Annotated in this window: 23 protein-coding genes and 16 pseudogenes (1 of these 39 running past the window's edge); 17 read left to right on the top strand and 22 right to left on the bottom strand. The window is 60.3% G+C overall.

The features are described 5' to 3' along the window. Positions 1–566 precede the first annotated feature (566 nt). Positions 567–791: pseudogene (locus HU230_RS41435) on the bottom strand (ATP-binding protein); the annotation flags it as partial. 375 nt (positions 792–1166) lie between these two features. Between HU230_RS41435 and HU230_RS41430 the strand changes: the two are divergent. Both HU230_RS41430 and HU230_RS41425 read left to right on the top strand, forming a co-directional pair. After that, entirely contained in the window at positions 1167–1319 is a 153-nt protein-coding gene (locus HU230_RS41430) for a hypothetical protein (protein WP_224497196.1), read from the top strand. Continuing rightward, positions 1294–3396 carry a recombinase family protein gene (locus HU230_RS41425; RefSeq protein WP_176529005.1) on the top strand — a complete coding sequence of 701 codons (2103 nt, stop codon included), beginning with the start codon at positions 1294–1296 and terminating at the stop codon, positions 3394–3396. The genes HU230_RS41430 and HU230_RS41425 overlap by 26 nt, the downstream gene beginning before the upstream one ends. Before the next feature lie 6 nt (positions 3397–3402). Here the strand turns inward: HU230_RS41425 and istB are convergent. Next, a pseudogene (gene istB / locus HU230_RS41420) lies at positions 3403–4065 on the bottom strand (IS21-like element helper ATPase IstB); the annotation flags it as partial. An 85-nt stretch (positions 4066–4150) separates the two neighbouring features. Further along, positions 4151–5588: pseudogene (gene istA, locus HU230_RS41415) on the bottom strand (IS21 family transposase); the annotation flags it as partial. 375 nt (positions 5589–5963) lie between these two features. On the opposite strand from istA, the pseudogene HU230_RS41410 reads away from it, so the two are divergent. After that, positions 5964–6209, top strand: a pseudogene (locus tag HU230_RS41410) (transposase domain-containing protein); the annotation flags it as partial. A gap of 114 nt (positions 6210–6323) precedes the next feature. On the opposite strand, the gene HU230_RS41405 reads toward HU230_RS41410, so the two are convergent. Further along, the gene (locus HU230_RS41405) at positions 6324–10766 is read right to left on the bottom strand and encodes a Ulp1 family isopeptidase (protein ID WP_224944079.1); all 4443 of its coding nucleotides are present in this window, start codon (positions 10764–10766) and stop codon (positions 6324–6326) included. Between the two features lie 435 nt (positions 10767–11201). On the opposite strand from HU230_RS41405, the pseudogene HU230_RS41400 reads away from it, so the two are divergent. Together HU230_RS41400 and HU230_RS41395 are read left to right on the top strand one after the other, a co-directional pair. Beyond that, positions 11202–11760 (top strand): annotated as a pseudogene (locus tag HU230_RS41400) (integrase core domain-containing protein); the annotation flags it as partial. 194 nt (positions 11761–11954) lie between these two features. Next, positions 11955–13112, top strand: a pseudogene (locus tag HU230_RS41395) (IS3 family transposase). A 119-nt stretch (positions 13113–13231) separates the two neighbouring features. Here HU230_RS41395 and HU230_RS41390 read toward each other — a convergent pair. Beyond that, positions 13232–14512, bottom strand: coding sequence for a type II toxin-antitoxin system HipA family toxin (locus HU230_RS41390; RefSeq protein ID WP_166103963.1), 1281 nt, complete (start codon positions 14510–14512; stop codon positions 13232–13234). Further along, complete coding sequence (locus HU230_RS41385) at positions 14509–14796, bottom strand: helix-turn-helix domain-containing protein (protein ID WP_173640841.1); 288 nt, start codon at positions 14794–14796, stop codon at positions 14509–14511. Before HU230_RS41385 ends, HU230_RS41390 begins: the two co-directional genes overlap by 4 nt. A 340-nt stretch (positions 14797–15136) precedes the next feature. On the opposite strand from HU230_RS41385, the pseudogene HU230_RS41380 reads away from it, so the two are divergent. After that, a pseudogene (locus HU230_RS41380) lies at positions 15137–16285 on the top strand (IS3 family transposase). 207 nt (positions 16286–16492) lie between these two features. Here the strand turns inward: HU230_RS41380 and HU230_RS41375 are convergent. Next, on the bottom strand, positions 16493–16639 hold the full coding sequence (locus tag HU230_RS41375; protein ID WP_166051656.1) for a hypothetical protein: 147 nt from the start codon (positions 16637–16639) through the stop codon (positions 16493–16495). Between the two features lie 832 nt (positions 16640–17471). Here HU230_RS41375 and HU230_RS41370 point away from each other — a divergent pair. Continuing rightward, positions 17472–18008 carry a GNAT family N-acetyltransferase gene (locus HU230_RS41370; protein ID WP_166103967.1) on the top strand — a complete coding sequence of 179 codons (537 nt, stop codon included), beginning with the start codon at positions 17472–17474 and terminating at the stop codon, positions 18006–18008. A 574-nt stretch (positions 18009–18582) separates the two neighbouring features. On the opposite strand, the gene HU230_RS41365 is transcribed toward HU230_RS41370, so the two are convergent. Further along, on the bottom strand, positions 18583–19014 hold the full coding sequence (locus tag HU230_RS41365; RefSeq protein ID WP_166103970.1) for a hypothetical protein: 432 nt from the start codon (positions 19012–19014) through the stop codon (positions 18583–18585). Positions 19015–19734: 720 nt separating this feature from the next. Here HU230_RS41365 and HU230_RS41360 point away from each other — a divergent pair. The 4 genes and pseudogenes from HU230_RS41360 to HU230_RS41345 all read left to right on the top strand — a co-directional run bounded on the left by HU230_RS41360 (position 19735) and on the right by HU230_RS41345 (position 25668). Further along, positions 19735–20679: a hypothetical protein gene (locus HU230_RS41360; protein WP_176396269.1), complete on the top strand. Its 945-nt coding sequence runs from the start codon at positions 19735–19737 to the stop codon at positions 20677–20679. Between the two features lie 381 nt (positions 20680–21060). Further along, positions 21061–21900 (top strand): annotated as a pseudogene (locus HU230_RS41355) (E3 ubiquitin--protein ligase); the annotation flags it as partial. 457 nt (positions 21901–22357) lie between these two features. Next, on the top strand, positions 22358–23725 hold the full coding sequence (locus HU230_RS41350) for an HlyD family secretion protein (protein ID WP_224943757.1): 1368 nt from the start codon (positions 22358–22360) through the stop codon (positions 23723–23725). After that, positions 23722–25668, top strand: coding sequence for a glycosyltransferase (locus HU230_RS41345; RefSeq protein WP_176533513.1), 1947 nt, complete (start codon positions 23722–23724; stop codon positions 25666–25668). Before HU230_RS41350 ends, HU230_RS41345 begins: the two co-directional genes overlap by 4 nt. Positions 25669–25767: 99 nt before the next feature. Here the strand turns inward: HU230_RS41345 and HU230_RS41340 are convergent. The 5 genes and pseudogenes from HU230_RS41340 to HU230_RS41330 form a co-directional block, all read right to left on the bottom strand. Continuing rightward, positions 25768–26015, bottom strand: a pseudogene (locus HU230_RS41340) (hypothetical protein); the annotation flags it as partial. Positions 26016–26383: 368 nt separating this feature from the next. Continuing rightward, positions 26384–26563 carry a YegP family protein gene (locus HU230_RS44320; RefSeq protein WP_173640838.1) on the bottom strand — a complete coding sequence of 60 codons (180 nt, stop codon included), beginning with the start codon at positions 26561–26563 and terminating at the stop codon, positions 26384–26386. Positions 26564–27256: 693 nt separating this feature from the next. After that, on the bottom strand, positions 27257–27784 hold the full coding sequence (locus HU230_RS41335; RefSeq protein WP_338077338.1) for an ABC transporter substrate-binding protein: 528 nt from the start codon (positions 27782–27784) through the stop codon (positions 27257–27259). A gap of 32 nt (positions 27785–27816) precedes the next feature. After that, positions 27817–27939, bottom strand: a complete 123-nt coding sequence (locus HU230_RS43770; RefSeq protein ID WP_256459524.1) for a hypothetical protein — start codon at positions 27937–27939, stop codon at positions 27817–27819. A 123-nt stretch (positions 27940–28062) separates the two neighbouring features. Further along, positions 28063–28275: a hypothetical protein gene (locus HU230_RS41330; RefSeq protein ID WP_166051786.1), complete on the bottom strand. Its 213-nt coding sequence runs from the start codon at positions 28273–28275 to the stop codon at positions 28063–28065. Positions 28276–29056: 781 nt separating this feature from the next. Between HU230_RS41330 and HU230_RS43765 the strand changes: the two genes are divergently transcribed. The 4 genes and pseudogenes from HU230_RS43765 (at position 29057) to HU230_RS43975 (ending at position 34423) form a co-directional block, all read left to right on the top strand. Further along, positions 29057–30460, top strand: a complete 1404-nt coding sequence (locus tag HU230_RS43765; protein WP_173640837.1) for a GGDEF domain-containing protein — start codon at positions 29057–29059, stop codon at positions 30458–30460. Between the two features lie 1628 nt (positions 30461–32088). Further along, the gene (locus HU230_RS41315; RefSeq protein ID WP_173640836.1) at positions 32089–32844 is read left to right on the top strand and encodes an HAD family hydrolase; all 756 of its coding nucleotides are present in this window, start codon (positions 32089–32091) and stop codon (positions 32842–32844) included. Between the two features lie 529 nt (positions 32845–33373). Then, on the top strand, positions 33374–33730 hold the full coding sequence (locus HU230_RS41310; RefSeq protein ID WP_166103990.1) for an oleate hydratase: 357 nt from the start codon (positions 33374–33376) through the stop codon (positions 33728–33730). A gap of 7 nt (positions 33731–33737) precedes the next feature. Beyond that, positions 33738–34423, top strand: a pseudogene (locus tag HU230_RS43975) (oleate hydratase). Here HU230_RS43975 and HU230_RS44450 read toward each other — a convergent pair. The 6 genes and pseudogenes from HU230_RS44450 to HU230_RS41275 form a co-directional block, all read right to left on the bottom strand. After that, positions 34402–35394, bottom strand: a pseudogene (locus tag HU230_RS44450) (IS110 family RNA-guided transposase); the annotation flags it as partial. The pseudogenes HU230_RS43975 and HU230_RS44450 sit on opposite strands and share 22 nt — an antisense overlap. A 602-nt stretch (positions 35395–35996) precedes the next feature. Beyond that, positions 35997–37127: pseudogene (locus HU230_RS41295) on the bottom strand (IS3 family transposase). A 54-nt stretch (positions 37128–37181) separates the two neighbouring features. Then, positions 37182–37400, bottom strand: coding sequence for an IS66 family insertion sequence element accessory protein TnpB (gene tnpB / locus HU230_RS41290; RefSeq protein WP_173640834.1), 219 nt, complete (start codon positions 37398–37400; stop codon positions 37182–37184). Further along, positions 37397–37810, bottom strand: a complete 414-nt coding sequence (locus HU230_RS41285) for a transposase (protein WP_176533514.1) — start codon at positions 37808–37810, stop codon at positions 37397–37399. Before HU230_RS41285 ends, tnpB begins: the two co-directional genes overlap by 4 nt. Before the next feature lie 38 nt (positions 37811–37848). Beyond that, a complete protein-coding gene (locus HU230_RS41280) occupies positions 37849–38097 on the bottom strand; it encodes a hypothetical protein (RefSeq protein WP_173640762.1) in 249 nt (82 codons plus the stop codon). A 96-nt stretch (positions 38098–38193) separates the two neighbouring features. Then, positions 38194–38385: a hypothetical protein gene (locus HU230_RS41275; RefSeq protein WP_166104006.1), complete on the bottom strand. Its 192-nt coding sequence runs from the start codon at positions 38383–38385 to the stop codon at positions 38194–38196. Positions 38386–39238: 853 nt separating this feature from the next. Here HU230_RS41275 and HU230_RS41270 point away from each other — a divergent pair. Next, positions 39239–39792: pseudogene (locus HU230_RS41270) on the top strand (transposase); the annotation flags it as partial. An 809-nt stretch (positions 39793–40601) separates the two neighbouring features. After that, positions 40602–41426, top strand: a pseudogene (gene tnpC / locus HU230_RS41260) (IS66 family transposase); the annotation flags it as partial. Here the strand turns inward: tnpC and HU230_RS41255 are convergent. From HU230_RS41255 to HU230_RS41245, 3 genes and pseudogenes are all read right to left on the bottom strand, one after another. Then, positions 41408–42000 (bottom strand): annotated as a pseudogene (locus HU230_RS41255) (transposase family protein); the annotation flags it as partial. The pseudogenes tnpC and HU230_RS41255 sit on opposite strands and share 19 nt — an antisense overlap. A gap of 173 nt (positions 42001–42173) precedes the next feature. Next, positions 42174–42314, bottom strand: a pseudogene (locus tag HU230_RS41250) (IS5/IS1182 family transposase); the annotation flags it as partial. A gap of 84 nt (positions 42315–42398) precedes the next feature. Then, positions 42399–42626, bottom strand: partial view of a hypothetical protein gene (locus tag HU230_RS41245; protein ID WP_234633847.1) — the 3' portion only. Its footprint extends 216 nt past the window's final position; only the last 228 of its 444 coding nucleotides appear in the window; its start codon lies off the right edge, out of view; its stop codon occupies positions 42399–42401.

The following is a 42626-nucleotide window of genomic DNA, read 5'->3' as shown; positions in this document are numbered from 1 at the left end:
GCTGGCGAGCCTCGCGCGCGGCGCATGCAGCTTCGTGCTCGATGCGCTGGAGCAGGCACTGCAAGATCGACGGCCGGTCCATCGTGGCGGGCTCGTGCACCACAGCGACAGAGGCAGCCAATACGTATCCATTAAGTACATCGAGCGCTTGGCTGAAGCTGGTGTGGGGCCTTCTGTCGGCAGCCTCGGAGATTCCTATGACAATGCTCTCACCGAAACCATCAACGGTCTCTACAAGGCCGAGGTGATCCCGCGCGGCCCATGGCGCAGCTTCGAGGCCGTCGAGATTGCGACATGCGACCTGGAATGGGTGGATTGGTTCAACAACCGACGGCTCCTCGAGCCCATCGGCAACATACCGCCGGCCGAAGCCGAGAAACGCTACTACGCCATGCTGGAACAATCCGCCATGGCGGCAGAACTTAAACTAAATGGCCTCCGGCAAACCCGGGGCGGTTTTGTATCACAGGAGTTTGGCGGTCTGACGCGCCTCGCCTCCACGTGGGCGTATTCGGATACCGAGCGCCTATCGTTTATAACGCGACAATCAGGATGGGAGCGGCGCGTCAATCAAGATGAGACGAGGCGGCCGAGTCAGGAGATAATTGACGCTGGCCGCCGTCGAGTTCGTTGGGGGTAGTGTGAACAGGCGGCCGGCCTGGACCGCGTCTGCGATCGAGGGCAACTTTTCGACGGTAACTTTCGACGTTCATCTCGAGGATCGTGGCGTGGTGGACCAAACGATCGATGGCAGCCAACGTCATTGCCTGGTCGCCGAACACGGCAGAGTACCCCTATTCTTGAACGGGTCGTGTCTCACGTCACGATCACTGACCCGCATCATTTCCTATTTGGGCACCGGCTTGAGGTGCTGAAGGAGCGGTCGGGACGCGGTCCCGCCTACGTTGTTGTCGCGCTGCCGGACGGACGGCGGCGGGGGGTTCGGATCGCGTCGACGGATCTTACCGAGACGTCGATCGCTTTCCGCCCGAACGCGGCCGACCTGCCGCGCATCAGTGTACGGACGCTGATCCCATTGATGCAACATTTGAGCGCGAGTCTGAGCCTTCTCGACGAGAAGGTGATTCGCGATGACCCACCGACCGCTCCCAGGTCGCGTTGCGTATCGACCCCTGCCAACGTTGGCAAATCCATCCGGCCGTCCGATGGCCGATATTCCGCGCCTCTGGCCGAATCTGTCGACCGCGACGCAAACCCAGATTGCTCAAACGATCGCCGCGCTGATGCGGCGAATGCAAGCGATCCCCGGCACGCCCGGAAGGGGACTGGGTCGTGCTGATCAGCTCGACCGTCGCTGACGAGCGGCTCACGACGGCTCACCGAGCCAAGTTGGCCTATGTCTACGTGCGGCAGTCATCCGTGAACCAGGTGCGCCAGCATCAGGAGAGCACCGAGCTGCAGTACCGCCTTGTCGATCGCGCCATCGGTCTGGGCTGGCCGCCCGAGCGCGTCCAGGTGATTGACGAGGATCTGGGCAAATCCGGTGCTGGCGGCGTGGACCGTCATGGTTTCCAGAAGCTCATTGCCGAGATCGGCCTTGGCAACGCCGGTCTCGTGGTGAGTCTCGACGCTTCGCGCTTGGCCCGCAATAACCGGGACTGGCATCAGCTTCTCGAACTGTGCTCGGTATTTGGCGTGCTGATTGCGGATGGCGAGCGGCTTTACGATCCGCGCGCCTATCACGACCGCCTGCTGTTGGGCCTGTCCGGCATCATGAGCGAGGCGGAGCTGCATCAGCTTCGGATGCGCCTTCACCAAGGGGAACGGCAGAAGGCGGCGCGGGGCGAACTGCGGCTGCCGCTGCCGGCCGGGCTCGCCTACGATCGAGCGGGCACAATTGTTCTCAATCCGGATGAGGAGGTGCGCGCCCGTCTTCATCTCGTGTTTGCTAAATTCCGGGAACTGCAAAGTGCGCGCCGTGTGATGCGCTACTTGGACAGGAATGGATTGTCCTTGCCGGTTCGGCCGCTGCTTGGACCTTCTCCACACGAGATCGTCTGGCGTGCGCCAGATAGCACACGCGTCCTTAATATCCTTCAGAATCCGGCCTATGCTGGGGCGTATGTTTATGGCCGCCGGCAAAAGGACCCGAGCCGATGCCGGCGGGGATCGCTGACGGGAACGGTCAAGGTAGCGATCGCGGATTGGGCGGTTTGCCTCCACGCCGCTCACCCAGGCTATATCAGCTGGGAGGAGTTCATGGCCAACCAGGGGCGATTGGCAGATAACGTCTGCCGCTATGAGGCAGGTCACTCTGGCGTACCGCGCAAGGGGGCAGCCCTGTTACAAGGAATTGCGGTCTGCGGTCGTTGTGGACGGCGCATGAGCATGCGCTACACGGGCCCGAATGCCGACTATCCGGTCTATTGCTGCCGCTCGGATCGGGACCAGCAAGGCAGTGCAATGTGCCAGGAAGTCCGGGCCTTGGCGGTTGACGCGCTGGTCGAGCGGATAGTCCTCGACGCCCTGGTGCCGGATCAGATTGAGATCGCACTCGCAGCCGCGGGCCAACTGGAGCAGGAGAGCCGTCAGCTCGAGCGCCAGTGGGCGCTTCGCGTGGAGCGCGCCCGCTACGAGGCCGAGCGCGCTCGGCGCCAGTATGACGCCGTAGAGCCCGAGAACCGTCTTGTGGCGCGCTCACTTGAGCGGGCTTGGGAAGAGAGGCTGCGTGTCGCAGAGGCGGTCGAGCAGGAGCATGCGCGTTGGCGCGGGCAAGAGCCGCTTCTGATTGGCCCGGCGGAATGCGCAGGGCTACAAGCGCTCGGCGAGAACCTGCCGCGGATTTGGAACGCGGCCACCACGTCGGCAGCCGATCGCAAGCGCATTCTGCGATTTGTGATCCGCGAAGTCGTTCTTGATCAGAAGCGGACCCGAGGTCAGGTGTGGCTCAAGATCGTCTGGCAGACCGGTGCAACCAGCGAGCATCACGTGCAACGGCGCGTTCAGACATACCGTGATTACATCGACATTGATCGGTTGCGGCAACGGATCGTCGAGTTGAATGCTGAACACAAAATGGATGCCGAGATCGCGGCAATACTCAATCAGGAAGGCTTCGTCGCGGCTCGAGGCTGCGCCTTCAAAGGCGAGAATGTCTGGCTGTTGCGTACCCGCTGGGGCATTCCCACCGTCAAAATCAACGGCGTGGACAAGAATCCGATGCGCTGGCCCGATGGAAGCTTCTCAATTCAGGGCGCAGCGGCTGAGCTTGGAGTGACCCCGCAGACGGTGTTCGATTATCTCGCGCGGGAATTGCTGGCAGGTCGTCAGTTAGCCAAAGGCCAGCCATGGCAGATCGAGCTCTCAGACGACCAAATCCGTCAGCTTCGCAATCGGGTACGACGCACCAAGCGTTCGAAGAAGGAGGCATCATGAAGTCATCGGCTCCGGGAAGATACGCCCCCATTCGCCAAATGGCTGATTGGCCGTGATCAGCAGCGAGCGTCGTTCGTAGCGGGCGGCGATCAACTCGAACAGCACACTGGTTTCCGGCTGATCCTTGCTCACATATGTGATGTCGTCGAGGATCAGGAGGTCATAGCGATCGAGTTTGGCGATCGCGGACTCCAGCGCCAGCTCGCGCCGCGCGACCTGCAGCCGTTGCACCAGATCGGTGGTGCGCGCGAAGAGAACGCGCCAACCGTTCTCGACGAGAGCCAGGCCGATCGCCGTGCCGAGATGGGTCTTGCCGCCGCCAGGTGGACCGAACAAGAGCAAATTGGCGCCGGCCTTCAACCAGGCGTCGCCAGCGGCGAGCGCCATCGCCTGTGCCTTTGATAGCATCGGCACGCTTTCGAAGTCGAAGGTGGCGAGCGTCTTGCCGGCGGGCAAACGCGCTTCCACCATGTGTCGCTCGATCCGACGGCGGGTGCGATCGGCCGCCTCGTGCTCGGCAAGGGCGGCGAGGAAGCGGGCGGCAGGCCACCCTTCCTTGTCCGACTGTGCGGCGAGCTTCGGCCAGATCGCCTTGACGCCCGGCAGGCGGAGCTCATTGAGAAGCAGCTCGACACGGGCGGCATCGACGGAGGTAGCGATACCGGTCATGCTGCCTCTCCCAGGTTCGAGCGGCCCAACATGACGCTGACGGAGGCGAGTTCATCGTAGACGTCGAGCGGCACCAGCTGGACGGCGACACGGCGACACGTGGGATCGAGGCCGCCTCGGGTCGGAAGCGGCCGCGCAGCGCGGCAAGATCGCGTCCAGATCCATCGCGATCACCTCGGCGAGTTCTGCTTCGCAGGCGCGCTCGTGAGCCAGCGCCAGAAGCTCGACCGTCACCTTGCAGGCGCGCCGGTCATCACCATGCTCCCGCAAGGTCTCGAACAGACGTTTGTAAGCTGTACGCGGGAAGAGTTGGTCGCGATAAACGAGATTGAGGAGCGCCATCGGCTTGCGCCGCAGGGCATGGATGACGTGCCGGTAATCCACGACATGACCGCCCTGGCTCTCGGACATAGGCCGACCGCGCCGCAGCGTCACGACCGGCGTGACGCCAAGGAAGCATTCGAGCCGGTCGTCGAAGATGCGCACACGCAGGCGATGGCCGATCAATCTTGAAGGCACGGTGTAGAACACGCGCCGCAGGATGAAGCCGCCTGACTACGTCACCGGGATCACTTTCTCCTCGAAGTCGGTCGTGCGGCCTTTTGGCAGCGGCGCCAAGGCCTCCTTCTCGAGCGCGATCGGCTTGGCGAGGTTGGCGTTGCGCCGGCCGACAATCTCGTCGACAAAAGCCCGGTACGCATCGAGACTGGCGAAGTCGCGCGTCCCCCGCAGCAACAGCGCATCTTCCAGTGCCCGCTTGAGATGGCCGTGCGCGCTCTCGATCGGGCCGTTCTCATGTACGATGCCCGCATTTGTTGCGCGTTGGCGCCATGCCATAGTGGCCCATCAGCCCGGCGTAGCGCTGCGTCAGATCCGCCCGTGCGTCGGCGGCCAGATTGCGGAATGCTGCCGACAGGCTGTCGCTGCGATGCTCCCGCGGCACGCCGCCGAGCGCCCACAGCGCGTTCTGCAAGCCCACCGCCAGGGCGACGAAGCTTTCGCCGCCGAGCACGACATGGGCATGCTCGAAGCCGGAGAACGCCAACCGGAAGTGATAGAGCCGGTGATCGAGCGGCTCACCCGCGATGGTAATACCGAGCGCGCTCACGTCGGTGAAGTCGGACAGACCAGGCGGCCGGGCTCGTGCTGCTGGCGGAAGATCACGTCCTGTTCGGGACCGTTGAGCGCGCGCCAGGCGTTGATGCGCCGCTCCAGCGTGCGGCGGATGTTCGGGTTCAAATCATGATGCCGTCGGCGCAGCTCGTCCAGCCGCCGATCACGCGGATGCCGGGCGCAGCCTTCAGGATCGGAACGATCTCGGCGTCCCAATACTGCCCGAGCGGATCGGACCGGCGCCGGCCCCTCGGCGTCTTCTTCTGCGATGGCGGGCGACAATCGCCCTCGATTCGATCCGCGCTTGCCTTCGAGAACCCCGCCTTGGCCGCGGCGGCCTCGGGGGACAGTGTCAGTCGGTAGGTCATGTACAGCCTCATCTGGTGGTCGGTGATGTGGAGGCCAGGCAAGGCATCGATTCCCTCTTGTCGAGACGAATCAACAGCTTGCACCAGCCGCACCCGGCCGCCAGACGGGTCCAAAAACGCGACGCCGACGGGGACGGTCCTCCGGTCGGGCTGCGCCCTCCCTTCGGTCCGTCCCCATCGACGCAGTCTCACCTTGATTGTCGCTGGAGTCTCACCCTGATCGCCGCCGCGCAATCTTGGGGCGATACGATCTCGGGCGGCTTGTCTTGGACGCGATCGGTGCGGCTTGGCGGCGTGCAAATGCAAACCAATTTCGCGCTTCGTCCCGATCTCGTGACCCTACCGATACCAGCCCTGTCCGGTAGCGCGGCGGTACCCTCTACCCTCGACGCAGAGCCCTGTTTGGGCCGAATGACAGGCAGGATCTGCTTGACCAACAATTGTGCTGAGCGCGCATTGAGAGGCATCGCCTTGGGAAGGCGCAACTGGACCTTCGCCGGCAGCCAGCGTGGCGCCGACCGTGCCGCCATCATGCTGACGATCATCACGACCTGTCGCCTCAACAAAGTCGATCCCAAGGCCTGACTCGCCGACGTCCTCGCCCGTATCGCCGATCTTCCCGCATCGCATCTGCACGAACTGCTGCCCTGGGAATGGAAGCTCCTGCGCCGAGCCCGCCGGTCAGCAAGCCGCCTGACCTTCACGCAAACCATCATAGAGTTCGTCGTGCCCGCGCGCACGCTTCAATCAGGCGGTCTTCGTCGTATGCGTACGACATCAGCCCCTGAGTCGGTTCTGCAGCGCCTGCCGATTGGCAACGAGGCTGCTGAGGTTCAGCAGGTGTGGTGCTCGTCCTTGCTCCAATTGCCTAACCAGCGCCCGCGTGCCGTCCACCACGAAGACGCCGCAATCATAAGTGTTCAGCTGCTGGGTCATGCCGCGTGACTCCAGGCGGGCGCCCAGCCTTGCTGCGAGCTCTGCTGCGGGCGTGTTGTTGTATTCCCCCATGGAGTCGTAGCGATAGGCAACCGGCCTTTCGCGGTCGCGGCGATCAACAAACAGCAACGACCAATGGGTGCCGGGGAGATTCGTAGCACGGGCATTGTTCACTGGCAGGAACAGGAAGTCGGCTGTGTCGTCACCATTCTGATCATGGACGATGCGCTGGAATGCGCGTAGCATTTCGCTCTCGGTGCCCAAGCGCAGGCTAACAAGGGTTATGAGAGGATCCACGAACCGCGTCCGGGCGGCGAGATTCGGATTGTCCCCCCCCAACTCTTGCGCCAGGAGCTGGTAATCTCTCAGGACATGCTCGTCGCCCAGCCATTCCGTGTCCTCGAGCACCAGCCCGCGGCCGTGAGGCGAGGCTGTCGGACCTAAAGCCCCGATCTGAGCATCGTAGGAGGTGCTCGGAAACGCCGGCACAGAATTAACATCGTCGCGTGATTCAGACGGCGTGGCCGCAGTCAGATCAACCAATGGAGGACCGCCGTAGGTGCTTGAGCGAGCCCTGGCAGCCTGCGCTGGCTCAAAGTGAGCATCGTCGCGCAACTCGGACGGATTCGGATTCACCAGTGCGAGATGCTGAACCCTGGCAGTTGATGGTGACGCCGGTGCTTGCATCTTCCGCCGCGACAACTCCTCGCTCAACCACGCCAAAGCTTCATCGTCCGAGGAGGCTGGCATCGGAGAAAGCCGCTGCGGCGAGCCGAGCTGTCGAGCGCCATGGTGATGACCCGGTACCGGCCTGGCAAACGGCGGCGCAAAGTCGGGCGGCGGGCTCCAAGCGTTGTCACGCAACTCAAATGATGCGGGCGAATTCGGATTAACCGCTGCTTCAAGACCGCCATAGGTGTCTGAGTGAACCCTGGCAGAGTGCGCTGGCGATGCTTCCAGGACCGGCCACATACTCCAATCAAAGTTGAGCGGCATCTGCGGCGACCAGGTTGAGGCGGACCAGGCAGGTTCCTGCTGTCCAGCTTGGACTATGTCCTGCGCCTGCTCCGGGGGAACCCCGGGCCACGGTGGGCCGTCTTCCACCATCAAACGCAGATCCTGATTATAACCTTCCGGGAGGACCAATGGCCGACTGACAGCTCGCTGCAGCGCCGTGGCATCTTGGTACCCACTCCCCTGCATCGTCGGCTGCGCCTGCCATGGCGATGCACCCAGTTGATGGGTGGGGGCCGACGTCAGCAGGCGACCGCCTGAATTGGCGATCTCGCTCAGTTGCCGCTCAATGGCAACGCCGTGCAGATTGTCTAGGGTCCTCGGCCTCTTCGCTGGCCTCAATTCAGCTGTGTCATGCTCATCGTTGATGACGACCTCCTCGCTTGGCAGGAGGTTGCTCTTGGCAAGTGCACCGATCGGCTCGTCCGGGAACTGCTGGCGGTCGGACTCTCCGGGATCCGGTGCCTGGTCATGGCACGCGGCTGGCTCAAGAGACGACGACGGGCCGGGGGCGTCCATCAGCCCCAAAACCAAATCCTGATCGTAGCCTTCCGCAGGAAGCTCCTCTCGCCTGCTGAAAGCTTGCTGCGACGCGCTGTGCCGCGCAGCGGCGTCGCCGACCCGCCTCGACTCCATCAGAGCCGCGTCTTCGGGATCAGGAATGGGGGAAATATGGCGATCGAGCTCCATCGCCTTACCGGCCGGCGATTTTCGGAGATGGGCCAGTGCGGCACCGATCTTCCGATTACCACCAGCGTCCTTATAATCCTCGACATCTCCATCCAACGCCTTGCCGGAAAGCCGAGCAGCAATGCCCTTCTTGTTATTTTCACGCAGGTAGTCACTGAAACTGTTAAGAACAACTGCATAGGTACGTACGGTACCTGTCGCAGCTTTGTTTTTGTACTCTTTGATGAGAGCCACGTCCTGGGGATAAGGATTCAGCTTAGCGCGGCCTGCGATCGGCACGATCCCGCCCGTCGACTGCGAGGTCCGGAGATGACCAATTGCCGTAAGGAGTCTCGTGGGATTACCCTTTCCAAAGAACTCAGCATCATCGGTCAGCGACTTGTCGTCGAGCCGAGCAGCAATGGACTTTCTTTTATTTGCGACAAGCCAGCGGCCAAAGCTGCGAAGGGGCCACACATTGGCCTTGGCGGTGATTTCGGTAGCCCCGCCCTTGATGAGGGCCTTCTCAAGCTCCGAAATAAGGCGAGCGTCCTCGGAATAAAGAGGCTGCTTCCTGCGAACCCCAGTTGATCGAGCCAGCTGCAGCGCCGAGGACGACGGGCCGGGTTCGTCCATCAGCCCCCAAAGCAAATCCTGATCGTGGGCTTCCGCAGGAAGCTCCTCTGGCCAACTGCCAGCTTCCTGCGACGCGCTGTGCTCCGCAGCGGCGTCGCCGACCCGCCTCGGCTCCATCAGGGCCGCGTCTTCGGGATCAGGATGAGAAATATGGCGCTCGAGCTCCATCGCCTTAGCGCCGGCCGACGATTTTCGGAGATGGGCCAGTGCGGCACTGATGATGCGGTAACCACCGGCGTCCTTCTTATAGTCCTCGACATCTCCATCCAACGACGTGCTGGGAAGCCGACCAGCAATGCCCGGCTTGTTGTTTTCGCGCAGGTAGTCACTGAAACTGCCAAGAGCAACCGTATAGGTAATGCCGGTACCTGTCGTTGCTTCGTTTTTGTACTCTTTGATGAGGGCCTCGTCCCCGGGGTGCGGATTCAGCTTAGCGCGGCCTCCGATCGGGACGATTCCGCCCGTCGACAGCGAGGTCCGGAGATGATCTAGTGCCTTACGGACTCTCTTGGGATCACCCTTTCCTATCGACTCCCGAACGTCGTTGGTCAGCGACTCGTCGTTAAGCCGAGCAGCAATGGCCTGCTTTTTGTTTTCAAAGAGCCAGCGGCCCAATCTGAGAAGATGACCTACATTGTCCTGGGCGGTGCGCTCGGCGACCCCGGTGAGTGCCTTGCTAAGCCCCAAAATAAGGGGCTTATCTTCGAGATAAAGAGGGCGCTTGCTGCGACCTACCAAAACCCCAGGTGACTTGCCCGGCTGCAGCGCCGAGGTGCCTGGCATCGGCCCGCCGTCTCCACCCCGCAACGCTGGAGGGTATTCGTGCCCGCTCGCCTGCATAATGGGCTGCGCCTCCGATGGCGATGCACCGACTTGCGCGGTTGGTCCGGGAGGCGACGACGGGCGGGTTTCGTCCATCATCCCCAAAGGCAAATCTTGATCGTGACCTTCCACGGGGAGGACCTCTGGCCAGCTGCCAGATCTCTCCCACGCGCTGCGCGGCGCGGCGGCGTCCCTGACTCGCGTCGGCTCCATGAGGACCGCGTCTTCAGAATCAGGAACGGGTGAGATAACGCGCACGAGTTCCATCGCTCGGGCGCCCGCTCGCGAGCCTCGGAGATAAGTTAGAGCGGCCCCGATCTTCGGGTCTCGACCGGGCGTTTTCTTATAGCCGTCGACATCTTTATCCAACGACTTGTCGGAAAGCCGAGCAGCAATGCCCTTCTTGTTATTTTCACGCAGGTAGTCACTGAAACTGCGAAGAGCAGTTGCATAGTTCTGGACGATATGTGTTGGTGTTTCGTTTTTGCACTCTTTGATGAGAGCCGCGTCCTTGGGATAAGGATTCAACTCAGTGAGGCCTGCGATCGGCACGATTCCGCCCGTCGACTGCGAGGTCCGGAGATGATCTAGTGCTGTACGGACCTTCTTGGTACCGCCCTTTCTTATGAACTCCTGGACATCATTGGTCAGCGACTCGTCGTTAAGCCGAGCAGCAATGGCCTGCTTTTTGTTTTCAAAGAGCCAGCGGTCGAGAGTGAGAAGATTACTCACATTGTTCTTGGCCGTGCGCTCGGCAGCCCCCCCTTTGATGAGGGCCTCCTCAAGCCCCAAAATAAGGTCAGCATCTTGGGAATAAAGAGGACGCCTGCTGATACCTATGTAAACCTCTGTTGACTGGCCAGACTGCAGCGCCGAGGCGCCTGGCATCGGCCCGCCGCCTTCACCCTGCGACGCTGGAGGGCATTCGCGCCCGCTCGCCTGCATGATGGGCTGCGCCTCCGATGGCGATGCGGCGACTTGATGGGGGGGGGTCTGCATCAGCACACGATCACCTGGACGGGTGATCTCGCTTAGCTGCCGCTCAAAGGCCGCCGCGTCTGTCGACGGGGACACCGGTGCAGTCTCTTGCTGGGCGGCGCTGTTCGATTGTTGCTGCAGTCGGCTAGTTGAGGTGAAATCCATCCGTTCTCACTTTCGAAGATATAGGCGCATCAGAGCTCGGTTTGGATCTCGTGCGCGGGGCAATCGAGACGGCAGCGCGGCGACCAAATCCACAGCACAGAATGTGCTCTCAACGTTGGATCCAGCAACAAACCAGCGTGGGTCCGAACCGTCCGCGCCGCAGGCAGTCGGACACTCGGATGTTCTTCCCCACAATTTTTGCTATGAGAGGAAGCTGTCGAGTACCTGACGAGCGCTGTCGGGCGACGTGGAAAATTGCTCCCTGACGAGACGAGGAATTGATCCCCTCGCGACACGGTCAGAACGGGGTTTATGCAGCGAATCAGTTCAGGTCCTCTGCGGTTCGAAGATCCGCGGAGGGAGGTCACGCTGGAGCTGGACGAGGTTTCGGCGATACTCCGGCTCAACGAGCTGGGGTAGGATAGCAAACGGAATTTGCAGCTGACCATCCCGCATCTGACGCGGTCACCCTGCATCGCTGCCTCCAGCGCCACGGCATCAGCCGATTGCCGGAGGTTGAAGGCGGCAAGCCTTCGAAGAAAAAGTTCAAGGCTTATCCGATCGCTTATTTCTACAAGATCCAAACAGTGCTCACTTACAATGGGATCCAGTTCACCTTCCCGCCCCGCTATGCGGACGGCCCGACAGCAATATACGTGACGCATATGTTCGATATGCGATGCCAAGAAAACGGGATCGAACATCGGCTGACCAAGATCAAGCATCCCTGGACCAATGGCCAGGTCGAGCGCATGAACCGCACGATCAAGGAAGCGACCGTCCAACGCTACCACTATGATCGACACGATCAGCTCGAAGCTCACCTTTCATCACCGCCTACAACTACGCTCGGCGCTTGAAGACCCTGAACGGCCTCACGCCTTACGAACACATCTGCAAATGCTGGACTTGCCAGCCAGAACGATTCACACTCAACCCGCTCCAGCAGATGCCGGGACTAACCCGTCCTATTCGTGAGAGTGCGTTTTTTTAGTCCGATTGATGGGCCGCACATCTGCTCTGACGAGGCGCGCGGGTGCCTTCGGCTTTTCACCGCCTGACGACCGGTACTTTGCAACGCGCTTGAGGGATGGGTTGGGCGAACGGGGCGCGAGTGAAATGGACCCCGATTTTGGGACCAGAGGTTAGTTGGAAAAGGGCCGCTCCGTTTGATAGACGGAGGGCATGATGACGACGAAGACGAGACGCAAGATCGACGCGGCACTGAAGGCAAAGATTGCGCTGGAAGCCGTGCGGGAGCAGGCGACGGTGGCCGATCTGGCCCAGCGCTATGGGGTTCACCCGAACCAGATCTATGCCTGGAAGAAGCAACTGCTGGACCATGCGGCGCGGGCCTTTGATGCGGGTGTCGGGCGCGAGAGCGAGGAAACGCGCGAACGCAAGATCGAGAAGCTGCACGCCAAGATTGGACAACTGACGGTCGAGCGCGATTTTTTAGCGCGGAGGTCCGGAAGATGAGCACGCCGGACCGTCGAGGAATGCTCGATCGCGCGGACAAGGCGCTGTCGATCCGTTGGCAATGCCTGTTGCTTGGCATCGCGCGCTCCGGGGTCTACCGGCCGGCCAACGACAACGACCTTGCCCTGATGCGGCGGATCGACGAGCTCTTCATCGCCTGGCCGTTCCTGGGCTCGCGGCGAATGACCGCAATGCTGAAGGCTGAGGGGCTTCAGGTCAATCGCAAGCGCGTGCAGCGGTTGATGCGCAAGATGGGCATCGCGGCGCTGGGACCGAAGCCGAACACGACGAAGCCGGCGCCGGGCCACAAGATCTATCCTTATCTGCTGCGCAACATGACGATCGACCGGCCGAACCAGGTGTGGGCCGCCGACATCACGTATCTGCCCATCGGCCGTGGCTTTTCTTTATCTCGTCGCCATCATCGACTGGGCGAGCCGTGCGGTTCTGGCGTGGCGATTATCGAACACGATCGACGTCTCGTTCTGCGTGGCGGCTCTGGAGGAGGCGCTGGCGAAGTACGGCAGGCCGGAGATTTTCAATACCGACCAAGGCAGCCAGTTCACCAGCGCGGCCTTCACCGGCGCGTTGGCGGGCGCAGGGATCAAGATCTCCATGGATGGCCGCGGTCGTTGGATGGACAACGTCTTCATCGAGCGGCTGTGGCGGTCGCTCAAGCATGAGGACATCTATCTCAAGGGCTATGCCGACGGCCGCGAGGCCAAGGCAGGGATCGCGAGCTGGATCTCCTTCTACAACGATCGTCGCCTTCATCAGGCGCTCGGCTATCGCACGCCGATGGCGGTCTGGCGCGAACGGATGCAGGCCGCGAAGGCTGTGGAATGGTGGACAACGCTGACGCGTTGACCACATGCCCACAGCAACAGCAGCAGACAGTGTCTCTGGCAGCGTGATAGGAAGTAATCAGGAGCGGTCAGTTTCCAACTAACAAACCGGCTCAAGCGGCCCCGCTCCGCGGGTCCATTTCACCTTTTCAGAAGGCGTTGGCATTCTTTGGCTCGCTCGATCAACTTGGCGGAAAGGCGCTCGATAATGACGTTATCTAGCCCTTCCGCTTGCGCGGCAGCGCACACGTCGCTCACGTTGTCGGGGAGCAGTTCGGCCAGCGAGTTCAATCCAGCAATCACTTTTTCCGCATCGAAACGGGTCTCGCGGGCGAATTTCTGCCATTCGCGCGCACCTATCTGGGCTAGCCTGTATTCCCCGCCGACCTTCATAGCGAGCTTCATCTTCTGCAAGTCGACATCGTCGTAGGGAAGGATGCTGGCAACATCGTAGAGTGGCGCAAGTCGCACCGTGGGGCCGCTGGCTAGGAGTAGTGAGTAGTTCTTAGCGTGTGCATCGGTGCCTCCGATGAGCCAATTTAAGCCGAGGGCATCGATGAATGTATCGAGATCATCAACACTGTCGGTGGAGTAGGTGCGTAAAAGTTCGATAATATCCGCAGCGGACGGGCCGCCCTCGCTTTGATATTTCTTGGTTGGCATGATGCCGCGTGCCTGGCACGCGTCCTCTTGATGGACGCGAATGACGTCATTGCCACTGAACTGCCGATCGTAGCGTTCGACGACAATGGCGATCTCTTTCTCAAACCGCACGACTTTGGTTCCGGCGACGGGCAAGCCGAGATTGCGCGCGAGATTGAGGCAGATGTGCTCGTTCTCGGCATGGCCATCGAAATGGCCGGTCGGCGGCTTAAGGATATGGGTTGTCGGAATGCCTCCAGACGGTATCCCCCATCGCGCCTTTTGCAGAAGCAGCGCGGTTTTCGGCTGGGCGCCGGCAAGACTGAATTGCCCCGTGTCACGCGGCAACCGCCACGCGGCATGATCTTCTCTCAATGCTTGCAGACGTTTTGCGACGGCGGTTTCGTCAAGCCACTCAACCTTGTCATTCGTACCGCTTCGCAATTCCTCCAAACGATCGCGCGTGACGAATTGAATGGCGCCGGCGCAATCTTCGCCGACGTGGGAAATCAGGGCAAAGACGTTGCGAGCCGAGACCTGAAACTTCTTCGCCCAACGATCGAGAACGCGCTCATTGTCCGGGAGCAGGCCCCATAGAAAGGCCTGAACAGCGGCGGGACCGTGTTCCTCGGCCGCGAGTGGCATGGAGAGCGAAATGGGGTACGCGCCCCTCGTTTGACGCCAATCGCTGTCATAGACGAAGGTGAGGCGGCCACGAGCGTCGTTGTGCACGCGGCCGACTTCCCTGCCGTCCAGGAGCGCGACGAGTTCGCTGGTCATGGCCTGCTTCTTTTGGCTTTTGACACGATTGCATTGATATCGACGGCTGACTTTTCTGAACCGCGGCCATGTGGTTGTTCGCTGCCTGCGTCTAGATGGATGCCGAGAGCGTCAAGAGCGCGGAGTACGAGGCCGAGTTCGGCGCGCGCGTGGCCGCGCTCGATCTCGATGACCCACTGACGGCTGACGCCAATGCGCTTGGCGAGGCTGGACTGATCAAGCTTGTGCCGTTTGCGGGTATCCCGAATGATGGCCCCGAGATCGGCCGATGTGCGTATGAGCATGGCAATTCAAAACGTTGTCGTTCGCTTACATTACCATATGTCCGCGTTCGACGACAATTGAAAATGTCAGCGAGCGCTGACTTCCATAAATGTCATCGCTCGTTAACATGCGTAACGTCTCCTAACTGCGCTGCATAAACCCGCGACGGCTAAGAGCACCACGGACGTAATCGGGACGTTTCTGGTCTCCTGCCTTAGGCAGGTTGCACTCAAGCGGACAAGTGTGACGTTGCGAGAGCGACACACACGCAGAGAGCTGGCTCCGCAAATTCGGACAGTAGCTTGAGTGGATTTTCTGCCTGAGAGCGGCGCGGCTTCTTGCCGCGAAACAGGAGCGAAGATGACGAAGAGGAGTCGCCGGACGCATTCTCCGGCATTCAAGGCAAAGGTGGCTTTGGCGGCCGTGAAGGGGGAGAAGACATTGGCCGAGCTGGCGCAACTGTTTGATGTCCATCCGAACCAGATCACGACCTGCAAGTCCCAACTCCTGGAAGGCGCCGCCGGAGTGTTTGGGCAGGACAACGGACCGGCCGAGGCGCCGGTCGATTTGAAGCGTTACATGGCAAGATCGGCGAGCTTGCGTTGGAGAACGATTTTTTGTCCGGCGCGCTCACCAAGGCGGCCCTGCTGAGCGCAAAGCGATGATCGACCGCGACCATGATCTGTCTGTCGTGCGCCAGGCGAAGGTCCTGAACCTTGCCCGCAGTACGGTTTACTATGAACCTCGGCCGGTTTCGGCCGAGGACTTGTCTTGATGCGCCGGCTCGATGAGCTGCACCTCGATTATCCCTTCGCAGGGGGGCGCATGCTGCGATCGCTGTTGCAGCGTGAGGGCATGCAGGTTGGCCGCCGCCACGTCGCGACGCTGATGAAGCGCATGGGGATCGAGGCGATCTATCGCCGTCCGAACACGAGCAAGCCCGCACCGGGCCAGAAGATCTACCCGTACCTATTGCGCGGATTGAAGATCGAGCGGCCGAACCAGGTCTGGGCAATGGACATCAGCTACATTCCGATGCGACGTGGATTCGTTTACCTCGCCGCGGTCGTCGATGTGTTCAGCCGAAGGGTATTGGTCCATCGCGTATCGATCACGATGGAGACGATATTCTGCGTCGAAGCGCTCCAGGAGGCGTTGGCGAAGCACGGCAGGCCCGAGATCTTCTTCAACACGGATCAGGGTAGCCAGTTCACCAGCCTCGACTTCACCGGCGTGCTGCTGGACGCGAACATCGCCATCAGCATGGACGGCAAGGGTGCCTGGCGCGACAACGTGTTCGTCGAGCGGCTGTGGCGCACTGTCAAATACGAGGAAGTCTATCTGCGTGCTGAAGTCTATCTGCGTGCTTACGACAGCGTGCTCGAGGCGCGAGCATCGATTTCCAAATATCTGGCGTTCTACAATCGAGGACGTCCTCACTCGAGCCTTGACGAACGCACGCCCGACGAGGCTTACTTCGGCGCGCAAACGATGGTGACGGCCGCATGATCGTCGCCAACGATTTTGCTGCGGCTCTGGTCGGGCTTGCGCCCTCCCGACGCCACAGCAAAATCGTAAAGCCCCGCGTTCAGCATAACCCGGCAGGAATCCACTTAATTTTCGCGGGGCCCTGTCCAAACAACCGAGACCAGCTCTGTGATCAATTTCGCCAAAGGCGTCTCTGGCTAGACAAGGCCCACTCCAAAGAAAGAAGTCTCAGATCATGGTGCCGTACCAAATCACGAGCGCGAAGATCACCAGCAAGACGATGGTGATGATCTGTTCACCGATGGGTATCGGTTGTTTGTCCATGACCCGCGCCGAATCGAAACGGCCTTCAAAGCAAAGCTTGATCGATTGCATCCACGATTACTGAACCAACTCAGCCATCATTTGAATACGGCGACGACATCGATGATGACGAAGAGGCCGCCAACTGAGGCGCCCTTACTAATGGGCGGCTTTTGGTACCGGGCCTTCTTCGTTTGACTTGCTCAATCAGAGGCCGGATTAGATGTTTAAAAGCAAGGCTGAGACATGTGATCAGCACCAAGATCGGCCAGTATGCCAAAATCGCAAGAGCGGCCAACCATGCTGGGCTGCGCTGCTCCCGCCAAAAATACACCGACGCTGCGGTGATGTGGGCCGCGACTATTGCGGCCCAGATGGCTAGCGCGACGTTGGCCGCCTCTCCGAGTGTCACCGCCTCCCACGCGGCTTCAATCGGCCTTGAAGGCGCGCTTTCGCTTGTCATAATTTGCTCGGCCTTCCCATTGCCCGCTGGTAAGCCCCACGGAGTCAGCTCGAAAAGGCTAACGAGGACTGACGGTACTGCATCAGCAGGGGATCGGGACCCTACCCACTCTGGGGGGCCGTACTTTTTGATGGCGACAGAAATCCCTGTATGGCTTAAGCCCGCAAAGCCACCCTTTGATCTCGTCGGATTCCATCGGGTCTTCAAGCGCGCCCACTGAATAATGAGGCAATGCGGCGGCACACCCAAGACTGCCTACCCAAAAGCAGTCTTGAATCTGATTTGCGCCTAAAAGGGAATCCTTAGAGTCCACACCACCTAGAGCGCTGAGTACTGCTTTGGACGACGCAAAGCGAGCGTGTCAGGCGACGCCTGCGCATTGGCAAGAAATATCGACTTTGTCAGCTTTTTGTCAGCTTGTCTACATAACAACTCGTTGCGATGAGAACCAATTACAACAATGCCTACGGGCAAAGTGTGGACCAGCAGCGCGATGCGTTGGCCGGCACTTCTGGCGCAGATATGACTGCTTTTACGGCCGCTTTAGCTGCTGAAGGGCCGACCTCTTTTGCTGTTGAGAAGAGGACAGGTGAGTCAGTCAGGCTACACAGAGCAAGTAGCAATTTCGGCAACGTCCAAAATCTTTCTTTGTTTTCTGATGCCAGTCAACACAATAAGGTGGGGACTATGACCGTGGCGCCGGTGCGCGACAGTTTGCGAATTCTTACCATAGAGAATGTTGGCCGGTCGAGGTACAAGGGGGTCGGGACGGCTATGATCGAAGTCGCCGATCACATTAGGGAGTCCGCGGGACTTTCCACGCTATCCCTTCTCTCTCAAGATGAGGGAGCTTCAGAATTTTTCTACAAGAAGGGATTCCGGTTTACGGACGAGGACAAGAATGCGGAAATGCGGACTCTCATTTCCAATCCACGATACGCATCAGATGAAATCCTTATGGGCGAGATGGAGCGCTAGCATACCTCAGGGGGCAGGGCCGGCCGGGCCCGCTGAGAGAAACCAGTTCATCTATAGTTAAGGCTTGTGCCGGGCGTCATGGATTGGAAGGCCGGCCAAGCGCTGGCGTAGAACAGCCGCAACTAAATCTCTGGTGCAGGTACCGCATTGGGCATCTGAAATGGACCCCGATTTTGGGGCCAGAGGTTAAGTTGGAAAAGGGCCGCTCCGTATGATGACGGTCGCGCTTGGCCTTCTGGCGTACAAGGCTAATCTGTGGTCTGGCTAAGGCCATCGGTGGTGCAGGTCATCGATCAGATAAGCGTGCGCATGTCCGGATGCTTCTCCACGTACATGCGGGTGATCGGACGGCAGTTCGGGATGTTGATGCGGAACAGTGTCCGCGTCGGCGACCAAGCCGCCCGGGGCAGGAAGAGCCCGACGGCGCCTTTGAGAGAGCGAACGCAAAGAAGACCCGGCGCGCACGCGAAAGGGTCGATGGACCGCTGTATCCGATTGTGGCGCGCATCCGTCTCGACCTAGACCAAAGCCGGGCCCTTCAATCCTGCGAAAAACGGTAATTCGAACCATAGACCTAGTGAGGCGGACATGCCGGATAGGCGACAGCCGTTATGGCACGTCCGTTTCGCGGCTTGGGCAAATCGTATTCTTCGCCGTCCAGCAGCGACGTGATTTGCCATTCAAATGCCTTGCGATCGATCGCATACATGCAATCGCGCGCGCCTTCAAAGCCCACAGTCCGGGCAGCCAGCGCTTGACCATGATGATTGAGAAATTCTACGCCGCTCACATCAAGAGTACGCATACGACGAAGACCGCCAGATTGGCACATGCACGTGAGAGCGTCGAGCTCTATGATGGCTTGTTGCGTGAAGGTCAGGCCGCCTGCTGATCGGCGGGTTTGTCGGCTTTGCGCAGGAGCTTCCATTCCCAGGGCAGCATAGTTCGTGAGCAGACGCGATGCGGGAAGATCGGCGATGCGGGGCGAGGACGTCCGCCCATCCAACAGCTTTAGCCGGTGCTTTTTTACCCAATACTTCTGCGGTCAATGCCTTATGACGGGAGACGAGGCAAGGCAATTGAAGCGGGGCGACTATGTTTGAGGGCTAGGGACTGCCGAGGCGGGCCTTGGCGTCGTAAGGAGCGTGGGCCGTTTTGGCGTTGTTATCCAATGGGCAGATGGTCAACAGACCTCCCTCTTCTTTAACGACATGAAATTGATGAGCCGAACCGACATTAACGGCCGCATCACCTGAGTAATGATTCTGGCAGTGAAGTAGCAAGGCCGTCGCGCCCGAGGATTTGCTTCGATCTCGAGCACGTCGAGTTGATCGGCACAACGACCTTCTCAGCTAGACTTCTCGACCGGTATGCGCACGCCAATTCCGATGGGCGCGCGCCCTTGGCGCTTGGACCATGTCGCAATCTACCCTGTCCGATTTAATACCTTGATGGCACAAGTCCAACTTGGCGGAGCACGCGCTTCGGCAGCGTAGAGCTAAGCACATGCTTTCCCTTCTCTTCAAATACAGAATCTCAGTATCCGCAATGGCACACTGCTTGCTGATCAAGCGCAGGGACCCGATTCGTGCGACCATTTCGGCCTCACAATTGCGGGCTGAAGCTCAGATGAGCCAACTCAGAGCCAGGGTGTGAGGACGATCCCTGCTCACATGCTTGATGGCCGGTCTCAGAAACTTAACACATCGGAATTGAGAGGAACGTCATGGCTACGACAATCACAATCAACGTGCAAAACAACAGCCCCTCGCTTCAGAACTTCTTCTTCTTCCAGCAGCCGGCTATCTACACGGGCGGGCCTGAGGTGTATACGAATAGTCTGTATTCTCAAGCGCTCCTACCCTATGCGACATCCGGCGCGATCCTGACCTTTTCACTAATTCTGCAGGATTACGCAGGTGTTCAACAGCAGGTTACCCCCCCAACGGTCGGTAAACCCTCAGGTCAACTTTCGGCCACGCAGGCGATCAACGTAACGCCGGCGGCCGGCGGAACACCAACCAAGAATACGACGACGATGACCGTAACTCCATCGCTCGGGCTCTCGTCGCCGGTTTCCACGTCCGGACCGCAAGCCGGCTCTTTCCGGATTATAACGCCGGTCTACAACCCTACCCTGGAGAACTACAATGCAGGATCGGCCCTGCAGACTCTTACCGGTGGCGTCACATTATCCAATTTCGTGACAGCCCAGCCGAATACCAATCTGGATTGTCAGCCCATTCGCATCTTCTATGTCCAGACCGGCAATTACACCGCTGGTACGGTGATGAACTTCACGGCATCTTCGGCCACTGCCGCCGTTTGCGATGCGACGCCGGGCTATTCAAGCTTCAGCGTCGTATACAACGCTGACGGTACGTGGACAATCAAGCCTTTTGCCGTCGTACGCGCCGCTGATGGACGCGGAAGGCTTGTCGAAGGTACAACCGCGACAAATGCCGAGGTGCTGAACGAAGCTGGGACTGCAACTATCTCCACCGGCTATGTTGCTGACGGCAATTTCAATCCTCCCATCCTGGTGCAGAATCTAAGCCATGCTGCTGCAATCAACGTGCTTGGCGAATATCAGGTTGGTCCAATCGGTGGCCCGAAGATAGGGACAACTTGCATCGATAAGCAGGGAACCTCGGCGACGTTCGCCCCGTAGGGCCAACCAAAGCTCCTGCCGCGCTTATGAGTGCCCCGTCGGGGCACTCACTCGCGGACAGCATCTCCAGCCGCTGCTGGGCGAGTATGGTCGGCAAATCACGACCGCTTCACGGCGGTCGGGAGCCTCCGATGTCTTGAATTCGAAACCGCGTGACGGCTTTTTGCGGCCGACTGGGCTACGTAGATAGCACGCGCGCGACCTCAAAAAAGAGCGCTCCCTCCTCGAAGGTTGAGAGGATTGACCGGTTCAACCTCAAACTGGGCTTACTTCTGTCACCGCTTGGCAACCGAGCGACCCGGGGTTCTGCAGCGACACTCGTCAGCTGATCGACAGGTAGGCCTGCTAAGGGCAGAACGCTGCCACGTTGACGGTCCTCCGGGATATCGGACCCCGGCCTCCGCGCGCGCGCAGATCCTGGACAACTGGGTTGCCGAAGAGGGGCAGGGCGAAGCCGAGAATCGGCGACAGGGGCGCACACGAATTAGGGTTTCGGACAACGCGGGCTCGCACTTGCTGGATTTGTCCTCCCTCTCCCTGACCGCTTTGCCCGCCGCCCTGCCGCCAAGATTGCTTGAACTGCGCGCCAGGCACAACGAGCTAAGCAGCCTGCCCGCTAGCTTCCCACCCGGTCTTCAGCATCTTCTCATTAGCCATAACCGGTTGATCAGTTTGCCGGACGCTCTTCCGGCGACCCTCTCTCGGCTGGAGGTGGCCGATAACAGCTTGACCAGTCTGCCGGCCAACCTTCCGGCTCGGCTCGAGATCCTGAACGCAAGCGACAACCGACTAACTAGCCTGCCGGACGCTCTCCCGAGCAGGCTCACCTCGCTCGCGGTTAGTGGCAATCAGCTGACCGACCTCCCCGACTCCCTCCCATCGGGGCTCATTGAACTCGATGTCAGCAGCAATCAATTGGCCAACCTCCCCGCCCCTCTTCCGAGCACGCTCCAATCGCTCAATCTCAGCGGTAACCGGCTGACCAGCCTACCTGAGGGTCTTTTATCGAGTTTTAGCTATCCGCATTTGGAGAACCTCGAGTTCGGGGATAACCCGCTGCCGGACGACGTCCTCGCTAATCTGGCGGCGGCTGAAGCGCCACCTCAGCTTGCGCAGCAATCTCTGTATGAGGCTGCCGCGCACTGGCTGGGAGACGCCCCCTCGGCACTGGCCGAATGGCAGCACTTTGCGGATGAGCCCGGCGCGCAGGACTACGCACGACCACTGCGCGTCCAGGAACGGCAGGTGCCCATCCAGGGTGCTTTGACGTAATCGAGAACGGCCGCTGCTAGTGGCATCGAGCGCGGCACGCTCACAGGTGTGACTCCGCACGCGCGAAGTCAATCAAGCACTTGGGACGCCGATCGGCGTCCGGATTCCACGCCGATTCACAGGGGCTTCCGTCAGCGTCGAGCCTTGCAACCGCTTTACGAGAGCGCGCGGTTTCGCCGCACCCTAAGTAGAAACTAACTGTTGCAAACGTCTAGGTTGTTTGCAACCCTCGGCTTGGGCCTCAGAAACCTAAGATAGCATCAGTGGCCATCAATGGGCCAGCGTATAACGGCCCCGTTCGGTGGGACGGTGCGCCTATGTCTAAGGGGCACCCCAAAAGCACATTGGCCGTTCAGGATTATGGTTTCTGAACCCCGCGCGCACTGACAGTTCAGGTCCGGTCATCATGAATCAGGCACAGCCGCAGAAGCCGCTTCCCGAAGGCGATATTTCCGTCATCAAGGACGAGGAAGCGGGCGCGCGGGGATTGCAGCGCGACTTGCAGGACCGATTGCAGCCGGCGGACGACGAGCCGGTCAGCGAGCCTGTCAATGATAGCGCCCCCCATCCCGAAGCGCCTGCAGGCTCGGGCCGGTGGGTTCGACGCCTGCTCAAGGTCGGCATTGGCCTCGCCCTCGTCGCGATCTTCGGATGGCTGCCGCTGAAGGCCGTGCTGCAGACCTCGAGCGTCGAGGCTGTGGTCAATGCCAGGATCGTGACCCTGCGCTCGCCGATCGACGGCACCGTGAGTGCGAAGCCGCAGAGCTCCACGCAGCTCAGTGTGGTCCACGAAGGCGATACGATCCTTCATGTCGTCAACGCGCGCGGCGATCGGGTGCGGCTCGACGATCTCCGGCGGCAGATGTCCCGGATGGAGAATGAGCGCCCGAGTCTCGCCGCAAAGCTTGCGGCCGCCGAGACGTCGCAACAGGACCTCGCGCGCCAGGCGGCCCAGTTCCGCGACGGCCGCATCCTCCAGCTCGAGGCGCGCATCGCCGAAATTCAGACCGCGATCGAGGCCGCGGCCGCGCGACGGGAAGAAGCGACGGCGGCGGTTGAACGCGCCTCGTCGCTGATCAAGTCGGGCAGCGTCTCGACGGTCGAAATGGCCCGGCTGACGCGCGAGCAGGCGATCGCCCATCAGACCGAGATAGGCGCGCAGCGCCGGCTCGACGCCGCCAAGGTCGAACTCACCGCGGCAAGGAACGGCACCTATCTTGGCGACAGCTACAATGACCGGCCGAGTTCCGTGCAACGCGAAGAGGAGATGCGCCAGCGCGTCAGCGATCTGCGCGCCGATCTGGTGCATTCCGATGCGGAGATCGACTGGCTCACCCACGAGATTGCCTCGGAGCAATTGCACTACGTTAACCGGGCGGAAGCCGACATCAAGGCGCCGGTCGGCGGACGCATCTGGGAGATGATGACGTCGCCGGGCGAGGACGTCAGGGCCGGGCAGCCCCTGCTCAAGCTGCTTGATTGCAGCGGTGCGGTGGTCACCGCCAATGTCACCGAAGGCGTCTATAACCGCCTCAGGCTTGGTGAGCAGGCGAGCTTTGAGCCGAACGACGGCAGCGCTTCGATCAAGGGTGAGATCGTCAACCTCACCGGTGCATCGGGGGCGCCCGCGAACCTTGCGATCAATCCGGATGCGCTGAACAAGGAACCGTACCGGGTGACGGTCTCGATGCCGGAGCTCGATACCACGGGCAAGGAATGCGCAGTCGGCCGCACCGGGCGGGTGGTGTTCAACACGGACGCGGCAAAGTCATGATGGCGGCATTCGCGCCCGGGCTGGTTGCCTTCGGCGCCTGTCTTGCGATCCTGCCGCTGCTCCGGCACGAGCAGACGCTGGGGCGCGTCATGATGACCGGCATATCGTTCCTGCTGCTGTTGCACTACTTCGTCTGGCGGGTGACCCAGACCTTGCCGCCGTTGGGGCTCACCGCCGACGCGGTGGTCGGCTATCCCTTCGTGGCGGCCGAGGCGGCCTCGATGATCGCGGTGTGCCTGTCGTTGCTGTTCCTCAGCCGCACCATCGACCGTTCGCCCGCGGTCAATGCCATCCTGCGCCGATCCAGGACGTCGACGAATGCGCCGCGCGTCGACGTCTTCATCTGCACCTACAATGAAGAGAAGGCGATCCTCGAGCGCACCATCATCGGCGCCACCGGGCTGAACTATCCCAACTACCGCGTCTGGGTGCTCGACGACGGACGGCGGCTCTGGCTGCGCCGGCTCGCCCAGGAGCTCGGCTGCAACTATCTGACCCGTCCGGACAACCGCCATGCCAAGGCCGGCAACATCAATCATGCGCTCCAGCACGTTTCCGGGCTGCCGGACCGGCCGGAGTTCGTCTCGATCCTCGATGCGGATTTTGTCCCGATGCCGGACTTCCTGACGCGGGCGATGAGCCTGATGCAGGACGGCACCGTCGGCGTCGTGCAGACGCCGCAGCACTTCATCAATCCGGATCCGATCCAGACCAATCTCGCCGCAACCGACGTCTGGCCCGACGAACAGCGTTTCTTCTTCGACATCTTGATGCCGGCCAAGGACGCCTGGGGCACCGCGTTCTGCTGCGGCACCTCATCGCTGATCCGTTACTCCGGACTGATGCAGATCGGCGGCTTTCCGACCGATTCGGTGACGGAGGATTATCTCGTCACGCTGCGCCTGAAGGAAGGGGGATTGCGCACGGTCTATCTCAACGAGCGCCTGACCATCGGCCTCGCGCCGGAGGGATTGAAGGAATACATCACGCAGCGCGGGCGCTGGTGTCTCGGCTTCATGCAGATCTTCAGGGGCCGCAGCGGGCCGTTCTCGCGGCAATCGAAGCTCGCCTTCATGGACCGGCTGTCGCTGGTCGACGCTTTCATGAGCTGGGCGGCGGTCTATGGCACCAAGGTTTTCGGCCTCGTCGTGCCGTGGCTCTATCTGCTGTTCGGCATCAAGGCGGTTCACGCCGATCTGTTCGAGCTTCTGAAGTACTTCATGCCGTTCTATGTCTGGCACGCCTTCACCATGGCCTGGATCTCGCGCGGTCGCTCGCTCGCGATCATGACCGACGTGTCGCAATACATCGCAGCCCCCGCGGTCCTGAAGGCGGTCGTGACCGGCCTCGCCAAGCCGCAAGGCCACAAGTTCAAGGTGACGGCCAAGGGCGGCGACCGCAATCGCCGCTTCATCGAGTGGCCGCTGCTGCGGCTCTATGGCAGCGCCTTGCTCATCACGCTGCTGGCGATCGCCTACGCATTCATCCTGCATCTGCGCGGCGACAGCATCGCCTATGGCGGGCTGGCGCTGGCCTGGAGCCTCTATAATTGCGTCGTGCTCGCGATCGTGTGCTTCATTTGCATCGAGCAGCCGCGGCGTCGCAAGGCCGAGCGCTTCGAACGTGACGAGCCGATCCTGATTCACGAAGGTACGGAGCCGCGGCTGGTCCGGATGGTCGACATTTCGATCTCGGGCGCGCGCTTCATCGATCCCGCCCCTCCCGCAATCGGCGCCTCGATCAAGTGCAATGTCTACGGACAGAACGTGGCCGCGCTCGTGGTCCGCCGCACCCGCGATGGCTTCGGCGTCCGTTTCGAGGACGCGGTTGCGACGCGGATCAATGTCGTGCGCGCATTCTATGCCGGCGAATATGTCCGCGCCTTCCGCAGTGTCCGCGCAGCGCCGGTCGGCAAGGCCCTGCTGATGCGGCTGTTCGGCTAGAGCGGCATGAATGAGGTGGGCCTGCAGCAGTCCCATCCGTCGTCATTCCCCGATGCGCAATTGCGCATCGGGGAATGACGAGTGGAGAGAGGCGACGCGTCAGGCCGCCGGCTTCGCCGCCTGGTCCTCGGTCGACAACAGATGCAGCAGCTCTTGATCGCGGCCTGCCGGGTCGGCGCGGTGATCTGGGCGCCGAGCAGGTCGGTGATATAGAACACGTCGCGGGCGCGCTCGCCGAAGGTCGCGACATGCGCCGAGGCGATGTTGAGGTTGAGCTTCGAGGTCGCGGTGGTCAGCTGGTAGAGCAGGCCGGGGAGGTCGAGGCCGGAGACCTCGATTGTGAATCGACGCTGAACATTGACCCCGCACTTAGTCGATTTCCCACGTGAACCTGATCTGATCGCCGACTTGGATCTGATAGGGGGAGCAGAACCAAGCCAAGGAGAAGATATCCCGCGTGCAGGCGCGGCAACCTCTGATAAACGAAAAATATCCAGGGCTGAGCGGATCGATTCTTGAGCAACAGCGAGTATTGGGTTGCTTGAGCTAGCGCGGCGTTCGCCGGCTGCGACGCGCGCCGTTCGTTGGTTAGCTCTTTCTCAGCGTAGCTAATATGGATCGGCATAGGCGTCTCTCCTGATTTTGATCGGCAGCATTGATGATCGCCGATGAGTTACGGTTACATGTGTCGATTTCCCTATCAACGCTACCGACGCTAGGTAGTGGATATACGGATCGGAGTTTCGTCAGTCGTGGCTTGGACGAGCCTGATGGCGCGAATAGCATCATCCTTTTTGTGGTAGCTTTCGCCGGAGGTGACGATATAGAGACCATTCCGCGCGTGAAGCTTCCAACGCCATTCCTGGTGCTCGTCTCGGTACAATTCGAAATGCATCGTAAGTCTCCGACGATGGTCAATTCGCAGTCTTCAGTCCTTTACCGTTCGTTCGTCCCTTGGACTAGTCCAAGGGCAGGGACAGCATCAGGTCTTGCGATGGTAGCCTTCACCGGAGCTGGCAGTCTTATGGTGATTCCCGCCGTGCAGCGACCAACACCACTCTCGCTTGTCGTCCTGACAGAGGTGGAAATACATCGGTGGTCTCCGGCGATGGTGCGTTCCGCCATACCCATTCGACCACATTCGGTGACCTGCAAAGCCTATGAGAAACGGTAGTTTGCAGCGGATCAGCGGCCGCGCTTACGCCGCTCGCCCGGTTAGCTCGGATAACTGAAATGGACCCTACACTGAGGACCGCTGGGTCCGGTTTCTTAAGTGGAGCCGCTGCCGTTCGTTCTTCTCAATAGCCTTACGCTACTCTTGCTTGCTGCTGTTGTGGCCCTGGGGATGTAGGCAACGCGCAGCGTTGTCCAAGCGTCTCGCTTGCGAGAAGCGTCATATCTACAGCCTCATGGCCATCCGAATAACCCTTGAGATGTCCTCATATTTTAGCGCGCCACAGGCGTTCGATGAACACGTTGTCTATCCAGCGCCCTGTTGTCGGGCAGAACTATTGTTGTTGGCGGATTGACTGTCTGTAGCCCGATCGAGACAGATCGGGCTGGCCCGCCCGTCCGACTTACTGCGTCTTCACGAGATTGCAGGCGCTGTCCGCGGCCGGGCGCCAAGCTCTTCGGCCGGAATGGTCCGCGTGATCTCGTAGTAGTCATCAGGATATTTTGACTCGTTCGACGCCTTTATGCGCGCGGCATAGAGCGGTCGCATCACCTGACCGTCGGCGCGGATCCTGACATTCTTCATCTCGAAATCATTAGCCGGGGTGTTCTTCATCTGTCGCACCACCGCCTCGCCTTCGTCCGTCTGCGCCGCGGCAATCGCCTTGAGATAGTGTATAATTGCACTGTAGGTGCTCGCGTGCGCCTCGTTCGGGATCCGCCCATCGAATGCTGCCTCGTAGCGCTTCGCGAAGGCGCGCGTCTCGTCCGTCCTATCCCGGTAAAACGTGGTGGTCAGACGTACATTCTGCAGCGGCTGCAGGCCGATGCTGTGCGTCTGATTGATCATCAATCCCAGCGGAGCTAGCTGCTGCTTCTGCGTGAGCCCGAACTCCTCAGCCCGCTTCAGGGCATTGGCGAAGTCTGCCCCCGAATCGGGCAAAGCGACGACCTTTGCACCGCTCGATTGGGCCGTCAGGAGAGCAGACGCGAAATCGGAAGAATGGCGGAGCGGCGGCGCAGCTCCCGCTTGCCACTCTCAGGCCTGGAATCGCAGAAGGCCTCGAGGAAGATCCAGATCCATGCATAGACCAGCAAGGAGCCTTCCTCCGAAGTGACTGTCAAAGATTACGCAGCCCCTTGGCGATCGCTTGGCCAACCTCTCGCTTAGCCTGATGACCATGAATTATCAAGAAGAACCAACCAATTGGCATGCCGACCTCACGGTCGATGGGCTTCGACGCGGTCCATCAGGATACGGACCGACGCGTCGCCAGCGATGAGCCTCTCTTCCGGCAAATGCAGCGGGCACGGCACGAAACCGATCTCGAGCGTACCTTTATCGTCATAGTCGTAGATGTTGAACGCCCAGTGCGCGTAGATTCGCTCGGCCGAAGCACTTGCCCGCCCCGCCCAAGCATTCGATAGAGCCAACCGGCGATTATCTTCTCGCGGATATATCCTCGTGCGTGATCCATGACGGATCGAGTAACTCGTCCTTGCCGTAAGCCAATCTCACAGGTTGCGTTAGGGAACCTACAAGGTTTGGCAGGCGGCTAACTCAACCAGCTTAGGTATCCTACGGCCACGGTCGCGCAGTGCGGGGACATCCCAGACGAAGGAGATCGCAGATGGCCTACAAGAAACTCGCCAATCAAAGCGGGCTGACGCTTACGGTTTTGCTCATTACGCGTGTTGACTCGGAGCCGAACCGGTAACGGACCGATTGTGGCGGCGGCACTACCGGGGGGCGGTAGGCAGACCATTGAGTACGGTAATACGCAGACTCCTTTCCAACGGGATCGTGATTTCCTTGTCTTTCGATGGAGGTTTTCGAGCGCCTCGCAGACCGTGACAACTCGCGGGAGGGGCCGGAATAATCTGCTGAACACACGACACGTTGACCCAGCGGAGCGGGCGGCCTGAACGCGGTGGGCTCGAATACATAAACGCAGTCCGCGGCGCTGCTGATCCCGGCGGCGGCGGGAGCTGGCCGCTGCTGGACGACAAGGCCGAGCCTATCCGCGCCGCCGCCTGCTCGATGGGGTGCCGCAGGACGGAAAGGTCAAGCTCATGCCTCCGTCGCAGCGGTGATCGCGGGCTCCGAGTTGTTGAACGGCCTCCGGCCGCGACGCATCCTGGTTCCTTCAACTGGCTAGTACACAAGGACCGAAGGTGCTCCGATCTGACGTCATCATGGGAGACGGTATTGCATATGAGCACCAATCGTGCGGTACCCGAGCCGCCTAATACGCTCCGGCTGATCACACAGGCGTATATGAGCCTTCTCCTCATCGCCTTCGCCTTGATGCCTGCCCAGTTCATTGCCTACCTGTATTTCCAGCAGGATCCCACGCTAAAATTCGAAAATCACCCATTCCATGAATTCGCGATTGCCCTCGCCACCCTCGAAGGGCTGTTCGTCACCTACGTGACGTGTCGCTGCTACCGGTCTTCCGGCGAACCTCTGTTGCGTTGGTTGACGCTGGGTTTTCTCGGCTTCGTATTGATCTATTTACTGCACGGCGCCTTCACCAGGATGGCACACCGCAACATCTGGCTGTTTCTGCTCTATGGACCGGCGTCGCGTCTCGCGATGTCGATTCTTCTCTTCGTTGGGCTGCTCAGCTATAACCAGCCATCAGACGAGGTCGAGAAGCGTTCGGATGCGCGCACATGGCTGATGTGGACCAGCCTGTTCCTGACCGTGGATATAGCTGTCGCATTGATCGCCTACTCCCCCTATGCGGGACACCCGGCGGTACGCTTGTCCATGGAGGGCGGTGCACTGGTGTTCAGCGCGCTGAACGTCGCGGTCATGCTCATGCGAGGGATTCACTCGCCGCTCATGCTTGTTTTCGGCATCTCGGTCGCGTGGTTTGCGTTATCGTCGCTCGCATTCATTTTGGCGGCACCGTGGAATCATATGTGGTGGCTCGCCCACGCGATCTTTGCTGGCGGGTTCTTCCTGCTCAGCTATGGCGTTGTCCAGGCTTTCCGAACGACGCAATCCTTCTCGACCATCTATAGCCAGGAAGAAATGATGGCCCGCCTGGCCGATTCGATGGCCCACACTCAAAGGGCGCTACAGCAAGTGCAGGTGAGCAATCAAAGGTTAGAACGCCTTGCCGCCACCGACCCACTGACCGGTGCCGGAAATCGGCGACACTTCCTCGACCATATCGGCGCCGAGATCGCGCGGGCCAAACGAACCGGTGCTCCATTATCTCTGCTGTCGCTCGATCTCGACCATTTCAAGGATATCAATGACTCACGTGGTCACAGCGTCGGCGATGGGGTGCTCCGCGCATTTGTGCGAAAGTGTCTGGAGGCAATTCGCCCTTATGACTCTGTCGCACGCGTGGGCGGTGAAGAATTCATGGTCTTGCTGCCCGGGGCGACGCTCGACACGGCTTACGCGGTAGCCGAACGCCTTCGATCGACGATTGAAGGCACTGCATTCGACGTCGAAGCTCAGCCGTCGGTCGGCGTCACCATCAGCGTTGGGGTGTCGGAGTTCGGGCGCGATGGAGACACGCTTGACGGATTGCTGAACGTCGCCGATCAGCGGCTCTATCGCGCAAAACATGAAGGTCGCAATCGTGTGATTGCCGCGTAAGCTTCATTTATTCGCGCGCTTAGCCTCAGGCGCTCCGCGCCGTGGCGCTCATTTTCGCTGTCATTCTCCAGGTCAGATCCGAAGCTCCACTTACCAATTTCTCTTCGTCGACCATCGCGAAAGCGAGAAAGTTTTTCGGAATGAGTCCGGAGCAGGGCAATGGCTTCTCGGTCAGAAAGTTCGCGCTGAAGCTGGTCGAGCAGGCGCGCCGCATTCTTCGTTGCTCAAAAAGCTCGGGAAAATCCAGTTGCCGGAATCGCCCATACCGCACTAACCCAGGCAAGCGACTATGCCGGCACCTTCTAGTGGAGCGCGGCTTAACTGGGACGGTTCTCGGGAGTCGCGCAGCCGGTCGAGGAAGAGTCGAAGAAGAATCATGACGTCGGCCGCAATCGCCCATTCATCAATTGCGTGATCCTGCGCCTGGACAGCGCGTTCTATCGATCCTCGGGCAGATGCTGGCGGGCAAGGTGGGTGATCGCGACCGCAGCGGTGTCGACAACCGTCTGTTCGTGAACGGGGTTGTGGGTTCCGCGGTCCGGCGCCTACTGGCAGCACCTGCACCTGCCGGAGCGCTATGGCAAGTGGAACAGCGTGCCTGCGCGGTTTCCCGCTGGCCAAAGCGGCGTGTGGGAGAAAGTGTTTGCCGAACTGATCCGGGATCGCGACAATAAATACCTGATGCTCGACACCACTCTGGTTCGCGTCCACCAGCAGGCCGCGAGCGGAGAAGGGGGCCAAAACTCAAGAACTCGGGCGCTCCGGAGGCTGTTTGACGACCAAGATCCAGATGCTCTGCAACGGCCTCGGTCGTCTCATGGCCGGTCAACGACACGGCAATCTCACTACGAAAGCCCTGCTCGAAGGCTTTGAGGCCGAGGCCGTGCTAGCCGACAGGGCCTATGACTACAACGACATCTGCGCAAAACCATCGCAGACAGGAACTCCCAAGCAGAATTCCTCAGCCGCTCTCGCAAGGTCCCGATCCCCCACGACGAAACGATCTACAAGCTGAGAAACCGCATCGAGCGCTGCTCAACAAGCTCAAAACACTTCCGCCGCTTCGCTACGCGATTCGACCGACGGGCCGAACTTCCTCGCGTTTGTCCATCTCGCCGCAATCTGCTTTTGGCTTCAATGAATGTGGAGTCGTCCTAGCTATACGCCCAACCAACGCGCTCCTGAGGCGGCGCTGTATCATAGCAACCGAATTCGGCATGGCGTTCAGTTCTGAGCGGGACAGCAGCGAGGTCTTTGCACGGAATCGTCCCCTTCGTGCGGCGATGCGTGAATAGCTTACCTCACCGCAGAGGGGGGCTGTGTTTTGCGACGATCCAGCATCTTCGATCCCTCGCGGAACGACCTCGACCAGGATTTCTTGGCAAAGTCCAAGTGGCACTTCTTAGCCTGAACAAGTGGCACTTCTTAGCCTGAAAGTGGATTGTCCTTTTCGCCGTCAGTGACTTCTCCGAAAATCAATAAGAGCGCGAAGGCCCAGCCAGCCCACTTCCATTGGCTTTGCATACGTCCACGCCGTACCGAATGAGGTGGGTATGACAAGTTGGAGATTGTGGTACCTTCTGAAGGTTGATGATCGGAACTGAGCAGCGAACCAAGCACGTCGGCAAATGAACGCGGAGAACAACTTCGCGGCGCGGCTCATTGACGCCGGTCGCCTCGCAGCAATAGCACGTACATGCGGTCTGAAAGCTGACGTCTCATATTACGTCAATGAGGCGCTCAAAGAGCTTTGGCGAAGCAGGTCGCCCGACGAGGCAAAGAGGATCGCTGAGCGTTGGGTCTTGTGGGACGCAGAAGGGAGGCCGTGGCCGCGCCTGCCATCGCTGAAAAACGTGGTTCCGTTCTATCGCGCCGGCGCGGCACAGGTATCGATTGTGAATCGGCCGGTGACGCCACTGCATGCAGTCCGGAACTGGTTCGAAGGCCAGAATGAGGAGGTACGATGCGAGATCGCTGGCATGGCAGCGCTTCTGGTCTTGGAAGGTGGTGGTCTTCTCGAATGCAGCAGCAAAGGGTGGTGTGACCATCTTCGGAGGTGGCTGAGCGAGGCGGGATTGCCAGCCCATACGATCATCGGCCGCGCTTTGAGGTTCCGGACCTGTTTTGAGTATTTCGCGGAGAGCAGGTTCACCGAGTCGGGCTGGAGACGGTCCGAAGCGGCCGCTCTCAAAATTCTCGAAGATGCCAAGCGCGACCCGAACTCGGAAGCTGTGCGGTTTGTACCAATTGCCCGAAAACTGCTTGATACCTTGCCCGCTCGAAAAATCCGTTGGATGGAAGTACGGAAGTCCTGGAGAGAACTGGCGAACGCCAGCCTCACAGCCCGGGCTCTCAGGGTATGGAGCGCCTCACAGATGAGATAGGAGGTAGCACGGACCCTGATTCAGAAGTGCGGCGCCATCCCGAAAGACTTTCGCGATGCGCAAAGGACCGGGTACGTGCTTGCGCTCGAACTCAACCCGGCCGCTGGCCAAGCACCTTGTAAGGTCGCCTTGGGCATCTTCGTACTGACGTATGGTCGACTTCGGCAAAGGCGACAACTGGCACCGTCTCAATTTCCGTCTTGTCCGGTTGCTTTCTGTCTTGTCTGGTTGAAGACGGAGATGGTTGTAAGCCCGACATGACGGCGCTCCTATTCCGTCTTCGAGCAAAGCCCGCAATCAGCTTTTGCGCGCCGCGCAGCCGCTGCTGGTATGGCTTGATCCAATTCGATGATCGCGGCGCCGTTGCTGCTTATGGTCAGGCGCTCGACGGCGACTGCATGTGGCTGTGCACCCCGAAGGGCTTCTGGCGCTTGTTGATTATGATGCAGTCCGGGAGCTGTGCTTCGCGATCATATTGTTTTGCACGGCGCCATCGGCGCGCCGATTGCATAGACATTCCAACCGCTAGATGCTGGCGAACTTTATGTCCTCTGCTTCTCTCGTTTCTCGCCTTAATCCACCGAAGCAGGCGGCTCCTCGCAAGGCCTATTTGGTCGGAACAGGCATCGCCGCCCTGGCCGCAGCGGCTTACCTCGTCAAGGAGGGCGGGCTATCCGGCCCGAATGTCGTCCTGTTCGAGCAAATGGAGCAGTTCGGCGGAAGCCTCGACGCACATGGCGATCCGAAGGACGGATATGTCATGCGCGGCGGGCGCATGTTCGAGGAAAAGTTCAACTGTACCTACGACTTGTTATCCTTCATTCCCTCGATTGCCGACGAGACCAAATCGGCGAAGGACGAACTGAGAAAGATCGGCTCGACCTGATCGCGCCTTGCGCGGCTCCAGAATCGGTGCTCGACGCCAGGACGATCCAGAACTGGTTCGAACCCCACTTTTCCGCAGCAAGTTCTGGCTCATCTGGTCTACAACCTTTGCATTTGCGCCATGGCACAGTGCCGTCGAGTTCAAGCGATACTGTCTGCGCTTCCTGCATCTGTTCTCGACGATCGACACTTTCGCGGGGATCTACCGCACCCAGCTCAACCAGTTCGACGCCATGGTCCGTCCGACCGTCGCATGGTTGACGGCGCGGGGCGTGCGGCTGGAGATGGGGACGGAAGTGACCGATGTTGACATTGTCGCCGAAGGCGGGACGAAGACCGCGACGCGCTTGCGCTATCGGCATTGCGGCGAAGATCGCGCCATCGATCTGGCCGAACGGGATCTTGTGTTCGTGACCAACGGGTCAATGACATCCGATACGAGCTACGGTTCGATGGACACGGTTCCCGTGCGGAATACGGAGCGAACTGGAGGACGTGGAAACTTTGGGAGCGCGTGGCTGCCAAGAGTCCGGATTTCGGCTACCCCGCCGCCTTCGCTTCCAAGATCGGTCAGTCCAAATGGGAATCGTTCACAGTCACCGCGGACGACTCGAGCTTCTTCGACCGGCTAGAAGCCTTCTCCGGCAGTAAGGCCGTCAAAGGCGAGAATCCGCCGTCGACCCAGATACAGTGAAGAACGATGGCGATTTTGCGCGCGATGGCGACCTTTGCCTTTCGCATGCCAATCCGATTGGCGAGCTTCATGCCCCAAGCCTTGAGAGAGGACCATTTCTTCGTTCGATAAAGCAGGACGGTCGCCGCCCCGTACAGGTACGTTCGGAGAAGACGGTCGCCCCATCGTGATATCTTGCCGTTGATGTCAGTTTCACCAGACTGGTTTCGTCGGGGCGTAAGACCCAGATAGGCGCCGACGCTTGATGCCGATCGGAAGCGCGATGGGTCGTCGATCGTATGGCGGAAGGCCAAGGCGGTCACGACGCCGACACCAGGAACCGTCATCAGGCGGCGCGTCGTCTCATCCGACTTCGCCAACTGGCGGACTTCGTCGTCGAACTTGCTTTGCTGCTTGCAGATCTGCTCATGGATCGACAGAAGCGGCGCGATCACACCGAGGAGTTGATGATCTTCGCCCAATAGCTCGCAGACCTGATTGCGAAACTTCAGTCCGATCGCGCGTGGGAAGAGCAAGCCCTATTCTTTGATTAGACTGCGGACCTGGTTCTCGATATCTCGACGAATGGCCACGAGCCGAGATCTCGCGATGAGTATCGCGCGGATCTTCTGACTTTCCTCACTCTTGACTTTGACTTCTCGATACCAGCCAACCCGCACCAATTCGGCCAGACCTCGAGCATCATTCCGATCGCTCTTGTTCATGCGTACGGACAAAGCCGCGTGGGCATGCCGCGCGTCGATGCAGACCACCGGAAGATCAACCCTACGAAGTTCATGCCATAGCCAACTCGCCATCGCCCCGGTCTCAAATCCGATGCGCTGCGCCTGTGGCGCCCGCTTGCGAAGCAGTGCCGTGAGCGCCCCCGGGTCGGACTTGGCCTTTCCCTCGAACAAGACCTGACCCACTTCGTCGACCACACATACTGACGTTTCTCTTTGCGAGACATCCAGCCCAACATATTGCTTCATAGCCCCCTCCGATTCGCGAGATTGCGGGAAGGCTTGAAGATAGCGGACCTTTCGAGCCGCGGGCGCCGACCGCAATTACGTCATCGTTTGCAAATTTGACCCCCGCATTGCCTCACCCAGAATGTTACTGGACAACTTTTCGCCGATGATTGGGGCGGTGCCATCGAATTGGTTCGGTGGCGTCTATGCGGGAAAGATCAGCATGCGCGCGCGGCGCGAGGTGGTGTCGGCGGTAACGGAGCGTTACCGGTCGGCCACACGAGCGGAGAAGGGACGGATCCTCGACGAGCGATGCGTGGTGGCAATGATGCGTGGTGGAAATAACGCAGTCGTCTTGAGCCTCCGCGCCCCTATCCCCGATACTGCGCAAGTCAGTCGTACGGTCGCCGCTCTGAAGGTTGGAGGTTGACCACAGTTCCCCTTTCTATTTGAACCCAAAGCAGGCCTGAGAGAACAGAGCTGGTCCCGGTTGTTTGGACAGGGCCCCGCGAAAATTAAGTGGATTCCTGCCGGGTTATGCTGAACGCGGGGCTTTACGATTTTGCTGTGGCGTCGGGAGGGCGCAAGCCCGACCAGAGCCGCAGCAAAATCGTTGGCGACGATCATGCGGCCGTCACCATCGTTTGCGCGCCGAAGTAAGCCTCGTCGGGCGTGCGTTCGTCAAGGCTCGAGTGAGGACGTCCTCGATTGTAGAACGCCAGATATTTGGAAATCGATGCTCGCGCCTCGAGCACGCTGTCGTAAGCACGCAGATAGACTTCCTCGTATTTGACAGTGCGCCACAGCCGCTCGACGAACACGTTGTCGCGCCAGGCACCCTTGCCGTCCATGCTGATGGCGATGTTCGCGTCCAGCAGCACGCCGGCGAAGTCGAGGCTGGTGAACTGGCTACCCTGATCCGTGTTGAAGAAGATCTCGGGCCTGCCGTGCTTCGCCAACGCCTCCTGGAGCGCTTCGACGCAGAATATCGTCTCCATCGTGATCGATACGCGATGGACCAATACCCTTCAGCTGAACACATCGACGACCGCGGCGAGGTAAACGAATCCACGTCGCATCGGAATGTAACTGATGTCCATTGCCCAGACCTGGTTCGGCCGCTCGATCTTCAATCCGCGCAATAGGTACGGGTAGATCTTCTGGCCCGGTGCGGGCTTGCTCGTGTTCGGACGGCGATAGATCGCCTCGATCCCCATGCGCTTCATCAGCGTCGCGACGTGGCGGCGGCCAACCTGCATGCCCTCACGCTGCAACAGCGATCGCAGCATGCGCCCCCCTGCGAAGGGATAATCGAGGTGCAGCTCATCGAGCCGGCGCATCAAGACAAGTCCTCGGCCGAAACCGGCCGAGGTTCATAGTAAACCGTACTGCGGGCAAGGTTCAGGACCTTCGCCTGGCGCACGACAGACAGATCATGGTCGCGGTCGATCATCGCTTTGCGCTCAGCAGGCCCGCCTTGGTGAGCGCGCCGGACAAAAAATCGTTCTCCAACGCAAGCTCGCCGATCTTGGCATGTAACGCTTCAAATCGACCGGCGCCTCGGCCGGTCCGTTGTCCTGCCCAAACACTCCGGCGGCGCCTTCCAGGAGTTGGGACTTGCAGGTCGTGATCTGGTTCGGATGGACATCAAACAGTTGCGCCAGCTCGGCCAATGTCTTCTCCCCCTTCACGGCCGCCAAAGCCACCTTTGCCTTGAATGCCGGAGAATGCGTCCGGCGACTCCTCTTCGTCATCTTCGCTCCTGTTTCGCGGCAAGAATCCTCGCCGCTCTCAGGCAGAAAATCCACTCAAGCTACTGTCTGAATTTGCGGAGCCAGCTCTTCTGACAAAGGGACGTACAATGAAACGAGCTGTGCTCGTTTCGATCGGAACACGAAGGCTGCGCCGCTGAACGGGTCGAGACGAAGCATCTCCTGCACCTTCGCCGCAAGCCCATCGTGGCCACAGCGGAAGTCGATCGGCCGCGTCGCGATGTAAATCTTCAGATCGGCACCGGCCGCGATCATCGTGACGCTCGGACTGCGCGGATCACCCGGGACAGCTGCTCGCCATCTATGGCTGTGTCCGTCCGCAGCACAACATCGCCGATCGCGATCTCAAGCTTGATCGCCGGAACCTGACGCTCCTCCAACGCGCTTTCCACGACCAGCGCTGCGAATGTCGACTGCGATGCCTCGCACGGCGCCAACATGCCTCGCTGTCGAAAGCGGCGTCGCCAATCGTAAATATGCCAGCGCGTCGCTCCGTGCTTGCGCGCCACCTCGGACACCTGGGCACCAGGTAGCAGACTCTCGGCGACGATCCGGGCTCTCTCAGCCTCCGAACACACACGGCGCCCCGACGGTCCTTCGAGGACCTCCACCAGCCCTACCGGTGAGCCGCCCAAATGGACGTCCTTTTTGCTGTCCAATCCCATCCAAACCTCCGTTCCAAGCCGGAGGCTTCTTCGCACATTCATTCTAACTCTGAAGCCAGGGTATCGGCTTCGCGCTTACGCTTGTTGCCTTCGCCGCCAACTCCGATTGCGGCGACCAGCACGAGATCGTCGCCGAGATGCAGCCCGTCGATTTGGACCACCAGATGGTCGAGCGCGGACAGATCGGCAGCCATGAAGTCAGCCAGCCGCGCCGCCCGGCTGCCCGCAATTGTCGGTTCTGCGTGCGGCCCACAAGCTCGCCACGATCGCATGACGATCAAGCCCATTGCCCACGTCTCGAGGCCCGCGTAACATTCACTCCCGTCGGCCCGACGTAGTTCAACACCGATCGGGACATCCCCACGGTCATCAGCGCAGCCTCCTCAATAGCCGAGCTGCAGGCGACGCAGAATCTTCCGCTTTCGGCGCGCCCGACGCTCTGGGGTGATATGGATTATCTGGGCCGGGCCCGCGATGGCAGGGCGCACCGACCGCGTCAGCGGCCTCACCATCTCGTCGCAAAACGAGGCCATGAACTGCAGAGGCGCGAGGGCGAGATCGACAAAGAACAGCATGTGGCTACTCCTTTCTTTAAGCCGTAGTTGTTTCGCACCAGATCGAGTAGGTCGCACTCTGTCTGGCGGCGCTCGAACTCCTCACCTACCAACAGATCATCGACAGTTCGCACGCGCCCGAATTGCGCGCGGTATCCCGTGTCGTGCTCCAGACCGTCCCCACAGCGAAACCGTACCCACAGCGAGAGCAACCAGATCACCCTGGTCGGCAGACGGCAACAGAAGCGGAGAGCGCCAGACGGCTGCAAGCTTTGCTCCTTCATCGGCCGTGCGCTCGGTGATCCCGAGGGATCGGTCCTATCAGTGGATGAGTTCACCGCGCGCCGGTGGGCAAGGTGCCCAAGCTATCCGAGCAGCATTTCCATACTAGAGAAGACTGCTCACCGATTGTTCATTTCGCGGGCCGGCTTGTGTTCCCGATCGCAACATTCTTAAACCCGGCGCCGTTCATTTCCGCGGCAACGGCCTCTGCTTCCTCAATCGTCCGGCACGGCTGAATGACCGACCGCTCCGACGTCCGCTTGCGAAGATCACTACGGTTCTCCCTCCAATTCCAGAGGAAACATGCTGCTCTATTGGCGGCTTGGCAATGCGGGATCCTACGGGGTTGCGGTATTTTTGAGCTGCCCCAAGCCCCCAGGGTCCTGCGGGAGAGACGCCTATTCTTGGCGACGACGTTGCCGGACGACATACACCAAGGCTCACCCGCAGAACGGATTGCCCCTTAAATGGCGTGAGCCGTCCTTCGGTTGTCATCCCGCCCCGGCGCGATCGAGTCCTGCTTGTCCCTCTGACTTGAAGGATGGAGGAGTATGCGCCTGGTGCCGACCGCGATCCGGACGGCCGGCGCCCCCTAGCGAGCTATTTCGGGCTGAACCCGCGGGTGCGGCAGTCGGGACTGGGAGCCGCCCATCACGTCGCATCAGCGAGATCGGGCGCAGTCACGCGCGCGCCATGCTGGTCGAGGCGGCCTGGGCAGCGGCCAAGGCGCCCGGTCCACTGCGTGCTTTTTTCGTGCGCATCCGCACCCGGCGCGGCCATCAGATCGCCGCGGTCGCCGTGGCTCGCAAGCTTACTGTGCTCTGCTGGCATTTGCTGACGAAGAGCGAGGATTACCTGTGGGCGCACCCGGCGCTGGTCGCCAACAAGACCCGCGCGATGCAACTTCAAGCCGGACATCCCCAACAGAAAGGTAACCGCCGTGGACCAGCCTATGCCTGCAACATCAAGGCGCTGCGCGACTGCGAGATGTTGATTGCCGCCCAGGCCGATCAAAGCTACGATTCGTGTCGCAATGGCAGCCGCGTCGGGCAAAAACCGGCGCGCGGGCGCCTCAGCTGGGCAAGACAAAATAGGAAGTCTGGTGACCCAAGCGGTGGCAAATTGGAATTTGGTTGCAGACTGTGATCAAGCACCTTTTTCGACGCTCAAGAATTCGCGCGCCTGCAACACACACGACCGATCTGGTGGAAATCTGAAGTGGACCACGTGGATAGGACTACTTGATCCGGTTTCGATCCGACCGCTCTGGGACCCTTATCATGTTGCCAACCGGCAGAGGTGCTGGACAAGTTGCTGTCATGAGTGAGAACAGGTGTTCCGACGGAGTTCGCCCTGGGCGCCGCGATCGGAATGATGGATCAATCTGGCCAAACTCCTGAATAGGATAGCAGATACCCCTGCGATGGCCCAATCGATCCTACGATTGCTGTCGACCAGTTGCAGTCCCTGGATGAGAAGATCGCCCATTTAGAACAAGAACTGGGGATGTCCCGGGTTCTGTTGAATTTCTGAAGAGGTCGGCGTTGCCCACCTTGAGCCGGTAGGCTCGGGGTGCTGATTCCACAAAGAAGAGCAACGCCATGACAAGAGATATCACACCGGCTGGTTGGCCGGCGACCGGGGCGGTGGACGAAGCGTTTGCAGAAGTGCGGGCGAGCTTCGATCGGTTCTGCCTTGCGGCAGGGATCGAGGCGCTCGGCACGATGATGGAGGCGGATGTTGTGGCGGGCCGCGCCACGATCGCGAGGCGGCGCGGCGGACGCACCTTGGGCCGAACGCGGGGACGGATCGGCTTCCACGGCGGCAAGATCGAGGTCGAGCGCCCGCGGGTCCGGGGCGTGGATGGCGGCGAGGTCACGATCCCGAGCTGGGAAACGGCGGCGCAGGAGGATTGGCTCGGTCGCGGGGCGATGAACCTGATGCTGATCAATGTGCGCATCTACGACGTACTGAAACTGCGGCTCAGGTGCCAGGCCCTCATCCACGGCGACGAAACAACGGTTCAGGTATTGAAGGAAAAGGACAAGGAAGCCTCCAGCACCTCGTACATGTGGGCCTATTGCAGCGGCGAGGACAGTGAGCAGCCGATTGTGCTGTTCGATTATCAGCCTGGTCGTGGGCAGGAACACCCGCAGACCTTCCTTGGCGACTACCGCGGCATCTTGATGAGTGACGGTTACTCGGCCTGGCGCACGTTGAAAGGCGCCACGCATATCGGATGCGTGGCCCACGCCAGGCGGCGCTTTGTCGACGCCCTCAAAGCGAGGAAGAAACCCGGCGGGCTGCCGGCGCAAGCCCTCAAGTTCTTCGACCAACTCTACCGGATTGAAAGACAGGTGCGTGAAGAAAAACCGGATGACGGCGAAACGCGGGCCAATTACAGGCGCCGCTTCCGCCAGCAACACAGCATTCCTGTCCTGAACACTCTCAAGGCATGGCTCGAAGCAATCGCCGCAAAGGTCGTGCCCGACACCAAGCTCGGCGATGCTGTCTCCTATACGCTCAATCAGTGGGAATATCTGACGCGCTACAACGAGGACGGCGAGATGCCGATCCACAACAACCTTCTTGAGCGCGACATCAGAATCTTCGCCTGTGGCAGGAAAAATTGGCTCTTCAGCGATACCGTTGATGGAGCCAGCGCCAGTGCCGTTGTCTATAGCCTGGTGCTGACCTGTCGCGCCTGTAGCGTTGAGCCCTTCGCATGGTTGCGACATGTCCTCACCGAATTGCCCCAGCGGGCGCGGCCTTTGAGGTAGCAGCGGCCGAGGCGTCCTTCAGCCTTCAAATGGCCGATCACGGGCTCGATAGCGGAACGGCGCCGCAGCTAGCGCTTGATAGTGCCGAAGACGCCGCGCTTCTGGCCGGAGATGAAGACGCGGCGCGGGTTCTGTGCGTCATGGCCGCGGTATCCCTTGTCGACAAAGGCGCGCTCGATCGCGCACCCGGTGAGTGTCTCGGTTCGGTCGATGACGTCCCGCAGGGTGTGACCGTCGTAAGGGTTATCGGGCAGCGCTTGGCGTGCAGCACGAACTGGCCGCCGGGAGCAGGCCGGTTGTTGGTGACTATGGAAGCCTTCACGCCGAACTCGTAAGGCGCGCTGGCCTTACCCTTGCCGATGCACTCCACCTCGGGGGCATGGAAGGAATACAGCTTCCAGCCGCGCTGGCGCTGCTGCTGCGAGCGGATCTGCGTGGCCCGGCTCAACGGGAGTGCGAACGCCTCTTCGAGCGCATCCTGGCCTTCGATCTTGCGGCGGATGTCGCGGATGATCCGGCCCAGGCGGCTGCGCACGATGCGCAACTGCCGCTGGTGCCGCTTGAACGTAAGCGCGACTTTCTCGTCACATTGAATCTCGCATAGAATCAGTCGGCCCCTACGAGAGCCAGTGGATTCGCTGCTGGATGAGAGATTATGTTATATCAGGCCGGGTTTTCGGCGCTGCGGCTTTTGGGGAAGTTGAGAGGGAGTAGATCTTCAGTATCGTCGTCGTCGCGGCGCGTCGGTTAAGAAGCCGATTTGAGTGGCGTGCGGTGGCTGGTGACTGAGAAGAAGGCAGCCAGGAAGAGGTACCAAAGAGCCCTTAGCCAGGCGAGGACGCGGCGGAAATTGTAACCGACGGCGGAGAGGATGACGTTGGCGGCATCGTCGACGAGCTATCCGCCCACGGCGACATCAGCCCCTGAGTCGGTTCTGCAGTGCCTGCCGATTGACAACGAGGTTGCTGAGGTTCAGCAGGTGTGGCTCCCGTCCTTGCTCCAATTGCCTAACCAGCGCCCGCGTGCCGTCCACCACGAAGACGCCGCAATCATAGCCGTTCCGCTGCCGGGCCATGCCGGCTCCAGGCGGAGGTCCAGCCGACTTGCGGGATGTTCTGCATCCTTGTTGTTGAGTCCGCCGTAGGAATCGTAGTGATAGGCGACCGGCCGGCCCCGGTCGCTGCGATCAACGAACAGCAG

This window comes from Bradyrhizobium quebecense, assembly GCF_013373795.3.
In the GTDB taxonomy this organism is placed as follows: Bacteria; Pseudomonadota; Alphaproteobacteria; order Rhizobiales; family Xanthobacteraceae; genus Bradyrhizobium; species Bradyrhizobium quebecense.
Note: the sequence above shows the minus strand (reverse complement) of the source record. Positions and strands in the feature narration are given on the sequence as shown.

Bases quoted from the DNA above. Each gene is read 5' to 3' on its own strand.
- HU230_RS43765 (WP_173640837.1), top strand. From the start codon at position 29,057: ATGAGCACCAATCGTGCGGTACCCGAGCCGCCTAATACGCTCCGGCTG.
- HU230_RS41390 (WP_166103963.1), bottom strand. From the start codon at position 14,512: ATGACCAGCGAACTCGTCGCGCTCCTGGACGGCAGGGAAGTCGGCCGC.
- HU230_RS41315 (WP_173640836.1), top strand. From the start codon at position 32,089: ATGAACGCGGAGAACAACTTCGCGGCGCGGCTCATTGACGCCGGTCGC.
- HU230_RS41375 (WP_166051656.1), bottom strand. From the start codon at position 16,639: ATGCAATCGATCAAGCTTTGCTTTGAAGGCCGTTTCGATTCGGCGCGG.
- tnpB (WP_173640834.1), bottom strand. From the start codon at position 37,400: ATGATCGCGGCCGGTGCCGATCTGAAGATTTACATCGCGACGCGGCCG.
- HU230_RS41285 (WP_176533514.1), bottom strand. From the start codon at position 37,810: ATGGGATTGGACAGCAAAAAGGACGTCCATTTGGGCGGCTCACCGGTA.
- HU230_RS41275 (WP_166104006.1), bottom strand. From the start codon at position 38,385: ATGCTGTTCTTTGTCGATCTCGCCCTCGCGCCTCTGCAGTTCATGGCC.
- HU230_RS41430 (WP_224497196.1), top strand. From the start codon at position 1,167: ATGGCCGATATTCCGCGCCTCTGGCCGAATCTGTCGACCGCGACGCAA.
- HU230_RS41405 (WP_224944079.1), bottom strand. From the start codon at position 10,766: ATGGATTTCACCTCAACTAGCCGACTGCAGCAACAATCGAACAGCGCC.
- HU230_RS41345 (WP_176533513.1), top strand. From the start codon at position 23,722: ATGATGGCGGCATTCGCGCCCGGGCTGGTTGCCTTCGGCGCCTGTCTT.
- HU230_RS41370 (WP_166103967.1), top strand. From the start codon at position 17,472: ATGAGAACCAATTACAACAATGCCTACGGGCAAAGTGTGGACCAGCAG.
- HU230_RS44320 (WP_173640838.1), bottom strand. From the start codon at position 26,563: ATGCATTTCGAATTGTACCGAGACGAGCACCAGGAATGGCGTTGGAAG.
- HU230_RS41385 (WP_173640841.1), bottom strand. From the start codon at position 14,796: ATGCTCATACGCACATCGGCCGATCTCGGGGCCATCATTCGGGATACC.
- HU230_RS41360 (WP_176396269.1), top strand. From the start codon at position 19,735: ATGGCTACGACAATCACAATCAACGTGCAAAACAACAGCCCCTCGCTT.
- HU230_RS41280 (WP_173640762.1), bottom strand. From the start codon at position 38,097: ATGGGCTTGATCGTCATGCGATCGTGGCGAGCTTGTGGGCCGCACGCA.
- HU230_RS41310 (WP_166103990.1), top strand. From the start codon at position 33,374: ATGCTGGCGAACTTTATGTCCTCTGCTTCTCTCGTTTCTCGCCTTAAT.
- HU230_RS41350 (WP_224943757.1), top strand. From the start codon at position 22,358: ATGAATCAGGCACAGCCGCAGAAGCCGCTTCCCGAAGGCGATATTTCC.